The sequence below is a fragment of the Microbacterium sufflavum genome (assembly GCF_023091155.1).
Lineage (GTDB): Bacteria > Actinomycetota > Actinomycetes > Actinomycetales > Microbacteriaceae > Microbacterium > Microbacterium sufflavum.
The window spans coordinates 662,507-719,178 of the sequence record NZ_JAHWXK010000001.1 but is presented as its reverse complement, the minus strand read 5'-3'; the positions used below and the strand labels follow the sequence as shown (position 1 = coordinate 719,178).

At 71.8% G+C, this 56,672-nt stretch carries 54 protein-coding genes (2 of these 54 running past the window's edge); 35 read left to right on the top strand and 19 right to left on the bottom strand.

Going from position 1 to position 56,672, the window contains the following annotated elements; all coding sequences use genetic code 11:
* Positions 1–826, bottom strand: partial view of an exodeoxyribonuclease III gene (locus KZC56_RS03630; RefSeq protein WP_136036466.1) — the 5' portion only. Its footprint begins 20 nt before the window's first position; the window shows 826 of its 846 coding nt (coding positions 1–826); the start codon lies at positions 824–826; the stop codon falls past the left edge of the window.
* A gap of 37 nt (positions 827–863) precedes the next feature.
* Between KZC56_RS03630 and pyrE the strand changes: the two genes are divergently transcribed.
* Positions 864–1,424 (top strand): orotate phosphoribosyltransferase, encoded by a 561-nt coding sequence (gene pyrE / locus KZC56_RS03625; protein ID WP_136036467.1) that lies wholly within the window; start codon positions 864–866, stop codon positions 1,422–1,424.
* The gene (locus KZC56_RS03620) at positions 1,421–2,323 is read left to right on the top strand and encodes an ROK family protein (protein WP_247637890.1); all 903 of its coding nucleotides are present in this window, start codon (positions 1,421–1,423) and stop codon (positions 2,321–2,323) included. The genes pyrE and KZC56_RS03620 overlap by 4 nt, the downstream gene beginning before the upstream one ends.
* A gap of 18 nt (positions 2,324–2,341) precedes the next feature.
* On the opposite strand, the gene KZC56_RS03615 is transcribed toward KZC56_RS03620, so the two are convergent.
* The 3 genes from KZC56_RS03615 to KZC56_RS03605 all read right to left on the bottom strand — a co-directional run bounded on the left by KZC56_RS03615 (position 2,342) and on the right by KZC56_RS03605 (position 4,830).
* A complete protein-coding gene (locus KZC56_RS03615) occupies positions 2,342–2,665 on the bottom strand; it encodes a hypothetical protein (protein WP_136036469.1) in 324 nt (107 codons plus the stop codon).
* A 120-nt stretch (positions 2,666–2,785) separates the two neighbouring features.
* On the bottom strand, positions 2,786–3,931 hold the full coding sequence (locus tag KZC56_RS03610; protein ID WP_247637889.1) for an MFS transporter: 1,146 nt from the start codon (positions 3,929–3,931) through the stop codon (positions 2,786–2,788).
* Positions 3,928–4,830, bottom strand: a complete 903-nt coding sequence (locus tag KZC56_RS03605; RefSeq protein ID WP_136030814.1) for a MurR/RpiR family transcriptional regulator — start codon at positions 4,828–4,830, stop codon at positions 3,928–3,930. The genes KZC56_RS03610 and KZC56_RS03605 overlap by 4 nt, the downstream gene beginning before the upstream one ends.
* A gap of 163 nt (positions 4,831–4,993) precedes the next feature.
* Between KZC56_RS03605 and KZC56_RS03600 the strand changes: the two genes are divergently transcribed.
* The 7 genes from KZC56_RS03600 (at position 4,994) to KZC56_RS03570 (ending at position 13,293) form a co-directional block, all read left to right on the top strand.
* Positions 4,994–6,544, top strand: a complete 1,551-nt coding sequence (locus KZC56_RS03600) for an ABC transporter substrate-binding protein (RefSeq protein ID WP_136035409.1) — start codon at positions 4,994–4,996, stop codon at positions 6,542–6,544.
* A gap of 70 nt (positions 6,545–6,614) precedes the next feature.
* Entirely contained in the window at positions 6,615–7,586 is a 972-nt protein-coding gene (locus tag KZC56_RS03595; protein WP_136030810.1) for an ABC transporter permease, read from the top strand.
* Entirely contained in the window at positions 7,583–8,470 is an 888-nt protein-coding gene (locus KZC56_RS03590; protein ID WP_136030808.1) for an ABC transporter permease, read from the top strand. The genes KZC56_RS03595 and KZC56_RS03590 overlap by 4 nt, the downstream gene beginning before the upstream one ends.
* Complete coding sequence (murQ, locus tag KZC56_RS03585; RefSeq protein ID WP_247637888.1) at positions 8,467–9,372, top strand: N-acetylmuramic acid 6-phosphate etherase; 906 nt, start codon at positions 8,467–8,469, stop codon at positions 9,370–9,372. The genes KZC56_RS03590 and murQ overlap by 4 nt, the downstream gene beginning before the upstream one ends.
* Complete coding sequence (locus KZC56_RS03580) at positions 9,372–10,562, top strand: anhydro-N-acetylmuramic acid kinase (protein WP_247637887.1); 1,191 nt, start codon at positions 9,372–9,374, stop codon at positions 10,560–10,562. The genes murQ and KZC56_RS03580 overlap by 1 nt, the downstream gene beginning before the upstream one ends.
* On the top strand, positions 10,559–11,665 hold the full coding sequence (locus tag KZC56_RS03575) for a serine hydrolase domain-containing protein (RefSeq protein WP_247637886.1): 1,107 nt from the start codon (positions 10,559–10,561) through the stop codon (positions 11,663–11,665). The genes KZC56_RS03580 and KZC56_RS03575 overlap by 4 nt, the downstream gene beginning before the upstream one ends.
* Positions 11,662–13,293, top strand: a complete 1,632-nt coding sequence (locus KZC56_RS03570) for an ABC transporter ATP-binding protein (RefSeq protein ID WP_247637885.1) — start codon at positions 11,662–11,664, stop codon at positions 13,291–13,293. The genes KZC56_RS03575 and KZC56_RS03570 overlap by 4 nt, the downstream gene beginning before the upstream one ends.
* Before the next feature lie 27 nt (positions 13,294–13,320).
* On the opposite strand, the gene KZC56_RS03565 is transcribed toward KZC56_RS03570, so the two are convergent.
* From KZC56_RS03565 to KZC56_RS03545, 5 genes are read right to left on the bottom strand one after another with little or no spacing between them, the layout of a single operon-like run.
* Positions 13,321–13,485 carry a hypothetical protein gene (locus tag KZC56_RS03565; protein WP_168387172.1) on the bottom strand — a complete coding sequence of 55 codons (165 nt, stop codon included), beginning with the start codon at positions 13,483–13,485 and terminating at the stop codon, positions 13,321–13,323.
* Positions 13,482–14,051 carry a YdeI/OmpD-associated family protein gene (locus KZC56_RS17770; RefSeq protein WP_136044664.1) on the bottom strand — a complete coding sequence of 190 codons (570 nt, stop codon included), beginning with the start codon at positions 14,049–14,051 and terminating at the stop codon, positions 13,482–13,484. Before KZC56_RS17770 ends, KZC56_RS03565 begins: the two co-directional genes overlap by 4 nt.
* Before the next feature lies 1 nt (position 14,052).
* Entirely contained in the window at positions 14,053–14,862 is an 810-nt protein-coding gene (locus KZC56_RS03555) for an HAD-IIA family hydrolase (RefSeq protein WP_136036235.1), read from the bottom strand.
* Positions 14,863–14,898: 36 nt separating this feature from the next.
* On the bottom strand, positions 14,899–15,531 hold the full coding sequence (locus KZC56_RS03550; protein ID WP_136044663.1) for a metal-dependent transcriptional regulator: 633 nt from the start codon (positions 15,529–15,531) through the stop codon (positions 14,899–14,901).
* A 9-nt stretch (positions 15,532–15,540) separates the two neighbouring features.
* A complete protein-coding gene (locus tag KZC56_RS03545) occupies positions 15,541–16,212 on the bottom strand; it encodes a TetR/AcrR family transcriptional regulator (protein WP_136030791.1) in 672 nt (223 codons plus the stop codon).
* A gap of 69 nt (positions 16,213–16,281) precedes the next feature.
* Between KZC56_RS03545 and KZC56_RS03540 the strand changes: the two genes are divergently transcribed.
* Complete coding sequence (locus KZC56_RS03540) at positions 16,282–17,895, top strand: amidohydrolase (protein WP_247637884.1); 1,614 nt, start codon at positions 16,282–16,284, stop codon at positions 17,893–17,895.
* A gap of 50 nt (positions 17,896–17,945) precedes the next feature.
* A complete protein-coding gene (locus KZC56_RS03535) occupies positions 17,946–19,391 on the top strand; it encodes a Na+/H+ antiporter NhaC family protein (protein WP_136030787.1) in 1,446 nt (481 codons plus the stop codon).
* A gap of 1 nt (position 19,392) precedes the next feature.
* On the opposite strand, the gene KZC56_RS03530 is transcribed toward KZC56_RS03535, so the two are convergent.
* A complete protein-coding gene (locus KZC56_RS03530; protein ID WP_136030785.1) occupies positions 19,393–19,695 on the bottom strand; it encodes a hypothetical protein in 303 nt (100 codons plus the stop codon).
* A 20-nt stretch (positions 19,696–19,715) separates the two neighbouring features.
* Entirely contained in the window at positions 19,716–20,996 is a 1,281-nt protein-coding gene (locus KZC56_RS03525; RefSeq protein WP_247637883.1) for an Nramp family divalent metal transporter, read from the bottom strand.
* A 114-nt stretch (positions 20,997–21,110) separates the two neighbouring features.
* Here KZC56_RS03525 and KZC56_RS03520 point away from each other — a divergent pair, with 114 nt between their 5' ends.
* Positions 21,111–21,803: a TrmH family RNA methyltransferase gene (locus KZC56_RS03520; RefSeq protein ID WP_247637882.1), complete on the top strand. Its 693-nt coding sequence runs from the start codon at positions 21,111–21,113 to the stop codon at positions 21,801–21,803.
* 33 nt (positions 21,804–21,836) lie between these two features.
* Here KZC56_RS03520 and KZC56_RS03515 read toward each other — a convergent pair whose 3' ends face one another.
* Positions 21,837–23,159, bottom strand: a complete 1,323-nt coding sequence (locus KZC56_RS03515; protein ID WP_247637881.1) for an MATE family efflux transporter — start codon at positions 23,157–23,159, stop codon at positions 21,837–21,839.
* 91 nt (positions 23,160–23,250) lie between these two features.
* On the opposite strand from KZC56_RS03515, the gene KZC56_RS03510 reads away from it, so the two are divergent.
* From KZC56_RS03510 to KZC56_RS03495, 4 genes are all read left to right on the top strand, one after another.
* Positions 23,251–23,814 carry a DnaJ family domain-containing protein gene (locus tag KZC56_RS03510; protein WP_247637880.1) on the top strand — a complete coding sequence of 188 codons (564 nt, stop codon included), beginning with the start codon at positions 23,251–23,253 and terminating at the stop codon, positions 23,812–23,814.
* A 61-nt stretch (positions 23,815–23,875) separates the two neighbouring features.
* Positions 23,876–25,840, top strand: a complete 1,965-nt coding sequence (locus KZC56_RS03505; protein WP_247637879.1) for a M13 family metallopeptidase — start codon at positions 23,876–23,878, stop codon at positions 25,838–25,840.
* A 110-nt stretch (positions 25,841–25,950) separates the two neighbouring features.
* Positions 25,951–26,916 carry a serine hydrolase gene (locus KZC56_RS03500; RefSeq protein ID WP_136030775.1) on the top strand — a complete coding sequence of 322 codons (966 nt, stop codon included), beginning with the start codon at positions 25,951–25,953 and terminating at the stop codon, positions 26,914–26,916.
* Positions 26,917–27,135: 219 nt separating this feature from the next.
* On the top strand, positions 27,136–27,894 hold the full coding sequence (locus KZC56_RS03495; RefSeq protein ID WP_247637878.1) for a hypothetical protein: 759 nt from the start codon (positions 27,136–27,138) through the stop codon (positions 27,892–27,894).
* A 299-nt stretch (positions 27,895–28,193) separates the two neighbouring features.
* Here KZC56_RS03495 and KZC56_RS03490 read toward each other — a convergent pair whose 3' ends face one another.
* A complete protein-coding gene (locus tag KZC56_RS03490) occupies positions 28,194–29,633 on the bottom strand; it encodes an MFS transporter (RefSeq protein ID WP_136030769.1) in 1,440 nt (479 codons plus the stop codon).
* A 61-nt stretch (positions 29,634–29,694) separates the two neighbouring features.
* Between KZC56_RS03490 and KZC56_RS03485 the strand changes: the two genes are divergently transcribed.
* From KZC56_RS03485 to KZC56_RS03475, 3 genes are read left to right on the top strand one after another with little or no spacing between them, the layout of a single operon-like run.
* Positions 29,695–31,020, top strand: coding sequence for an alpha-hydroxy-acid oxidizing protein (locus KZC56_RS03485; RefSeq protein WP_247637877.1), 1,326 nt, complete (start codon positions 29,695–29,697; stop codon positions 31,018–31,020).
* Positions 31,021–31,052: 32 nt separating this feature from the next.
* Positions 31,053–31,673 (top strand): hypothetical protein, encoded by a 621-nt coding sequence (locus KZC56_RS03480; RefSeq protein WP_247637876.1) that lies wholly within the window; start codon positions 31,053–31,055, stop codon positions 31,671–31,673.
* A gap of 49 nt (positions 31,674–31,722) precedes the next feature.
* On the top strand, positions 31,723–32,412 hold the full coding sequence (locus tag KZC56_RS03475; protein ID WP_136030761.1) for a GNAT family N-acetyltransferase: 690 nt from the start codon (positions 31,723–31,725) through the stop codon (positions 32,410–32,412).
* A gap of 25 nt (positions 32,413–32,437) precedes the next feature.
* Here the strand turns inward: KZC56_RS03475 and KZC56_RS03470 are convergent, their stop codons facing one another.
* Complete coding sequence (locus tag KZC56_RS03470; protein ID WP_206252480.1) at positions 32,438–33,907, bottom strand: peptide MFS transporter; 1,470 nt, start codon at positions 33,905–33,907, stop codon at positions 32,438–32,440.
* 115 nt (positions 33,908–34,022) lie between these two features.
* Here KZC56_RS03470 and KZC56_RS03465 point away from each other — a divergent pair, with 115 nt between their 5' ends.
* Positions 34,023–35,408 carry a glycine--tRNA ligase gene (locus KZC56_RS03465; RefSeq protein ID WP_136030756.1) on the top strand — a complete coding sequence of 462 codons (1,386 nt, stop codon included), beginning with the start codon at positions 34,023–34,025 and terminating at the stop codon, positions 35,406–35,408.
* A gap of 8 nt (positions 35,409–35,416) precedes the next feature.
* On the opposite strand, the gene KZC56_RS03460 is transcribed toward KZC56_RS03465, so the two are convergent.
* Positions 35,417–36,373 carry a helix-turn-helix transcriptional regulator gene (locus KZC56_RS03460; RefSeq protein WP_247637875.1) on the bottom strand — a complete coding sequence of 319 codons (957 nt, stop codon included), beginning with the start codon at positions 36,371–36,373 and terminating at the stop codon, positions 35,417–35,419.
* A gap of 67 nt (positions 36,374–36,440) precedes the next feature.
* On the opposite strand from KZC56_RS03460, the gene KZC56_RS03455 reads away from it, so the two are divergent.
* Both KZC56_RS03455 and KZC56_RS03450 read left to right on the top strand, forming a co-directional pair.
* A complete protein-coding gene (locus tag KZC56_RS03455; RefSeq protein WP_247637874.1) occupies positions 36,441–37,574 on the top strand; it encodes an epoxide hydrolase family protein in 1,134 nt (377 codons plus the stop codon).
* 314 nt (positions 37,575–37,888) lie between these two features.
* Positions 37,889–39,544: an ABC-F family ATP-binding cassette domain-containing protein gene (locus KZC56_RS03450; protein ID WP_308194335.1), complete on the top strand. Its 1,656-nt coding sequence runs from the start codon at positions 37,889–37,891 to the stop codon at positions 39,542–39,544.
* Positions 39,545–39,568: 24 nt separating this feature from the next.
* Here the strand turns inward: KZC56_RS03450 and KZC56_RS03445 are convergent, their stop codons facing one another.
* The 3 genes from KZC56_RS03445 to KZC56_RS03435 all read right to left on the bottom strand — a co-directional run bounded on the left by KZC56_RS03445 (position 39,569) and on the right by KZC56_RS03435 (position 42,105).
* Positions 39,569–39,994, bottom strand: a complete 426-nt coding sequence (locus KZC56_RS03445; protein WP_247637872.1) for a DUF1801 domain-containing protein — start codon at positions 39,992–39,994, stop codon at positions 39,569–39,571.
* Positions 39,991–40,563 (bottom strand): HhH-GPD-type base excision DNA repair protein, encoded by a 573-nt coding sequence (locus KZC56_RS03440; protein WP_136030746.1) that lies wholly within the window; start codon positions 40,561–40,563, stop codon positions 39,991–39,993. The genes KZC56_RS03445 and KZC56_RS03440 overlap by 4 nt, the downstream gene beginning before the upstream one ends.
* A 246-nt stretch (positions 40,564–40,809) precedes the next feature.
* Entirely contained in the window at positions 40,810–42,105 is a 1,296-nt protein-coding gene (locus tag KZC56_RS03435; RefSeq protein WP_247637871.1) for a glutamyl-tRNA reductase, read from the bottom strand.
* Positions 42,106–42,178: 73 nt separating this feature from the next.
* Here KZC56_RS03435 and hemE point away from each other — a divergent pair, with 73 nt between their 5' ends.
* From hemE to KZC56_RS03380, 11 genes are all read left to right on the top strand, one after another.
* Positions 42,179–43,201: a uroporphyrinogen decarboxylase gene (hemE, locus tag KZC56_RS03430; protein WP_247637870.1), complete on the top strand. Its 1,023-nt coding sequence runs from the start codon at positions 42,179–42,181 to the stop codon at positions 43,199–43,201.
* 39 nt (positions 43,202–43,240) lie between these two features.
* Complete coding sequence (locus KZC56_RS03425; protein WP_247637869.1) at positions 43,241–44,809, top strand: protoporphyrinogen/coproporphyrinogen oxidase; 1,569 nt, start codon at positions 43,241–43,243, stop codon at positions 44,807–44,809.
* A gap of 185 nt (positions 44,810–44,994) precedes the next feature.
* Positions 44,995–45,405 (top strand): hypothetical protein, encoded by a 411-nt coding sequence (locus KZC56_RS03420; protein ID WP_136036608.1) that lies wholly within the window; start codon positions 44,995–44,997, stop codon positions 45,403–45,405.
* 1 nt (position 45,406) lies between these two features.
* A complete protein-coding gene (locus KZC56_RS03415) occupies positions 45,407–45,814 on the top strand; it encodes a phage holin family protein (protein ID WP_136030735.1) in 408 nt (135 codons plus the stop codon).
* The gene (locus tag KZC56_RS03410) at positions 45,801–46,073 is read left to right on the top strand and encodes a hypothetical protein (RefSeq protein ID WP_136036607.1); all 273 of its coding nucleotides are present in this window, start codon (positions 45,801–45,803) and stop codon (positions 46,071–46,073) included. The genes KZC56_RS03415 and KZC56_RS03410 overlap by 14 nt, the downstream gene beginning before the upstream one ends.
* 67 nt (positions 46,074–46,140) lie before the next feature.
* Entirely contained in the window at positions 46,141–46,818 is a 678-nt protein-coding gene (gene hemQ / locus KZC56_RS03405; RefSeq protein WP_206252488.1) for a hydrogen peroxide-dependent heme synthase, read from the top strand.
* A gap of 7 nt (positions 46,819–46,825) precedes the next feature.
* A complete protein-coding gene (hemC, locus tag KZC56_RS03400) occupies positions 46,826–47,827 on the top strand; it encodes a hydroxymethylbilane synthase (RefSeq protein ID WP_136036605.1) in 1,002 nt (333 codons plus the stop codon).
* Positions 47,824–48,621, top strand: coding sequence for a uroporphyrinogen-III synthase (locus KZC56_RS03395; RefSeq protein WP_136030727.1), 798 nt, complete (start codon positions 47,824–47,826; stop codon positions 48,619–48,621). Before hemC ends, KZC56_RS03395 begins: the two co-directional genes overlap by 4 nt.
* Positions 48,618–49,595: a porphobilinogen synthase gene (gene hemB / locus KZC56_RS03390; protein WP_136045113.1), complete on the top strand. Its 978-nt coding sequence runs from the start codon at positions 48,618–48,620 to the stop codon at positions 49,593–49,595. The genes KZC56_RS03395 and hemB overlap by 4 nt, the downstream gene beginning before the upstream one ends.
* A 98-nt stretch (positions 49,596–49,693) precedes the next feature.
* On the top strand, positions 49,694–51,016 hold the full coding sequence (hemL, locus tag KZC56_RS03385; protein ID WP_247637868.1) for a glutamate-1-semialdehyde 2,1-aminomutase: 1,323 nt from the start codon (positions 49,694–49,696) through the stop codon (positions 51,014–51,016).
* Between the two features lie 84 nt (positions 51,017–51,100).
* Positions 51,101–51,550 carry a hypothetical protein gene (locus KZC56_RS03380; protein ID WP_136030722.1) on the top strand — a complete coding sequence of 150 codons (450 nt, stop codon included), beginning with the start codon at positions 51,101–51,103 and terminating at the stop codon, positions 51,548–51,550.
* A gap of 62 nt (positions 51,551–51,612) precedes the next feature.
* Here KZC56_RS03380 and KZC56_RS03375 read toward each other — a convergent pair whose 3' ends face one another.
* A complete protein-coding gene (locus tag KZC56_RS03375; protein ID WP_247637867.1) occupies positions 51,613–54,240 on the bottom strand; it encodes an ATP-binding cassette domain-containing protein in 2,628 nt (875 codons plus the stop codon).
* 110 nt (positions 54,241–54,350) lie between these two features.
* On the opposite strand from KZC56_RS03375, the gene KZC56_RS03370 reads away from it, so the two are divergent.
* On the top strand, positions 54,351–55,412 hold the full coding sequence (locus KZC56_RS03370; protein WP_136030720.1) for an enoyl-CoA hydratase/isomerase family protein: 1,062 nt from the start codon (positions 54,351–54,353) through the stop codon (positions 55,410–55,412).
* Between the two features lie 234 nt (positions 55,413–55,646).
* On the top strand, positions 55,647–56,672 hold the 5' portion of the coding sequence (locus tag KZC56_RS03365; RefSeq protein WP_136030718.1) for an ABC transporter ATP-binding protein. It continues 702 nt past the right edge of the window; the window shows 1,026 of its 1,728 coding nt (coding positions 1–1,026); its start codon is at positions 55,647–55,649; its stop codon lies off the right edge, out of view.

Sequence of the window (56,672 nt, the reverse complement as noted above, 5' to 3'; positions counted from 1 at the left end):
GGTCGTCGTCGGCGTCTGCTCCGCCGAAGTCGAGGTCCACCACCACGGGCACGTGGTCGCTGGGCTGCTCGCCCTTGCGCTCGTTGCGATGGATCGAGGCGCCGGTGACCGCGTCGGCCAGCGTCTTCGAACCGAGGATGAAGTCGATGCGGATGCCCTCGTTGCGCGGGAACTTGAGCCGCTGGTAGTCCCAGTAGGTGTAGCCCTCGGGCAGCAGCGGGCGCACCACATCGGTGACACCGGCATCGGCCAGGGCGAAGAACGCCTCACGCTCGGCGGGCGAGACGTGCGTCGAGCGGCCCACCACGATGTCGGGGTCGCCGTTGTCGTGGTCGAACGGGATGATGTTGAAGTCGCCGACGAGGGCGAGCGGCAGGTCGGGGTTCGCCGACAGCTCGGCCGCGGTGGACTGCCTCAGCTGCTCGAGCCAGTGCAGCTTGTACGCGTAGTGCGGGTCGTCGAGGGAGCGCCCGTTCGGCACGTACAGGCTCCACACGCGCACGCCGTCGACCATCACCCCGAGCGCGCGCGCCTCCTGCGGAGCGTCGGGGCCCTCGTGACCCTTGGCGAAACCGGGCATCCCGTCGAACGCGGTGCGCACGTCGGTGATGGGCAGGCGGCTGGCGATCGCGACGCCGTTCCACTGGTTCAGGCCGTGAACCTCGACGTGGTAGCCGGCCTCCTCGAAGGGGGCGAAGGGGAACTGCTCCGGCTTGCACTTCACCTCCTGCATCGCGAGCACGTCGATGTCTTCACGGACGGCGAACTCGACGGTGCGGGCGACACGGGTGCGGATGGAGTTGACGTTCCAGGTGGCCAAGCGCATGCGTCCAGCCTAGTTGCGGCCTCCTACACTGGATGCCGTGACCGCACTCGACGCAGACCGCCAGACCCTCCTCGACCTCATCACCGACGAGGCGGTGTTCCACGGCGACTTCACCCTCTCCAGCGGCAAGAAGGCCACCTACTACGTCGACATGCGCAAGCTCACGCTCGACCACCGCGCCGCTCCCGCCATCGGCCGGATCATGCTCGACCTGATCGCCGACCTCGACGTCGTCGCGGTCGGCGGTCTCACGCTCGGCGCCGACCCCATCGCGAACTCCGTGCTGCACGCCTCGGTCGGCACCGACCGTCCGCTCGACGCGTTCGTCGTGCGCAAGGAGCCCAAGGACCACGGCCGCGGCCGTCAGATCGAGGGCGCCGACGTGAAGGGCAAGCGCGTGGTCGTGCTGGAGGACACGTCGACCACCGGGCAGTCCGCGCTCAAGGCCGTCGAGGCGCTGCGCACGGAGGGCGCCGAGGTCGTGGCCGTCGCCGTGATCGTCGACCGCAAGACCGGAGCGCAGGCGGCCATCGAAGCCGAGGGGCTGGAGTGGCGCGCCGCGTTCGACCTCGACGACCTCGGGCTCGACCCGCAGTGACCCGCTACGCCCTGGCCGTCGACGTCGGCGGCACCAAGATGGAGGCCGCCCTCGTCTCGGCGGACGGCGTGCTCGTCGAAGGTAGCCGCAGCCGCCAGCCCACCGGGCGCGAGGCCACGCCCCCGGCCCTCGCCGCCGCGGTCGACGCGATCGTGCGGCACGCCCTGGCCGCGCTGCCGGCCGGCGCGGAACTCGTCGGGGCGGGGATCGGCAGCGCCGGTCCGGTGGATCGCGTCGCGGGCACCATCGAGCCGGTGAACATGCCGCTCGCGCACGGCTTCGCCCTCGCGGCGGCGGTGCGGGACGCGGCGACGGCGGTGCTCGGCCGCGACCTTCCCACGACGCTCGGCCACGACGGGGGCGCCCTCGCCCTGGCGGAGTCGTGGCTCGGGGCGACCCGTGACGCGGGGGCCTCGCTGTCGATCGTGGTGTCGACGGGCGTCGGCGGCGGCTTCGTGGTGAACGGCGCCTACATCCCGGGAGCCACCGGCAACGCGGGTCACCTCGGTCAGGTGCGCCGCGAGGGAGGGCTCACGCTCGAGGAGATCGCCTCCGGCCCCGCGAGCGCCGCCTGGGCGCAGGAGCAGGGGTGGACCGGCGCGACGGGGGAGGACCTCGCGCGCGACGCGGCAGCCGGAGACGCGATCGCCCGCGCGGCCATCGAGCGCTCGGCCCGCGCGGTCGGCGAAGCGCTCGCGGACGCCGCGACCCTGGTCGACCTCGACGTGGTGGCCATCGGCGGCGGGTTCTCGCGGGTGTCGTCCGACTACATCGACCTCGTGCAGCAGGCGCTCACCGCGCACGCCGTGCACCCGTACTCCCGGCGTACCCGGGCCGTGCGCTCGGGCCTCGGCGACGAAGGGCCCCTCATCGGCGCCGCCGCCCTCGCGCTCCGTTGAACCCTCACGCGCACGCCCTCAGCGGGCGGCGGTCAGCAGGTGGCGGGGTGGTCCCTCGAGGCGGGCGACGGCGATCTTGAGGTCGGTGACGTCGGATGCGACGGCGTCGAGGCGGGTGGTGAGCTTCTCCTCGACGGTGTCGATACGGGTGGTGAGCTTGTCCTCGACGCTGTCGATACGGGTGGTGAGCTTCTCGTCGACGGCGTCGATGCGGGTGGTGAGCTTCGCGTCGACGGCATCGATGCGGCGCACGACCCAGGCCATGGCGGCGAACATGCCGGTGCCGAGGGTGAGCACGATGCCGATCGCGCTGATGACGACCGTCAGGCTGTCGGTGGACACGGATGCTCTCCTCGGGTGCGGTGTGTCTTCGACGATACGTCGCCGCGGGTGTGGCGACTCCCGGAATCCCGGCATCTGTGAGGAAGGGGAGAGAAGCGCGGATGGGGGAGGAGGAGCGCCTCAGCCGGTCGCCGACACGCGCCGTCCGGAGCGCGACGTCACGAGCATCAGGACCGGGACGACAGCGCACAGCACGGCCGAGACGACGAAGGTCGCAGGAGCTGCCGGATCCCGACCGATGAGCAGGATCAGCGTGGGCACGAAGGTGCCGCCCACCGCGCCGCAGGCGACCAGGGCCCCGGTCACGGCGGCGCTCCGTGCGGGGTCGAGGCGGTCGAGGGCGAGGCCGAGGATCAGGCCGTAGCTCGGCGCGAGCAGCACGACCACCGCCGCCAGGGCCACGAGCGCTCCCACCGGCTGAGGGCCCACGAGCGCGCCGGCCACGCCCATCAGCACGGCCGCGCCCGCCGTGGCCGCGACCAGGATCGCGAGCGGAGGCACCGACGCGCGGCGCAGGGCCGCTGCCCCGAATCGGCCCGCCGCCATCAGGCCCCAGAACGCGGAGGTGCCGAGCGCGGCCGCGGCCGGTTCGAGCGTGAGCACGCGCTCCGGGATCACGGCCGACCAGCCGGAGAGCACGGTCTCGACCCCCACGTAGAGCGGCAGGGCGAGCGCGAACGGCAGCAGCACCGCGAGCGACCGCACGTCACGCGGCGCCGGGGCTTTCGCGGCGACCGTCGGCACGGGCGCGATGAGCACCGACACGGTCACCAGCGGCACCGCGGCGAGAAGGGCCAGCAGCGGACGGGTGTGCGCTCCCAGCACCACCGCGAGCGGGGTGGCCGCGGCGCACACGGCGACCGTGCCCATCAGCGCACTCAGCAGCCCGGTCGCGCTGCCCGTGCTCGCGGCCTTCGCGGCCACCGAGCCCGAGGCCTCCACGAGCCCGAAGCCGAACCCGGCGACGGCGGCGGCGGCGATGAACACGGCCGCGTCGCCCGCCCACGCGGCGGCGACGAGCGCCACGGCCTGCAGGGCGCTGCCGAGCAGCAGTGTCGTGCGCGGGGGCTTCCGCGTCAGCAGCGGACCCGAGGCCAGCACGCCCACCAGCAGCCCGGCGAAGAGCACGGGCACCGCGGCGCTGAGGTCGGCGCCGATGTCCCGCTGCGCCGAGGGCAGCACGGCGGGGACGAACGCCGCGGTCACGCCGAGTCCTGCGAACGCGCTGAACAGGCCGAGGCGGATCCGGCCGTCCGCGCCCGTCATGCGCCGTTGGCGCGCACGTGGTGCACGGCCGCGAACGTGTCGCGCAGCGCCTCCATCGAGCGGTCGTAGTTCGACTGGGCGACCCCGATGAAGATGCAGTCGACGACCATGAGCTGGGCGATGCGGCTGCCGAGTGCGCCGGAGCGGAACCCGGTCTCGCGCGCGGCGGTCGTCAGCACGATGTCGGCCTGCCCGGCCAGCGGCGCGCCCGCGTGGTTGGTGATCGCGATCGTGGTGGCCCCCGCCTTGCGGGCGAGGAGGAGGAACTCGATGGTGTCGGTGGTCGCGCCGCTGTGCGACACCGCGATGGCGACGTTGCCGGGGCCGAGGGTGGCGGCGGAGGTCCAGGCGGCGTGCGGATCGGACCACTCCAGGGCCGTCCGCCCGATCCGGGTGAGCTTGCGCTGGAGGTCGAGGCCGACGATCGAGCTGGCCCCGACACCGAAGATGTCGACGCGGCTCGACGACGTGATCGCCTCGACCGCGGCGCGCAGCGACTCGGTGTCGAGCACCTTGGCGGTGTCGGCGAGCGACAGCGTCTCGGCGAGGGAGACCTTCGCCACGATGTCGGCGAGCGTGTCGTTGCGGTCGATGTCGCCCGACACGGCGGGGAGCGCGGCGGTGTCGTACGTCTCGCGCTCCACCTCGCGCAGCACGTGGTTGCGCAGCTCGCGCACGTGCTCGTATCCCAGGCGCTTGCAGAAGCGGACGACGGAGGTGGTGGAGGTGTCGCAGCGGTGGGCGAGCTCGGCGACCGAGAGGCCGGCGGTGGCGGCCGGGTCGGCGAGGAAGAGATCGGCGATGCGCTGCTCGCTCGGGCGGAGCTCGGGGCGGATCGCCCGCATGCGCACCAGCACGGGGGGAGCGCCGGCGTCGTCGCGGGCGGCGTCGTGGGACATGTGTTCTCCGATCGGTGTTCATAACAGTAGAGGAACTTCTGTTACACCGACAGCGACCTTCGTGTACTTTTGGTACCACCCAGACCGACGATGTTCACGGGACGTCAGGCAGCATCGCCTGAACCCAGCCAGGGCGACGCGGTCCCAGCCAGGAGGAAACAGCATGAGCACAGTACGGCGGGCGTCATTCGGCGCTCTCTCCGCCGCGGGCGTCGCGATGGCGCTCGTCATCACCGGGTGTTCCGCGCCGGCGTCGAACCCCTCGCCCTCCGAGGGCGGCACCGCGGGCGGCGACCTCGTCATCGGCGTCACCAGCGACCCGGACACCCTCTTCCCGTGGAAGGCCACGCAGTTCCAGGCGGTCAACGTCCTGCAGAACCTGTACGGCACGCTCACCGAGTTCGACGAGGACCTGAACGTGGTGCCCGGCCTCGCCGAGTCGTGGGACGTCTCGGAAGACGGCCTCACCGTCACCTTCCACCTCCGCGAGGGCGTCACCTTCGCCGACGGCAGCACGTTCGGCTCCGAAGACGTGAAGTACTCCCTCGACGCGATCGCCGCCGAGGCCACCGCGGCCGTCGCGCGCAGCTCGCTCGCGTCCGTCACCGCGGTCGAGGCGACCGACGAGACCACCGTCACCCTCACCCTCAGCGCCCCCGACGCGGCCCTGCCCGCCAACCTCGCCGTGATCAACATGGCCATGCTCTCCTCCGACGACACCGAGGAAGCGCTCAACACCACCCCGAACGGCACCGGCCCGTTCGTGCTCGAGGACCGCACCGCCAGCCAGTCGCTCACGCTCGCCAAGAACGACGACTACTGGGGCGACAAGGCGCTGCTCGACACGGTCGAGTTCCGCGTGATCCCCGACGAGTCGTCGATCGTGTCGGCCATGCAGTCCGGCAACGTGCAGCTCGCGGTGTTCGACGACCCGCTGGTCGCCCAGACCGCCGAGGGCGCGAACGTCGAGGTCGCCACGACCCCGCAGCTCAGCTACCACGCCCTTCAGCTCAACGCCACGCGCGGCGACCTGGCCGACGTGAACGTGCGGCTCGCGATCCAGTGCGCGATCGACCGCGAGGAGGTGCTGGAGACCGCCGCGCTCGGCGAGGGCGAGGTCACCGGGCCCATCACGTCGCCGGCGTTCAAGTCCGACCCCGACGCGCGCCCGTGCCCCGAGCGCGACCTCGACAAGGCGGCCGAATACCTGAAGAAGGCCGGCAAGGAGGACGGCGTCACGATCAAGACGATCGTGTCGCAGGGCGAGTACGCCACCTCCGTCAACGAGGCGCAGAACCTGAAGGCGCAGCTCGCCGACGCCGACATCACGCTCGACCTCGAGGTGCTCGAGTCCGGCGCGTTCGTCGACCGCTGGATCGCTGCCGACTTCGACGCCGCGGTCGCCCTCAACGGCGGACGCCCCGACCCCGACGGCATGTACGGGCGCTACTTCACCAGCACCGGCAACCTGAACAAGGTCGCGGGGTACTCCTCGCCCGAGCTCGACGCGCTGTTCGCGGAGGGCCGCCAGACCGCCGACACCGAGAAGCGCAAGGAGATCTACGCCGAGGTCTCCGAGAACCTCGAGGACAACGCCGCCTGGATCTGGCTGTTCACCAGCTACACCTACACGGCCACCGCCACCAGCGTGGACGGCTTCACCCCGATGGCGAACGGCTCGCTGCAGTACCTGCGGACCACCTCCATCCAGTAGCGGACCGGAGGGGGCGCGGCCGCCCGCGCCCCCTCCGTCCCCCTCCGACGACAGGCACCCTCACACGCGCATGTTCAGACAGCTCCTCCGCAACAGCGTGCTGCGACGCATCCTCGCAGCCCTCGGCACCCTCTTCGGGGTCGCCGTGTTCGTCTTCCTGATGCTGCGCGCCATCCCCGGCGACCAGATCAGCTCGGGACTCGGCACCGAGGCCGCCGCGCTCACCCCGGCGCAGCGGGAGGCTCTCGAGGCCTACTACGGCCTGGACCAGCCGCTGTTCGTGCAGTTCTTCTCCTGGCTGGGCAACATCTTCACCGGCAACCTCGGCTTCTCGTCGCGGGCGCAGACGAGCGTGCTCGACCTCACCGCGGCCGCCCTGCCCGTCACGTTCGAGCTCGCGATCCTCTCGATCGTGATCGCCCTCGCGATCGGCATCCCGCTCGGCATGCTGTCGGCCTCCAAGCCGGACTCGCTCCGCGACGGCGTCGGCCAGGTCGTGGGACTCGCGGGCCTCTCCATCCCGGCGTTCCTGCTCGGCACGGCGCTGCTGGCGATCCTGGCGCAGTCGCTCGGCTTCAACCCCAACGGCCAGGGCTACGCGCGGCTGTTCGACGACCCGCTGCTGAACCTGCAGCAGATGCTGCTCCCGTCGATCGTGCTCGGCTTCGGCATCGCGGCGCCCATCATGCGCACGACCCGCACCGCCGTGCTCGAGATCCGCGCGAACGACTTCATCCGCACGGCCCGGGCGAAGGGCGTGCCGCCGCGCCGCCTCCAGGTGCGCCACGTGCTCGGCAACGCGCTGGTCCCGATCGTCACCATGACCGGCCTGCAGTTCGGCTACCTGCTCGGCGGCGCCGTCGTGGTGGAGCAGATCTTCTCGCTCCCCGGCATCGGCCGTCAGGTGCTGCTCGGCATCCAGCAGAAGGAGTACGCGCTCGTGCAGAGCACCGTGCTGGTGATCGCGCTCGCCTTCGTCATCGTCAACCTGCTCACCGACCTGCTGTACCGGGTCATCGATCCCCGGGTGCGTGCCGCATGACCGACATCTCTCAGACCCCGGCCCTCGCCCCCGGCGGAGGGCGCACCATGGAGCGCGTGCGTCTCCTGCTGCGCAGCCGCAGCGGGCTCGCCGGCCTCATCATCGTGTTCCTGCTGGCGGTGCTCAGCGTCGTGTCGGCGTTCGGGCTGCTGCCCTTCGACCCGCTGGCGCAGGATCCGCCCTCGCGTCTGCAGCCGCCGTCGGCCGTGCACTGGTTCGGCACCGACCAGTTCGGCCGCGACGTGTTCTCGCGCGTGGCCGCCGGCGTCGCGAACTCGGCGCTGATCTCGGTCGTCGCGGTGGCGTTCGCGACCGTGGTCGGCACGGTCTGCGGCCTCATCGCCGGCTTCTACCGCGGCATCTCCGACGGCGCGATCACCGCGGTCACCAACGTCCTGTTCGCGTTCCCGCCGCTGCTGCTGGCGCTGTCGCTCGCCTCGGTGTTCGACCGCAACTGGTTCACGATCGCCGTGGCCATCGCGATCGTCTACGTGCCGATCTTCATCCGCGTCACGCGCGGCCCGGTGCTGTCGCTGCGCGAGGTCGAGTACGTCAAGGCCGCCAAGAGCACGGGGCAGGGCCGCATGGCCACGATGTTCCGGCACGTGCTGCCCAACATCACGTCGATCATCATCGTGCAGGTCACGCTGTCGCTGTCGTGGGCCGTGCTGACCGAGGCGTCGCTGAGCTTCCTCGGCCTCGGCACGCCGCCGCCCGCGCCGTCGCTCGGCTCGATGATCTTCGAGGCGCGCACGCTCGTCACCATCGCGCCGTGGACCATGATCGCGCCCGGCGTGGTCGTGGTGCTGCTCGTGGTCGGGCTCAACCTGCTGGGCGACGGGCTGCGCGACAGCCTCGACCCGCGGAACCGGGGGAAGCGATGACCCTGGAGGATCTCGGCGCCCTCGCCACCGAGGCCAGCGACCCCCGCTACGCGCGACTCGACCAGATGAGCGTGGCGGAGCTCGCCCAGACCATGAACGACGCCGACGCCACGGTGCCCGCGGCCGTGCGGCGCGCACTGCCGCAGATCGTCCCGGCCATCGAGGCCACCGCGGAGCGGATGGCGCGGGGCGGACGGCTGGTCTACGTCGGGGCAGGGACGCCCGGTCGCATCGGGGTGCTCGACGCCTCGGAATGCCCGCCCACGTTCAGCACGCCGCCAGAGCTGGTGTTCGCCATCATGGCCGGCGGGCCCGGCGCGATCGTGAACCCGGTCGAGGGCGCGGAAGACGACGCCGAGGCCGGAGCCGCCGCGATCGACGCCGCCGGCATCGGCCCGCTCGACACCGTGATCGGCATCGCCTCGAGCGGCCGCACCCCGTACGTGGTCGCGGCCGTCCGCCGGGCGCGCGAGCGCGGGGCGCTGGGCATCGGGCTGTCGTGCAACGCGGACACCCCGCTGAGCGCCGTCGCCGAGCACGGCATCGAGGTCGAGGTCGGCCCCGAGGTGCTGTCGGGTTCCACCCGCCTCAAGTCGGGCACGGCGCAGAAGCTCGTGCTCAACATGTTCTCGACCATCTCGATGGTGCGAGGCGGCAAGGCCTACGGCAACCTGATGGTCGACGTGAAGGCCACGAACCACAAGCTCCGCGAGCGCGCGATCCGTATGGTGCGCACGATCGCCGAGGTCGATCGCGACACCGCGGTCGCGGCGCTGGAGACCGCCGCCTGGGACGTGAAGCTCGCGTCGATCATGATCCGCCGCGGCGAGGACCTCGCCGCGGCCACCACCCGACTCACCGCGGCAGGCGGACGCCTGCGCACGGCACTGGAGGAGAACTGATGCGCGTCCTCGGACTGATCTCCGGCACCTCGCACGACGGGATCGATGCCGCCGTCGTCGACTTCGCGACCAGCGGGGGCTTCACCGACCACGGCGTCGACCTGACCGGCACCGTGCTCGCGGCCACGAGCGTGCCGTACGCGCCGGAGCTGCGCGCCCGGCTGATCGCCGCCCTCCCGCCCGCGCCGACCACGCTCGCCGAGGTCGCGGAGCTCGACACCCTCATCGGCCAGGCGTTCGCCGACGTCGCGGCCGACATCGCCGCGCAGGTCGGCGGGGCCGACGCGATCTGCTCCCACGGGCAGACCGTGTACCACTGGGTCGACGGCGCCCACGCCCTGGGGACCCTGCAGATCGGGCAGCCCGCCTGGATCGCGGAGAGGGTCGGGGTGCCCGTGGTGTCGGACATCCGCATCCGCGACATCACCGCGGGCGGCCACGGCGCCCCGCTGGTGTCGTTCCTCGACGAGCTGCTGCTGCGCGGACGAGCCGGGGTCACGGCGGCCGTCAACCTCGGCGGCATCTCGAACATGACGGTCGTGCGCCAGGACGGCCTGGTCGCCTACGACATCGGTCCCGCGAACGCGCTGGTCGACGCGGTCATCGTGGAGCACGGGCTCAACCCGCTCGGCTACGACGACGATGCGGCCGTGGCGCGCACCGGCCGCGTCGACGAGGCGCTGCTGTCGGCCCTCCTCGACGACCCGTACTATGCGCTGACGCCGCCGAAGAGCACCGGCAAGGAGCACTTCCACCTCGGCTACGTGCACGAGCACCTGGCCGCGCAGGGCCGCGACATCCCGGTCGCCGATGTCGTGCGCACGCTCACCGAGCTCACGGTCCGCACGGTCGCCCGCGACGTCGCCGCGGCGGGCATCGGCTTCCTCGCCGTCTCGGGCGGCGGGTGCCGCAACCCGCTGATCCTCGAGGGTCTGCGCGCCGCGCTGCCGGAGACCGAGGTCGTGCTGGCCGACGAGCTGGGAGCTCCCGCCGACAGCAAGGAGGCGATCCTGCTCGCGCTCATCGGCTGGTCCACGATGCACGGCGTCCCCGCCATCGTCCCCGGCGGCACGGGCGCCCGCGAGCCCCGCATCCTCGGCACGATCACGCCCGGCGCCGGCCCGCTGCACATGCCGGAGCCGGTCGCGGCGATCGATTCGCTCACGCTCGGGGAGGCGACGGCGTCGTGAGCGGCCACGGAGCAGGCCAGGTGCGCGGCGCGAGCGCTGCGGGGGCCGTCGCGGCGGTGATGCGCGGCGACACCGCCCCCCGCGCGGTGGTCGCGGGGGTGGTCACGCGCACCTCGCGTGACGTCGCGGTGGACGGGCTCGCGGACCTCGCGGGAACCCCGGTCACGCGCGACACCGCCTTCGACCTCGCCTCGGTGTCGAAGGTCGCGGCCACCACCACGGCTCTGCTGCGCCTGGTGAGCACGGGCGACCTCGGCGTCGACGACCCGGTCGACCGCTTCCTTCCGGGCACCGCGTGCGCTCCCGGCACCACGGTGCGCCACCTGCTGCAGCACCGCGCCGGACTGTGGGAGTGGCAGCCGCTGTACCTCGACCCCGCCCCCGCCGACGCGGTCGTGGACGCCCTGCCGCTGCGCTACGGCCTCGACGAGGGGCGGCACTACTCCGACCTGGGCTTCATCCTGCTCGGGCGCCTCATCACCGCGGTGACCGGCCTTCCGCTCGACGCCGCCGTGCGCGAGCTGGTGACCGCGCCGCTGGGACTCGCGCACACGGGCTACGGCCCCGTCGGCCCTCCCGTCGCGTCCTCCGGCATCGGCGACGCCGCCGAGCGCCGCATGGTGGCCACGGGCGACCCCTACCCGATCCTCACGTCGCGCCGGCACTTCCCGTGGCGGGAGGACGAGATCGCCGGCAGCGTCAACGACGGCAACTGCTTCCACGCGCTCGGCGGCGTCTCCGGGCACGCGGGCCTGTTCGGCACGGTCGATGACCTGCTCACGCTCGGCGCCGCGCTCGCCGACGCCGACCGGCACACCGACCTCTGGCACCCCGACGCGGTCGCCGACTTCTTCCGCGACGGCCCGGACGCCGGTCAGGCCCTGGGCTGGCGCAGCGACACCGTGCCGGTCGACGGCCGCCCCACCCGTCTGCTGTGGCACCCGGGCTACACCGGCTGCGCGCTCGGCCTCGTGCCGGCGACGGGCACCGCGGCCGTGCTGCTGAGCACCCGTCTCCTCGCGGCCGAGATCGCCCCGACCGAGACCCTGTGGCGTGCGGCGCTGCCCGCCCTCCTGGACCCCGAAGGAACGAGTACCCCATGAGCACCACCCCGCCCGTGCTGAGCATCGACGGCCTCGCTGTCGCCTTCCGGACCGGTTCCGAGCTGATCACCGCGATCAGCGACGTGAACATCGACATCGCCGCGGGCGAGACCGTCGCGGTGGTCGGCGAGTCCGGCTCGGGGAAGTCCACGACCGCCGCCGCCGTCAACCGCCTGCTCCCCGAGAACGGCGTGATCACGGCGGGCAGCATCCGCTTCGACGGGCGCGAGCTGACCGAGCTGCCCGAGAGCGCGATGATCTCGCTGCGCGGCGCCGGGATCGGCCTCGTGCCGCAGGACCCGATGTCGAACCTCAACCCGCTCATGCGCGTGGGGGAGCAGATCGGCGAGGCGCTGGAGGTGCACGGTCACACCAGCGGCGAGGCGACGAAGGTCCGCGTGGTCGAGCTGCTGGAGATGGTGGGCATCGCCGACGCCGCCCGGCGCGCACGGCAGTACCCGCACGAGTTCTCCGGCGGGATGCGCCAGCGCGTGCTGATCGCGATGGGGCTCGCGTGCAAGCCCCGGCTGCTGATCGCCGACGAGCCCACCTCGGCCCTCGACGTCACGGTGCAGCGCCGCATCCTCGACCAGCTCGACCAGCTCACCGACGAGCTCGGGACCGCGGTCTTCCTCATCACGCACGACCTGGCGCTCGCGGCCGAGCGCGCCGACCGCATCGTGGTCATGTTCCGGGGCCGCGTGGTCGAGGAGGGCACGTCCGCCCAGGTGCTGGGCAACCCGCAGCACGAGTACACCAGGCAGCTGCTGGCCGCGGCGCCGAGCCTCTCCTCCCGGCGCGACGCCCTGCCCGCGCGCACGGCCGCGACCGACGCCGTGCCGTTCGTGGAGATCCGCGACCTGCGCAAGGAGTTCCCGGTGCGCGGCGCCAAGGCCGGGGAGCCGCAGACCTTCACGGCGGTCGACGGTGTGAGCCTCACGATCCGCCGCGGCACGACCGTGTCGATCGTGGGGGAGTCCGGGTCGGGCAAGTCCACGACCGCGAACATGGTGCTGGGGCTGGAGGACGCCACCTCCGGATCGATCCTGTTCGACGGGCTCGACCTCACCACGCTGCGCCGCAAGGAGCTGTTCGCCCTGCGCCGCCGCGTGCAGCCGGTGTTCCAGAACCCCTACGCCTCGCTCGACCCGCGGTTCACCGTGGAGCAGTCGATCGCGGAACCGCTGCGCGTGCACCGCATCGGCACCGCGGCCTCGCGTCACGCCCGCGTCCTGGAGCTGCTGGAGCAGGTGGCGCTCCCGGCCGCGATGGCCGAGCGGCTGCCGCACGAGCTCTCCGGCGGACAACGGCAGCGCGTGGCGATCGCGCGGGCCCTGGCGCTCGAACCCGAGCTGGTGGTGCTCGACGAGGCCGTGTCGGCGCTCGACGTGCTGGTGCAGGCGCAGATCCTCGATCTGCTGGCGGAGCTGCAGACGCGCCTCGGCCTCAGCTACCTCTTCATCAGCCACGACCTCGCGGTCGTGCGGATGATCTCCGACGAGGTGCACGTGATGCAGCGCGGGGTCGTGGTCGAGAGCGGCACACCGGAGCGCATCTTCGACGACCCGCAGCACCCGTACACGCGGGAGCTGCTGGCCGCGATCCCCGGGGCCTCGCTGGCGTCCTGACCGCGGCCGGAGGCGACGGCCGCGGGCTCAGCGCTGACGGTCGTCGTCGTCCCAGGGGCCTTCCCACCAGCCGGCACGACCGTCGTCCGAGCCGCGGCCGCGACGGGAGCGCACGAACTGCACGATGATCACGGTGAGCGACGTGAGCCCGATCAGGATCAGCACGAGGAACAGCAGGTCGTTCTGGGTCATGGGCGTTTCCCCTCCGCGGCGTCCGCCACGATCTTCGCGATGCGGGCGGCCTTCGTCTCCGGTCGCTTGGCCATCGCGATGTGCGTGAGCCCGAACTTCTTCACCGACTTCGGGAACGCGTCCCAGTTCTCACGGGCGGCGGGGTCCGCGTCGAGTGCGGCCGTGAGCTCGGGCGGCTCGATGCCCGCCTCCGGTCCGTCGAGCAGGGTCCACGAGCCGTTGGCCTTCGCGACCTCCAGGGCCCGCACGCCCGCGGGGGCCAGCAGCCCGGCGGCCTCCAGCTCGGCGATGCGCGCCTTGTTCGTCGCCGCCCACCCGCTGCCGGGCCGCCGCGGCGAGAACCACTGGCCGTTCGTCTGGTCGTCGAAGCTGCGCACCGGGCCGTCGATCCACCCGAAGCACAGCGCCTGCCGCACCGCGTCCTCATAGCCGACGCCGACGGCGGAGCGGCCGCGCACGCTCAGCAGCCACACGCCCGCGGTGCGCTCGTGGTGCTCCTCGAGCCAGGCGCGCCAGGCCGCGGCGTCGGCCGCCGCGATCCGCTCGCCGTCGTCGAGGGCGCCCACGTCAGTCCTCGTCCAGCGTGGGGATCGATGCGGTGATGGTCGGCAGCAGGTCGGCGACGGAGTCGACGATCTCGTCGGGACGGAACGGGTACTGCTCGATGCTGCGCCGGTCGCTGATGCCGGTCATCACGAGCACGGTGTGCAGGCCCGCCTCGATGCCGGCGACGATGTCGGTGTCCATGCGGTCGCCGATCATGCCCGTCTTCTTGGAGTGCGCACCGATCTTGTTCAGCGCCGAGCGGAACATCATCGGGTTGGGCTTGCCGACCACGTAGGGCTCCTTGCCGGTCGCCTTCGTGATGAGCGCGGCGATCGCGCCGGTGGCCGGCAGCACGCCGTCGATGCTCGGGCCCGTCGCGTCGGGGTTGGTGACGATGAACCGCGAGCCGTTGATGATGTGACGGATGGCCTTGGTGATCGCCTCGAACGAGTAGTTGCGGGTCTCGCCGACCACCACGAAGTCGGGGTTCGTCTCGGTCATGATGAAGCCCGCCTCGTGCAGGGCCGTGAGGATGCCGGCCTCGCCGATCACGAAGGCGGAGCCGCCGGGCAGCTGCTGGGCCAGGAAGTCGGCCGTCGCGAGCGCCGAGGTCCAGATGCGCTCCTCCGGCACGACCAGGCCGCTCTGCCGCAGGCGGGCGGAGAGGTCGCGGGCGGTGAAGATCGAGTTGTTCGTCAGCACCAGGTAGGGGATGTCGTTGCGCTCCCACCCGGCGAGCAGTTCGGAGGCCCCGGGGATGGCGTCGTTCTCATGGACGAGCACGCCGTCCATGTCGGTGAGCCAGCATTCGATGTCGTCACGGTGTGCCATGTGCTCAGCCTAGAGGCCGCGTGTTTCCGGCAGGTCTCAGGCGGTGATCCACACGACGCCGGCGCTTCCGTCGGGAAGGGCTCGCTCGACGCCGTCCAGGCGCACGCCGTCGGCGAGGACCTCGACGGTGCTGCCGACCGTGAGCCCCTCGGCCTCCAGGGCCCGCAGCAGGTCGGAGTCGCGGTCGTCGACCCGCAGCACGCGACCGCTGTGCCCCTCTGCGGCGTCGGCGAGCAGCACGAACGGCTCCCGCTCGATGTGCCCGTCGGCGTCGGGGATCGCGTCGCCGTGCGGGTCGAAGCGCGGGCGGCCCAGGCGGGCGTCGATGCCCTCGAGCAGCCGGTCGCTGATGGTGTGCTCCAGCACCTCGGCCTCGTCGTGCACCTCGTCCCACCCGTAGCCGAACTCCTGCACGAGCCAGGTCTCGATGAGGCGGTGGCGCCGCACCATCGCGAGGGCTCTGGTCGTCCCGGCTTCGGTCAGCCGCACGGCACCGTAGGGCACGTGCGACACGAGCCCCGCGGCGGCGAGCTTCTTCACCATCTCGGTGACCGACGACGGGGCGATGCCGAGCTTGGCCGCCAGCACCGACGGGGTGATCGGGGCGTCCTGCCATTCGGTGTGGGCGTAGACGGTCTTGAGGTAGTCGTCAGCTGCGGGGGAGGCCACCCGTCCAGCCTACGCGGTGGCGTCGGAGGCTCTTTCGGCGCGCGCCCACGCGGTGAGGCCATGGATGAGGGCGCGCACGCCGATCTCGAACGTGCGACGGGCGGGGTCGGAGCTGAGGCGAGCGCGAGCGCGCTCGGCCTCGGCGAAGGTCGGGTAGGCGGGGGCGAGGTCGCCGGGCGACATGTTGTCCGCCGGGGCGAGGGCGTCGAGGGCGGATCCGATGATGAAGGACTCCAGGGCGACGATCGCGTCGACGATGGTGTCGGTGGGCCAGCCGTCGTCGGCGAGCAGGCGGGCGATCTGCTCGTAGTCGGCGAACGAGCCCTCGTCGGCGTCGATGGGGGAGGTGGCGAGCATGACCATCGCCTGGGGTGCGGCGATCGTGGCGTCGCGGTAGCTGTGCGCCCAGGCGAGGAGTGCGTCCTCCAGTGGCAGGGCCCCGGGCTCGGGGGTGGCGAGGTCGCGGCTGATCCGCCCGCGCATCGCCCGGATCACGGCGTCGCGGCTCTCGAAGTGGTGGTAGAGCGCCGAGGTGCGCACGCCCAGGGACTCCGCGAGCGCCGTCATCGTGAACTGCCGTGGTGTGCGCTCGGCGCTGAGCCGGAACGCCGCCGTGAGGATCCGCTCCTCGGTGAGCACCCTGGTCGACGGGCGGCCCACGCTGCGCGGGGATGTCGTCATCGTGGCTCACTCCTGCTCGGTGTCTGCTACTTTATTGAAACTCTTTCAATTCGCTCGAGGAAGAACGCCATGACGGGTTTCGACGCCGACACTATCGTCACCGGCGCGCGCGTCGTGACCATGGACCCCCGCCGCCCGGAGGCCTCGGCGTTCGCCGTACGCGACGGCCGCTTCCTCGCGGTGGGCGACGACGCGCTCGTGCGGGAACTGCGCGGCCCGCGCACTGTCGTCCACGACCTCGCGGGAGCCGCGGTCACCCCGGGGCTCATCGACGCCCACCTCCACCCGCTGCAGGGGCTCGAGCTCACCGCCGGGGTCGACCTCGGCGGCATCACCACCGGCACCGGCTTCCTGGCGGCCCTGCGCGCCGAGGCCGACCGCGCGCTGCGCGACGACCGCGACCCGTGGGTGCGCGGCTGGAACCTCGACTACGACGTCTTCCACGAGCTCCCCATGACCGCCGATGCGATCGACGACGCCGTGCGCGGGCTCCCCGCCCTGTTCATCGTGTTCGACGGGCACACCGCCCTCGCCAGCCACGAGGGTCTCCGCCGCGCCGGCATCACCGGGCCCCGCGAGACCGACGACTCCTCGTGCATCGTCGTCGACGGCGACGGGCGGCCGACCGGGGAGTTGCGCGAGCTCGCGGCGTACGAGCCCGTGCGCCTCGCCGCCCCCGCCCTCGACCGCACGCAGACCCTCGCGGCGGGCCACGAGCTGCTGCGCGGACTGCGGGACTCCGGCCTCACGGGCGGCACCATCATGGACGGCGGCTTCGCCACGCTCGACCTGCTCGACGGTCTCGAGCTCGGCCCGGGTCTGCCCCTCCGCATCGTGTCCGCGATCGACCACGAGCCCGGGTTCGACGCCGACCGCACGGCGGAGAACCTGCGGATGCGCGACCGCCGCGGCGAGCGGTGGCGCGGCGGGGTCGTGAAGCTGTACGCCGACGGGGTCGTCGAGACGGGCACCGCGTGGCTGTACGAGCCCGATACGGCCGGCGGCGGCACGGAGCCCTTCTGGAAGGACGCCGCCGCCTACGCCCGCACCGTGCGGCGCTACGCCGACGCCGGCTTCCAGGTCGCGACCCACGCGATCGGCGACCGCGCGGTCGGCGAGGTCGTCGACGCGTACCTCGCCGCGGGCGCGCGCTGCGCCACCGGAGCCCCGCACCGCATCGAGCACCTGGAGACCACGACCGACCGCGACGTCGCCCGCATCGCCGCCGCCGGCATCACCGCATCGATGCAGCCGCTGCACCTGCAGTGGCGCAAGGCCGACGCCTCCGACGACTGGTCGCGGCGCCTCGGCCCCGCCCGGGCCGCCCGGGCCTGGCGCGTGCGCGACTACTGGGACGCCGGTGCCCCGGTCGCCCTCGGGTCGGACTGGCCCATCGCGCAGAACGACGCCCGGATCGGCCTCGCGTGGGCCATGCTGCGCCGCCGCCCCGGCGACCGCGACGCCCCGGTGTTCGAGCCCCACCAGGTGCTCACCCCCTTCCAGGCGCTGCACGGCTACACCGTGGGCGCTGCGCGGGCGCAGGGCGACGGCGACCTCGGTCGCATCGCCCCCGGCTACCGCGCCGACTACGCCGTGTGGGCGGAGAACCCGCTGCACGTCGCACCCGACGACCTCCCCGACCTGCCCGTACAGCGGACGGTCGTCGGCGGCGTCGAGCCCTGACCCCCGGCTCGACCACCCCCTCCCTTTCCTTTCACACCGAGGTGAACCCCATGCCCGAATTCGGCGCCCTCGCGCTCCTGCCCATCGCGGTGATCCTCGTGGTCGCCGTCGCCACCCGCCGCACCCTCTTCGCGCTCCTCTGCGGCACCGTCGCCGGAGCTCTGATCCTCGGCGGCTGGGGCGGCTTCGACGTCTGGGTCGAGTACACCGGCAAGGCCCTGTCGAACGAGACGGCGCAGTGGCTGCTGCTGATCGTCGCCCTGTTCGGCATCCTGATGATGCTGTTCGAGAAGTCGGGCATCGTCACCGACTTCGCCCGCTGGGTCGAGCGGTTCGTGACCTCGCGGCGGAAGTCGACCCTGCTCACGTTCCTGCTCTCGATCGTGCTGTTCGTCGACGACTACCTCAACGTGCTCACCACCGGCACGTCGATGAAGCAGGTGACCGACCGCTACCGGGTTCCCCGCACCCAGCTCGGCGCGATCATGAAGATGACCGCTGCCCCGATCGCCGTGCTCGTCCCCGTGTCGACGTGGGCACTGTTCTTCTCGGGCCTGTTCGAGGCGCAGGGGGTCACCGTCGGCGGCAGCGGCTTCGGGGCCTACCTGCAGTCCATCCCGTTCATCTTCTTCGGCTGGGCGGCCATCGCGGTGGCGCTGCTGATGAGCATCGGCTGGCTGCCGAAGCTCGGCCTGATCAAGAAGGACGCGCTGCGCGCCGAGCGCGACGGCGACGTCTTCCCGCTCGGCACGACAGACGCCGAACGCCGGGCCGAGGGCGCGGCGCTGCTCTCCGAGCTCCGCGCGGACGACGCGGACGGTTCGACCGCGCAGCGCGTCGCCGTGGCGCTCGAGACGACCACGGACACCGCGCGCAAGCCGCAGCCGTGGTCGTTCCTGATCGCGATGGCCGTGCTGGTCGGCGTCACGATCGCGACGGACGCCAATGTGGTCGCCGGTACCGCGGCGGCCCTCGCGGTCACGGTCGTGCTGGTGCTCGTGCAGCGTCGGCTCTCGGTGCGCGGCGTGCTGGACGCGGCGCTCGAGGGCATCGAGAGCATGCTCTTCGTGATGGTGCTCACCGTGCTCGCGTTCATGGTGCAGGAGATGAACATCGCCCTGCAGCTCGCCGAGTTCGTGATCCAGGTGACCGAGCCCGTGCTCACCCCCGCCCTGCTGCCGGCGATCGTGTTCGCCGTGTGCGGCGTCTACGCCTACGCGACCGGGTCGTTCTGGGACCTCGCGGCGGTCATCACCCCGGTCGTGCTGCCGCTGGCGCTCGCTCTCGGTGCCGACCCGATCCTGGCCGGTGCCGCGGTGTTCTCGGGCGCCGCGCTGGGCAGCACCACGTGCCTGTACGGCGACGGCATCATCCTGGCCTCGCGCTCGATCGGCATCAAGCCGATCAACCTCATGCTGGCGATCCTGCCCTACGCGGGGATCGCGGCCGGGCTCTCGCTCGTGCTCTATCTGGTGACGGGGTTCGTCGCGGCCTGAGTCACGGATTCGCGACGGCGACCAGCAGGCCGAAGGCCACCTGCCCCGCGAAGAACACCACGAGGAAGCCGAGGAGGGCGGCGGCGAGCGACAGGCGCCCGTCGAAGCCCTCCACCTCGGCGATCCCGACCTTGCGCGCGCGGAAGGCGAGCACGAGCGTGGCGATGCCGAGGGCGAGCTGCAGCCACGGTCCGAGCGGGCCGACGACCTTCGGGAACGCGATCAGCACGGCCCCGATCACCCCGGTCGCGATTCCGATCCAGGTGAGGATGCGGACGGTGCGGCGGGCGTTCTCGGCGGGCATGGTGTCGAGCCTATCCGGGCTCATGCCCCCGTCAGGACCAGCCAGAGCAGCGCGGCGTTGAGGGCGATGAGCAGCACCGAGGCGACGACCCCGGCGATGGTGGTCCACGCGCGGTTGGCCCACACCCCGAGCGTGCGCCGCTGCGCGGTCAGCGCCACCAGCGGGATGAGCGCGAACGGGATGCCGAACGACAGCACGACCTGGCTCAGCACGAGCGCGAGGGTGGGGTCGACGCCGAGTCCGAGGATCGCGAGGGCGGGGATCAGGGTCACCAGCCGCCGCGCGAGCAGCGGGATGCGCACGTGCAGCAGCCCGTGCATGATCTCGGCGCCCGCGTAGGCGCCGACCGAGGTGGACGCCAGGCCGGAGGCGAGCAGCCCCACCGCGAAGAACGTGGCGACGACGGGACCGAGACCGGCGGCCAGGGCGGCGTGCGCGCCCTCCAGGGAGTCGGTGCCCTCGACCCCTGCGAGGTTCGCCGCGGCCAGCAGGAGGATGCCGAGGTTGACCGACCCCGCGATGACCATCGCGATCGACACGTCCCAGCGCGTGGCGGTGAGCAGGCGGCGGATGCGGGAGGCCTCGGTCCGCGTGGCCTCCTCGTGGGGCAGACCCGCGCTCCCGAAGCGGTCGCGGGCGAGCGAGGAGTGCGCATAGATGGCGTGCGGCATGATCGTGGCGCCGAGGATGGAGGCCGCGAGCAGCACCGACCCGGTGCCCTCGAAGCGGGGCACGAGTCCGCCGATGACACCCGCGGGGTCGGGCGGGGCGAGGAACAGGCCGGCCAGGAAGCCGACCGTGATGACGAGCATCAGTCCGATGATCACGAACTCGAAGGGGCGGGCGCCGCGGCGGCTCTGCACGGTGAGCAGGATCATCGACACGGCCCCGGTGATCAGGCCGCCGAGGAGCAGCGGCACGTCGAACAGCAGGTACAGCGCGACGGCGCCGCCGATCACCTCGGCGAGGTCGGTCGCCATGGCCACCAGTTCGGCCTGGAGCCAGTACGCGCGTCGCGTCCACGGGCGCTTCAGGCGTGCACCGAGGACCTCCGGCAGGCTCTGCCCCGTGACCACGCCGAGCTTGGCGGAGAGGTACTGGATGAGCCAGGCCATGACGTTTCCCGCGATGACCACCCACACCAGGAGGTAGCCGTACTGCGCGCCGGCGGTCATGTTGCTGGCGACGTTGCCCGGGTCGAGATACGCGACACCGGCCACGAGGGCGGGGCCGAGCAGCCACAGGCTGCGCGGGGCGGTGGCGGCGGACGGTGTCACGGGGGCGACGAGATTTTTCGGCACACCGAAACCGTAGCGTATTTTTCGGCTTGCCTAAATATCCGGATCTGGGCCACCTCGGTGACGACGATCGCTCCGCCGAGACAGGCGGCAGTGGGGCGGCGATAGCCTGGCGGGATGGATGCACGCACGCCCGAGAGCCCGGCGACGGACGACTCCGCGGCCCCGGTCCCGGACGGCGCGGGCGGGTCCCTCGCCCAGCCCGGCTACGGCGTCGGCCCGTGGCCGGGAGGACGGGACGCCTGGCCCGAGGGGGAGCACTACGACCCGGAGCTGCTCGCCAACGGCGACACCCGCAACGTGATCGACCGCTACCGCTACTGGCGGATGGAGCGGATCGTGGCCGACCTGGACACGCGGCGGCACCCGTTCCACGTCGCGATCGAGAACTGGCAGCACGACATGAACATCGGTTCGATCGTGCGCAGCGCCAACGCGTTCCTGGCCGACACCGTGCACATCATCGGGCGCCGCCGCTGGAACAAGCGCGGCGCCATGGTCACCGACCGCTACCAGCACGTCGTGCATCACGAGGACGTGGCGTCGTTCGCCGCCTGGGCTGCGGCGGAGGGGCTGCCCGTGATCGCGGTCGACAACGTCGAGGGCGCCGTCCCCGTCGACCGGGCGGACCTGCCGCGTGCGTGCGTGCTGCTGTTCGGGCAGGAGGGTCCGGGGCTCTCGGACGAGGCGCTCGCCGCGGCCTCCGCGCACGTGGAGATCACGCAGTACGGCTCGACCCGCTCCATCAACGCCAGCGCCGCGGCCGCCGTGATCATGTACGAGTGGTGTCGCCGCCACGCCGCGGACTGAGGCGCGCGTGTTCGGCCCGCCGCGCCGCGACGGTCAGGCGGCGGCGGAGAGCCAGCGTCCCGACCGCACCCGCCAGCCGAGCGTGCCGAGCCGCGCGAGCAGGTATACGCCGAAGAAGGCCACCGCGAGCCAGATCAGGCCAGCCGCGCCGTCCACTCCCGTCGCCGCGATGATCCACAGCACGGGCAGGAACGGCACCAGGTTCAGGCCGCCCGCGATCGCGAGGTAGCGCGCATCGTTCGCGCCCATCAGCACACCGTCGAGCACGAACACGACACCGGCGATCGGCTGGGCGACCGCGAGCACCAGCAGCGCCGGCTGCACGAGTGCCGCGACGTGCGGGTCGCCCGTGAACACGATCCCGAGCACGCCCGACAGTGCGGCGATCACAGCGCCGACCGCCACGCCGAACCACGCGCCCCAGGCGACCGTCCGGCCGAGGACGCGCTGCACCTGCTGCTCGTCTCCGGCGCCCAGCTCCTTGCCGATCAGCGCCTGCGCGGCGATGGCCAGGGCGTCGAGGGCGAAGGCGGCCGCGGAGAAGATGGTGAACACGATCTGCCACCCGGCGAGCTCGTCGGTGCCGACCCCGGTCGCGACCGCCACAGTCGCCAGCAGCGCCACGCGGAGGCTGACCGTGCGCAGGAACAGCCATCCGCCCGAGGTGGCGGTGTTGCGCAGGCCGTCGCGCTGCGCCCGGAGCGAGGCGCTGTGGCGGGAGGCGAGCCGCTGCACGACCAGCACGTACGCGGCGACCATGCCCCACTGCGCGGCGACCGTGCCGGCCGCGGATCCGGCGATGCCCCAGCCGAAGCCGTAGATGAAGAGCCAGTTGAGCAGCGCGTTGGCACCGAAGCCGAGGCCGGCGATCCAGAGCGGGGTCATCGTGTCCTGCATGCCGCGCAGCAGCCCGGTCGCCGCGAAGACGATGAGCATCGCCGGCAGCCCCCACATCGAGATCACCAGGTACTCGTCGGCCTGGGCGGCCACGGCCTCGCTCGCGCCGAACAGCGACACGAGCCACGGCGACGACACCGCACCGATCACGGCCAGCACGGCTCCGAGGCCCAGGGCCAGCCACATGCCGTTGATCCCGACCGACACGGCCTCGCCCGGCTGCCCGGCGCCGAAGCGCCGCGCGACCGCCGGGGTGGTCGAGTACGCGAGGAACACCATCAGGCCCACGATGGTCTGCAGCACGGCGCCGGTGATGCCGAGCCCCGCGAGCGGCGTGGTGCCGAGGTGGCCGACGAGCGCGGCGTCGACGATGAGGAACGCCGGCTCGGCGATCAGCGCACCGAGTGCCGGAACCGCCAGTCGCAGGATCTCTCGGTTGAGGGAGGTGCGCGCGGCCATCCTCCGAGCCTATGACCTCGCGCCGACACCCGTGCCGTCCCCCCGGGCCGCACGTAGGCTGGAGGAGAGCAGGATGCGGCGGAGGTGCATCATGTCCGATCCCCGAGACGAGGCGGCGCGGTACCTCGCGCGCCGTCGGTCGTCGGGCGACGGGGCAGACGACGAGACGACCGTCTCCTCGACGCCCGGTGCGGCGGCGGCCGTGGATCGGGCGGCGTTCATCGAGAGCGCGATCCAGGTGGCGATCCGCCGCGGCGACTTCGACGACCTCCCCGGTGCCGGCAAGCCCATCGAGGGGCTCGGCACCCACCACGACCCTGACTGGTGGATCCGGCGCAAGATCGAGACCGAGAACCTCACCGGGCTCGGGCCGCCCGCGCTGCTGCTGCGCACGGAGGACCGCGAGCTCGACGGACAGCTCGACCTCCTCGGACGAGAGTCCGACGTGCGGGCGGTGCTCGAGGACTTCAACCGCCGCGTGATCGAGGCCAGGCGGCAGCTGCAGGGCGGCCCGCCCGTGGTCACGGCGCCGCGGGACGTGGAGGCCGAGGTCGCCGCGTGGCGCGAGCGCCGCTCCGCCCACGGTGTCGCATCGTCGGCAGAGGCCGCCGCCGCGCGTCCGCGTCGCCGGCTGTTCCGGCGACGGCCGCGCTGATCCGTGTCGGGGCGTGTCCGCCCTCGACACCGTGGGGGACCCCCGTCATAGGCTGGAGCGCATGACCGACGCGCTTCCCGTGGGCCTCGCCCTCGACGAGTTCAGCCCCGACATCCGCCCGCAGGACGACCTGTACCGTCACGTGAACGGCGCCTGGATCTCCCGCACCGAGATCCCCGGCGACAAGGCGCGCTGGGGCTCCTTCCACCTGCTGGCCGAGCAGGCGGAGAAAGACGTCCGCACGATCATCGAGGAGTCGCAGGACGCCGAGGAGGGCACGCTCGCCCGCAAGATCGGCGACCTGTTCGCGAGCTTCATGGACACCGACCGCATCGCGGCCGCCGGGGTCGAGCCGCTCGCGGAGACCCTCGCCGAGATCGACGCGATCGCCGACATCCCCGGCTTCCTGCGCACCGTGGGGGCGTACGACCGTGACGGGCGCGCCGCGGTGATCGGCCTCTACGTCGACGGCGACCCGGGAGACCCGGAGCGCTACATCCCGGTGCTCGTGCAGGCCGGGCTGTCGCTGCCGGACGAGAGCTACTTCCGCCTCGACACCTTCGCCGACACGCGCGCCGCGTACCGCGCCCACCTCGAGCGCCTGCTGTCCCTGGCGGGCATCGCCGACGCCGCGGACCAGGCCGAACGCTCCATCGCCCTGGAGACCGAGCTCGCGGGCCACCACTGGGACAACGTGCGCAGCCGCGACGCGGTCGCCACCTACAACCTCAAGACCTGGGACGAGCTGCAGGAACTCGCGGGCGTCGACCTCGCACCGTGGCGCGAGGCCGTCACGCCGTCGAACCCCTCCGCGTTCGACGAGGTGGTCGTGTCGCAGCCCAGCTTCTTCGAGGGGCTGGGTGCGCTGCTCACCGCCGAGCGCCTCGACGACTGGAAGGCCTGGCTGCGCGCCAAGGTCGTGCACGCCGCCGCACCCTACCTGACCGACGACCTGGTGCTGGAGAACTTCTCGTTCTACGGCACCGAGCTCACCGGCGTCCCCACGATCCGGGAGCGCTGGAAGCGCGGCGTCTCGGTCACCGAGGGCGCGCTCGGCGAGGCGATCGGCAAGGTGTACGTCGAGCGGCACTACCCGCCGACGGCGAAGGCCGCGATGGACGAGCTCGTCGGCAACCTCATCGAGGCGTACCGGCAGAGCATCGAGACGCTGGAGTGGATGACGGCGGAGACCCGGCAGCGTGCGCTCGCCAAGCTCGACGCGTTCACGCCCAAGATCGGCCACCCCGAGGTGTGGCGCGACTACTCCAGCCTCGTGATCGACCGCGAGGATCTGCTCGGCAACGTGCGTCGCGCGGCGACCTTCGAGCACGACCGCAACATCGACAAGGTCGGCAAGCCCATCGACCGCACCGAGTGGCACATGCCGCCGCAGATGGTCAACGCGTACTACAACCCGTCGATGAACGAGATCGTCTTCCCCGCCGCGATCCTGCAGTATCCGTTCTTCGACGCGGGTCGCGACGCGGCCGCGAACTACGGCGGCATCGGCGCGGTCATCGGACACGAGATCGGTCACGGGTTCGACGACCAGGGCAGCCGCTACGACGGCGACGGACGTCTGCAGGACTGGTGGACCGACGCCGACCGTGCCGCGTTCGAGGAGCGCACCAAGGCGCTGATCGCCCAGTACGACGAGCTCGTCCCGGAGGGGCTGGACGCGGAGCATCACGTGAACGGGGCCCTCACGATCGGCGAGAACATCGGCGACCTCGGCGGTCTCGGCATCGCGCTCCAGGCGTACGAGCTGTCGCTGGGCGGGCAGGAGGCGCCGGTCATCGACGGCTACACGGGCGTGCAGCGGCTGCTGCTGTCGTGGGCGCAGGTCTGGCAGCAGAAGAGCCGGGAGGCGGAGACGCTGCGGCTGCTCACGATCGACCCGCACTCGCCCAACGAGTTCCGCTGCAACCAGATCGTGCGCAACATCGACGCGTTCTACGAGGCCTTCGACGTGACGCCGGACGATGCCCTGTGGCTGCCCGAGGCGTCGCGGGTGACCATCTGGTGACCATTCTCCTCAGGCTGTGAGGTGTCCCCCGGCGGTGGGGTTACGATAGCCCTGCCGCTGGGGAGCGACTCCCTTGGCATGCCGATCAGCCCCCTCCCGAAGGATCACGCGTGGCCGCACTCGAGCCTGGCGACGGGTTCCGGAACTCCCCGGTCCCCGAGTCGATGGGAGGCGCGTCCGCGTCATCGAGCGGGCGCCGTTCGCAGCAGCGCACGAGCCGTCGTCTGCCCCGTCGGGCCGCCCTCGGCCGCCGATCGTTCACGGCCACGCTCAAGGCTCTCGAGGGCCTGGTCGATGCGGGCGCCCAGGTGTCGGTGCACGTGGTCGACCTCGACTCGCACGTGCATGTCCTGGCGGGCGACGACCACGTCACCATGCCCGTCGGCGGGCTCGGGGTCGTCCCGCTGCTGATCGAGGTCGCGGCGGCGTTCGAGTCCGGAGCGCTCGACCCGCTCGAGATCGTGGAGCGCGCGAGCGTCGACGCGGTCGAGTCGTCCGGGTTGTGGCGGCACCTGCGGGCTCCCGCGCTGCCGCTGGAAGATCTGGCGGTGCTGGCCGCGACCGCGGGCGACCCCATCGCGGTCAACATCCTGTTGGAGAAAGTCGGGCACGACCGGGTGCGCGAGCGCATCGAGGGGCTCGGCCTGCGCCGCACCGCGCTGCTCGACCGGTTCCGCGACCGCCGGGGCCCCGACGACGCGCCGCAGGTGGCGGTGGGGTCGGCGCGCGAGTTCGCCGGGCTGTTCTCCGCGCTCGTCAACTCCCAGGTGGTCGATGCCGCGGTGAGCGCGCAGGTGGCCGAGTGGCTGAGCCTCAACCAGGACCTGAGTCTGGTGGCCTCGGCGACCGGGCTCGACCCGTTCGCGCACGACCACGACGCGCACGGCCTGCTGTTCGTGAACAAGACCGGCCGCGACCGCGGTGTCCGTGCCGAGGCGGGCGTGCTGGCGGGACCGCGCGCGGGCGTGGGCTACGCGCTCATCGTGTGCTTCGACGACCTGTCGATCACGCACCGCCTGCGTGCGCACGACGCGTTCCGTGTGCTGGGCGTCGAGCTCATGGAGTACACCCACTGAGGCGACCGGCAGGGCAGCTCTCGACGAACCAGCCACTCATGTCCTCCGAAAGGTGGACAGACATGTGACGCATGACATGTAACACTCTACAGGTCCACATGCGCTCACCCTTCGTCCAAACTCGATGCGGGTGCGCCCGAAGAGTTCAAGGATCAGCATGCGCTCAACGGATTTCGCGGTCCCGGGATCGAGCGGGAAGGTCGACCAATGAGGCGGGGTTTGCAGATGTTCCTCGGCGCTGCCGTCGTACTTTGCACGGCACTCGCGACGGTGTCGCCCGCCAGCGCGCGAGAAGACGTGGCGGCGACGCCGAAAACGAGCGGTAGCGTCGCAGGTGCCCCTCCCGCAGGAGCGGTGGGCGGGGACGCATCGATCAATGCGCTTGTATCGCGAATCAATCAACTCGTGGCCGCCTACGACCACGACGCGCACCGGTTTGATCTCGCTGCAGTGCCGAGCGAGGTCTTGAACAGCGACGAAGGGCAGGCGTTCCTCGCGGTTGTGTCTCTGGGAGAGGCTGGCGCAAGCCCCGCCGAACTGAGTGAGGCATTTGCAGAGTTGCGCGACGGACTCCGAGAAACGAACGCACCCTCGTCGGTGGAGATCGATCGCAATGGCGTCGTCTCCACCTATGAGCTCGCGCCCGGGATGACCATCGTCTTTCCGACGGCTCTGGCCGCGGGAAGTGCGGTCCGCGGCCTCATGAGGGCGGCGGTGGTTGGCGGTGCTGACCCCTGGCCGTACATTCAGCTCACGAATGCCGAGCAACAGGCAATGGTGACCGGCGCATCTGGTGCGTTGGTCGCAGCGATCTGTGCGCTGCTCGCGCCGACCACCGCCGGTGTCGGTTGCGGCGTCGGTGCCGCTGTGATCGCAATGATCGTGGGAATCATCGTCGCCAATGGGGTATGCCCGTACAACCGACAGATGAGGATCTATCCGCTGGTCGGGCCGACTGGATTCAGTTGCCAGCGATGAAACGGAGACGAATGAGGCCGGCGCTGTTCGCGACACTTGTCATCGCACCGATCGTCGTCCTTCAGGGATTCTTCGTTGCGGTAGGGCTCTGGGCTGCATCGATCGAGTTGCTGTCCGTGCTCGCAATCGATGCCGGATTCTGGGTTGTGACCTACGTCCTCTGGTCTCAATCGGGTCGCATTCGCCATTGATCCGGTCCGCCCGCAGCGCACAGACCGGAGAGGCTCGCGCACGACGCGTTCCGTGTGCTGGGCGTCGAGCTCATGGAGTACACCCACTGACGCGTCGCGCCGAGGGCGTCACTCGGGCAGCGACGGATGCTGCTCGGCGGCGCGGCGCCGCGGGATGAACAGCGACAGCACGACCGCGAGCACCCCGGCCGCGATCGCGAGCCAGAAGCACACCTCGAACGCGCTGCGCGTAGGGACGGCCACCCCGTCGACGTCGATGCTCATGGCGGCGAGGACGCCGCCCATCACGGCCGAGGCGGTCGAGGTGCCCACCGAGCGGAACAGCGCGTTGAGCCCGTTCGAGGCGCCGGTCTCGTTCGCCGGCACCGAGCGCATGATGATCATCGGCATCGCGGCGAACGTGAACCCGATGCCGATGCCGATGAAGATGTTCGCGACGAACACGTGCCACACGGCCGTGGACCACAGCAGCACGAACACGTAGGCGAGCACGATCGCGATCGCGCCCACGGTGAAGAGGGGGCGCGGTCCGACGGTGCGCTCCAGCCAGCCGGACAGCGGGGAGATCACCATCATCACCAGGCCGGCCGGCATGATCACGAGCGAGGCCGCGACCATGTCGAGCCCGAAGCCGCCGCCGACCACCGGCATCTCCAGCATCTGCGGGAACGTGACGTTCGACGCGAACAGGGCGAAGCCCATCCCGATCGCGGCGATGTTGGTGAACAGCACGGCGGGCCGCGCGGCCACGCGCAGGTCGAGCAGCGGATCCCTCGTCCTGAGCTGGTACCAGCCCCACACCAGCAGCACGGCGACGCCGCCGATCACGCACGCGAGGGTCACGGGCGACGTCCAGCCCCACTCGGCGCCGCGCGACACGAAGAGCAGCAGCCCGGTGAGGCCGATCGCGAGGCCGACGGCGCCGAGCACGTCGAGCCGACCGGGGGAGCGGAGCACGTCTTCCGGCACGACCGCGAGCACGAGCGCGAGTCCGGCGACGCCGAGCGCTGCGGCGAGCCAGAAGAGCATGTGCCAGTCGGCGTTCTCCGCGAGCAGCGCAGCCACGGGCATGCCGATCGCGCCGCCGACGCCCATGGTCGCGCTCATGAGGGCGACCGCGGTGCCCAGGCGCTCGGGCGGGAGCACGTCGCGCATGATCGCGATGCCCAGCGGCACCACGCCCGTCACGGCACCCTGCAGGGCGCGACCGATGATCACGCCGACGATCGAGCCGGACACGGCGGCGATCACGGAGCCGAGGATCAGGATCGCGAGCAGCACGATGACCACGCGGCGCTTGCCGTACATGTCGCCGAGGCGGCCCGAGATCGGGGTGGCGACGGCGGCGACGAGCAGCGTGATCGTGACGACCCACGTGGTGTCTTCGCGCGAGGCGTTCAGCAGCTGCGGCAGCTCGGCCTGCAGCGGCACGACGAGCGTGAACATGAACGACGAACACAGGCCCGCGAAGGCCAGCACCGCGATGATCGCCCACCGGGGCGGGGTGCGGGAGAGGCGCTTCCTGGCTCTGTCGTCGCTCGCACCCACCGGCCCAGGCTATCGGCCCGTGCGCGGTGCGGGGCCGTTCGGCCGTGGCCAGCATGTGGTCATGGTCACGAGCAGCGTCGCTCCGGACGATCCCGCCGCCCACCGCGGCATCTCCCGGCGTACCCAGTCCGACATCTATCGCGCCGGGATCAGCGGCACCCGACCGGCCGTCCCGGTCGCCCCGGCCGCGCTGGAGGAGGCGGCGCGGAAGACGCTGAGCGCCGAGGCCTTCGCGTACATCGCCGGGGGTGCGGGAGCGGAGCACACGGTGACGGCGAACCGGGCGGCGTTCGATCGGTGGCAGGTCTGGCCGCGGCCGCTGCGCGACGTCAGCGAACGCGACCTCGGCGTCGAGTTCCTCGGGACACGACGGACGAGCCCGCTGATCCTCGCGCCGCTCGGGGTCATGGAGCTCGCGCACCCCGACGCCGACCGTGCGGTCGCCCGCGCCGCCGCCTCCCTCGGCGTCCCGTACGCGCTGTCGAACCAGGCGTCGCTCCCGATGGAGCATGTGGCGGCCGCGGCGCCGTCCGGGTCACGGCTGTTCCAGCTGTACTGGTCGTCGTCGGACGACCTGAACCGTTCCCTGCTCGCCCGCGCCGCGGCGTCCGGCTGCGAGGCGATCGTCGTCACGCTCGACACGCACCTGCTGGGGTGGCGCACGCGGGACCTCGACCTCGCCTACCTGCCGTTCACCCGCGGCCTGGGCATCGCGCAGTACACCAGCGATCCCGTGTTCCGCGAGCTCGTGCGACAGCGGGCGGCCGCCCCGAAGAGCGACGCCTCCGCGGTGAAGGTCACCCCGACAGCAGTCGCCGCCGCGCTCAGCATCGCCAGGAAGGGCGCGGCCCTCACCGAGGGCGGACGCCTGCGCGACAACCTGCGCTCGCCGTTGCCGCGGGCGGCCGTCGAGACGTTCCTCGACGTGTTCTCCACCCCCGCGCTCACGTGGGACGACCTCGCGAAGGCGCGCGAGTGGACCACGCTGCCGATCATCCTCAAGGGCATCGTGCACCCGGAGGATGCGCAGCGCGCGCTGGACGCGGGCGTGGACGGCATCTGGATCTCCAACCACGGCGGACGCCAGATCGACCGGTCCGTGCCCACCCTCGACGTGCTGCCGACGATCGCGGAGCAGGTGGCCGGGCGGGTGCCGATCGTGTTCGACTCCGGGGTGCGCGGCGGGGCCGACGTCGCGATCGCCCTCGCCCTCGGTGCGACGATGGTCGCGCTCGGTCGGCCGTACGCCTACGGCCTCGGCATCGCGGGTGAGCAGGGGGTGCGGCAGGTGGTGCGGAACGTGCTCGCCGAGCTCGACATCACCCTCGGCCTCGCCGGGCTGACCGCGGTCGCGCAGCTCGACCGCGATGCCCTGCGCGCCGTGTGACCGGGTGGACAGTGCCGTGGTTGCATGAACGGATGAGCGACGACGCCCCACCCACGCAGCACCCGGCCGATTCCCCGTTCCACCGCCGGCTGCCGATCGGAGAGGTGCTCGACGCCTCGGCGATCGCCGACGGTCTGCCGTGGGCCTTCGAGACGGTGACGATGCGACCGCTCGAGCCGATGCTGGTGCCGGAGGAGCCGAGGGCGGGGGAGCTCGACCCGCGCGAGTGCGGGCACTGCGGTCCGAGCCCGCACACGATCTGGCACGACGACCTCTGGCAGGTGCGCGCCGGCTGGGACGTCGGCGGCCTGCCGTTCATCGGCGGCGTCGCCCCGCGCGAGCACTGGCTGCTCGAGGACGCCCCGCATGACGTTCTCGCGGCGCTGGGCCCGCTGCTGCAGCGGGTGTCGCAGGCGGTGAAGAGCGTCCCCGGGGTCGCCCGCTGTCACTTCGGACGCTGGAACGATGGTTCCGCGCACTTCCACATGTGGGCGATGGGGCGCCCCGCCGGCATGATGCAGGGGCGCGGCGCGGTGCTCGCGTTCTGGGACGAGATCCTTCCCCCGCTGCCGCCCGAGATGGCGTCGGAGCACCTCCGCGTCGTCGCCGATGCGCTCGCCGCGGGCGGGGGAGAGGCGTTCCCGTACCGCTGAGGCCCGCCCGGGTTTCCGCGAACCCGCCGTGGAGGGGCAGACTGGAGCCGTGCGTACCATCCGTGACCTCGACACCGTTGAACTCATCCTCGACGCGCAGGGCCTGCTCGACTCCATCCGGGGTCCGCAGCGCGTGGTCGATGCCGGCACCCTCCGCGCCCTGCAGCAGTCGGGCAACTACGTCGTCGGGTTCTTCGACGGCGAGGGCGATGAGGAGCGCATGGTCGGTGCGTCCATCGCGTTCTTCGGCGAACCGGCCCGCCGGGCGATGCACTCGCACATCACGGCGCTGCTGCCGGAGTACCGCGGCCGCGGCTGGGGTCGCGAGCTGAAGGAGCACCAGCGGCAGTGGGCGTTCTCGCGCGACGTCGGCCGCATCACGTGGGTGTTCGACCCGCTCGTGGCCCGCAACGCGCACTTCTTCTTCTCGGTGCTCGGGGCCCGCGCCACCGGCTACTCCGTGAACCGCTACGGCATCTTCGGCGGCGGTGACGCGGGCGATGAGAGCGACCGGCTCGATGTCGAGTGGGCGCTGGCCGACATCGCCAAGCCCCCGGCCGATGGTGATGTCGTGGAGACCCTGGAGATCCCGGACGACATCGAGGCGATGCGGGTCTCCGACCCGGCGGCCGCGCACGAGTGGCGGCTGCGGCTGCGCGCGCAGATGGAGGGTCTGCTCGGCAGCGGGCTGCGGATCGCCGGTTTCGAGTCGGGGCGCGGCTACCTGTTCACCGCCTGAGCCCCTCGCCGGGTGACGGCGCGGCTCAGCGCACGCCGCGCATGAGGCGCAGCACCGGCTTCACGCTCAGCAGCATCCCGACGCCGACGAGGATCGCGATCCCGCCGAGGATCGAGAAGAACGGCACCTCGTTCTCGGGGTCGTAGAACTGCACGAGCCACCCGGCGATCGCCGTGCCCAGCGCCACCGACAGGAAGAACAGCGCCACCATCTGCGTGTGGAACACCGCGGGGGCGAGCTTGGTCGAGGCGGAGAGCCCGACGGGGGACAGCAGCAGCTCGGCGACCGTGAACACGAAGAGGATGCCGACGATCGCCAGCAGCGGCGTGGAGTTCTCGCCGCCCCCGGAGAACGGCAGGAACAGCAGGAACGCCGCGCCCATGATGATGGCGGCGAGCCCGAACTTCACCGGCGTCGACGGCTGCCGGGTGCCGAGCTTGGTCCAGATCGCGGCGAAGACGCCCGACAGGATGATGATGAACACCGGGTTGATGGACTGCACCCACGACACCGGCATCTCCCACCCGAACAGGTTCCGGTCCAGGCGCTTGTCGGAGTAGACGGTCAGCACGGTGAACTGCTGCTGGTACAACGACCAGAACGCCACGCTGGTGAGGAACAGCGGGACGAAGCTCCAGACGCGCGAGCGCTCGGTGGCGTCGATGCGGTGGCTGGACAGGATGACCGCGAAGTAGGCGATCGCCGCGACGATCGTGCCGATGATCACGATGAGTGCGAGGTTGTCGGCGTGGATCAGCCCGGTGAGCACGCACACGGCGATGACGAGCACGGCGCCGCCCGCGATGATCCCCACCAGCGGGTAGCGCGAGCGGGGCAGCGGGTTGGGCACCTCGCGCGCCGTGTCCGGGAGCCCGCGCCGTCCGAACGCGTACTGCACGAGGCCGAGCGTCATCCCGAGCGCGGCGAGTCCGAAGCCCCAGTGGAACCCGAGCGTGGACTGGAGCAGACCGGTGAGGATCGGCCCGAGGAAGGCGCCGAGGTTGATGCCCAGATAGAACAGCGAGAACCCGGCGTCGCGGCGCACGTCGTCCGGGGCGTAGAGGGTGCCGACGACCGCGGTCGCGTTGGCCTTGAGGCCGCCGGAGCCGAGCGCCACGAGCACGAGTCCGACCCCGACGCCCACGAAGCCCGGCAGCAGGGCGAGCGCGAGGTGCCCGGCGACGATCACCATCGCGCTCACGAACAGCACGCGCTCCGAGCCGAACAGCCGGTCGGCGAGCCAGGCGCCGAGGATCGTCGCGAGGTAGACCGAGCCGCCGTACGCGCCGAGGATCCCGCCGGCCGTGGCCTCGGGCAGACCGAGACCGCCCTGCGTGACCGAGTGGTAGAGGTAGATGAGCAGGATGCCCTGCATGCCATAGAAGCTGAAGCGCTCCCACATCTCGACGCCGAAGACGTGCACGAGGGGCCAGGGCTGCCCGAAGAAGCGGGTGTCCTCGTCGCGGGAAGCGGGCTGTCGCTCGGTGGTGCTCATGCGTGGGACGGTACTCTCCGGCGGCGACCGCGGCCAGGGGGCGCGCTGCGACCACCGATAGAATGGGGATGCCCGTGCTCACGGGCGTTCTCCGCATCCGACCATTGGAGCCACCGTGGCCGAACAGTCCCGTCTTGACAAGGTCATCGCCCTCGCCCGCCACCGCGGGTTCGTGTTCCAGGCGGGTGAGATCTACGGCGGTTCCCGGTCGGCCTGGGACTACGGACCCCTCGGCACCGAGCTCAAGGAGAACATCCGTCGCCAGTGGTGGCAGACGTTCGTGCGCGGCCGTGGCGACATGGTCGGCCTCGACTCCAGCATCATCCTGCCCAAGCGCGTGTGGGAGGCGTCGGGTCACGTCGCCACCTTCACCGACCCGCTGGTGGAGTGCCTGCAGTGCCACAAGCGCTTCCGCGCCGACAACCTGATCGAGGACTTCGAGGCGCGCAAGGGCCGCAAGGCCGAGAACGGTCTCGCCGACATCCCGTGCCCGAACTGCGGCACCAAGGGCCAGTACACCGAGCCCAAGGCGTTCTCCGGTCTGGTGAAGACGTACCTCGGCGTGGTCGATGACGAGTCCGGCCTGTACTACCTGCGTCCCGAGACCGCGCAGGGCATCTTCGTCAACTTCTCCAACGTGCTCACCGCGAGCCGCAAGAAGCCGCCGTTCGGCATCGGCCAGGTCGGCAAGGCGTTCCGCAACGAGATCACCCCCGGCAACTTCATCTTCCGTACGCGCGAGTTCGAGCAGATGGAGATCGAGTTCTTCACGCCGCCCGCCGAGGCCCCGCAGTGGTTCGACCACTGGGTCGAGGCGTGCTGGAACTGGTTCATCGACCTCGGCATCGACCCGGAGAACATGCGGCAGTTCGACGTGCCCGAGGAGGACCGCGCGCACTACTCCGCCGGCACGATCGACGTGGAGTACCGCTTCGGTTTCGCGGGCAAGGAGTGGGGCGAGCTCATGGGCGTCGCCAACCGCACCGACTACGACCTCTCCAGTCACAGCGAGGCGTCCGGCCAGAGCCTGACCTACTTCGACCAGGCGACGGGCGAGCGCTACACGCCGTACGTGATCGAGCCGTCGTTCGGCCTCACGCGAGCCATGATGGCGTTCCTCGTCGACGCGTATGTGGAGGAGCAGGTGCCCAACGCCAAGGGCGGCACCGACACCCGCACGGTGCTCAAGCTCGACCCGCGTCTGGCTCCCGTCAAGGCCGCGGTGCTGCCGCTCAGCCGCAACGAGAACCTGTCGCCGCTCGCGCGCGAGGTTGCCGACACCCTGCGCGGCTCGTGGGCCGTGGACTTCGACGACGCCGGCGCGATCGGTCGCCGCTACCGTCGTCAGGACGAGATCGGCACCCCGTTCTGCGTGACGGTCGACTTCGACTCGCTCGACGACCGGGCTGTCACGGTGCGCGACCGCGACACGATGGCGCAGGAGCGGGTGCCGATCGACGGCCTGCACGCGTACCTCGCGGAGCGCCTGCGCGGGGCCTGAGCTCCGGGTCAGGAGCCCGCGACGGCCCTGGCATACCGCTCCGACAGCAGCTGGAGTCGGGGCAGCAGTTCGGGCGGCGACTCGACCGTGAAGTCCATCATCAGCATCCCGATGTAGGCGGCGATCGTGTCGAGGCTGTCGGCGCCGGTGACGAGGATGCAGTGTTCCTCGTCGACCGGCTCGACCACGCCGACCGCGGCGTGGATGCGGTCGAGCACGGCCTCGGCGGGCGCGTCGATGCGCAGTCGCGCGTGCACCTGCCAGCCGCTCACGGCGATGGTGCGCATGGCGAACGCGGTGTAGTCGCCCCCGGGCAACGGCTGCGGGTCGAAGCGGCGGCGGGTCGGCATCCGCGGCTCCATCCAGTCCACGCGGTACGTGCCCCATTCGCTCGTCTGCGGGTCGCGGGCCACGAGGTACCAGCGTCGCACCCAGGTGAGCAGGCGGTACGGCTCGACCAGCACTGGGCGGCCGTCGTAGTCGAAGCGCAGCCACTCCTGGTCGCGGATCGCTCCCGCGACGGCCCGCAGCACGGCAGCGTCGACCTCCGGGTCTGGCGCGTCGGTGTCGTTGTTCTCCGGCGCGCGGTCGACGCTCGTGCGCAGTGCGTCGACGGTGGGGCGCAGGTGCGAGGGGAGGACCTGTTCGAGCTTGGCGAGCGCTCTCGCGCCGGAGTCGGCGATGCCCGCGATGCCGGCGGCGGCGCGCAGGCCGACGGTCACCGCCACCGCCTCCTCGTCGTCGAGCAGCAGCGGGGGGAGCTTGCCGCCCGCCCCGAGCCGGTAGCCGCCGGTGGAGCCGCGACGGGCGTCGACCGGGTATCCGAGTTCGCGGAGGCGCTCGACGTCGTGGCGCACGGTGCGGGGTGAGACGCGGAGCCGCTGCGCGAGCTCGCTGCCGGATCGCTCCGAACCCGTCTGCAGCAGGGCGAGCAGCGCCAGGAGCCGTGCGGTCGGGTCCGCCATGAGGCCTCCGAAAGTCGCCGAATCATTAGGAACGTATCCAGCCTAATGGGCTTCTATCGTCGGAGACATGAACACCACGACCCTCGCCTTCCGCCCCTTCTCCGTCGACGTCTTCGACGCCGAGGTCGCCGACCTCCGCGACCGCCTCGCCCGCACGCGCCTGCCCCGCACCGCGCCCGTCGACGACTGGGACGCCGGCACCCCGAACCACTTCCTGCGCGAGGCGCTGACCGCGTGGCGGGAGTTCGACTGGGCTGCCGCGCAGGAGCGGCTCAACGCCCACCCGCAGTTCACCACCGAGATCGACGGCCAGACGATCCGCTTCCTCCACATCCGCTCGCGGCACGAGAACGCGACCCCGCTGCTGCTCGCACATACCTACCCTGGTTCCTCCGTCGACTACCTCGACCTCATCGACCGGCTCACCGACCCCGAGGCGCACGGCGGTCGCGCGGAGGAGGCGTTCCACCTCGTGATCCCGGATGCCCCCGGCTACGGTTTCTCGCAGCCGCTCGCCTCCGCCGGGTGGACGGTGGCGAAGGTCGCCGCCGCGTACGACCGGCTCATGCGCGGCCTCGGCTACGACAGCTACGGCATCCACGGCTCCGACAACGGCGCGATGGTCGCGCGCGAGCTCGGGCTGCTGGCGCCGGAGGGCTTCCTCGGGCTGCACGTGCTGCAGCTGTTCTCGTTCCCGTCGGGCGACCCCGCGGAGTTCGAGAAGCTCGAGCCGCAGGACTACGCGGGATTGGAGCACATGCAGTGGTTCCAGTCGGTGGGCGGCTACAACGCGATGAACGCCTCCCGTCCGCAGACCGTCGCGGTGGGCCTGAGCGATTCCCCGGTCGGGCTCCTCGCCTACAGTGAGCTGTTCACCTCCTTCGGCAACGGCACCTCGCTCGTGCCGCTGGAGAGCATCCTGCTGGAGGTGAGCGTGAACTGGTTCGCGAACGCCGCCTCGGGCATGAGCCGCAGCTACCTGGAGAACGCGCGCGCCGAGGCCGAGCCGCAGGTCAACCACGCGCGGACCGGGGTCGCGGTGTTCGCGGACGACTTCCAGACCATCCGGGTCTTCGCCGAGCGCGACAACGACAACATCGTGCACTGGAGCCGTTTCGACGAGGGCGGGCACTTCGCCGCGCTGGAGCGCCCCGATCTGCTCGCCGCCGACCTCCGGGTCTTCTTCGCCGACCCGCGCTGAGCTCGTGCCATCATCGCCCCCGCGCCCCCACGCGCGGGGGCGATCGCGTGCCGACCCTGGCGTCGGGAGCCCGGGGCTGCTACGGTCTCTCTCCGTGGGTACTCTGATTCGCTAGATCGGGACACTGCGTCGAGACGTCTTCTCCGCGGTGGGTCCTGAGCGAACGCGTCCTCTGGTGACGCGATCGAGGTCCGTTTCCCTGCGTCGTCCGACGCGTATCCGCGGTGCCGTCCGCACCGCAGCGAGGACCCCTCATGTTCCCTGTACTCCCTTCCCCTTCTCCCTCCACCGTCCCGGCGATCCGTCCGCACCGCGTGTGTGAACTGCGCGCGGCCGGCGTGCGCTTCGCCGCGCACCGGGTGCTCGACGGGATCGATCTCGTCGTCGGTCCCGCGGATCGTCTGGCGATCATCGGCGACAACGGCGCCGGCAAGTCCACGCTGCTCGAGCTGCTCGCCGGAACGCTCGCACCGACCGCCGGGGAGGCGCGGCTGCACCTCCCGGGCGGTGTGGCCCACGCCCTCCAGAATCCGGAGTTCCCGCCGGGGGCGACGGTCTCCGCGGCGATCGACGACCTGCTGGGCGACCTGCGCGCGCTGGAACGCGAGCTCGCGCGGGCCTACGAGCAGCTCGCCTCGGCCCTTCCCGCCGAGCAGGCGCAGCGCCTGGCAGCCGTATCCGACCTGCAGGACCGTTTCGAGACCAGGGCCGGCTATGACGTCGACCACCGCATCGACGTCGCGCTCGACCAGCTCGGCGTCGGAACCCTGGACCGCACGCGTCCCGTGGCCGCGCTGTCCGGCGGGGAACGTGCCCGGCTCGCGCTCGCGGTGGCACTGTCCTCCCGCGCCGAGCTGCTGCTGCTCGACGAGCCGACCAACGATCTCGACGAGCACGCGCTCGCCTGGGTCGAGGAGCGGATCGCCGCGCATCGCGGGGCCCTGGTCGTGGTGACCCACGACCGCGACTTCCTCGACCGCTTCGCGACCGCGGTCGTGCACGTGAGTGACGGCGGCATCCGCCGCTACGGCGACGGCTACGCGGGGTTCCTGCGGGCGCGGGAGACCGAGCGACGACGACTCGCGGAGCGACACGAGGCGTGGAAGGCCGAGGTCGCCCGCACCGAGGAGCTGCTCGCGACGAACGCGTTCCGCCTGGACGCGATCCCGCGCAAGCTCGAGCTCGACGGCTTCGGTCACGGCGCCTTCCGCGCCCGCAGCCGCGACCACGGCGCGGTCGGCCGCATCCGCATGGCGAAGGAGCGACTGTCTCGGCTGCGGGAGGATCCGGCGCCGCCCCCACCCGAGCCGCTGCGGTTCGTGCTGCCGGACGGCCCGGCTCCGGACGCGGAGTCGTCCGGCGAGGACGACGCCCTCGTCACGCTGCACGATGTCGTGTTCCAGGAGCCGGGCCGCCGGCTCACCGTGACCGCGTGGACCGTGACGCCGGGTGACCGCTGGCTCGTGACCGGTCCGAACGGGGCAGGCAAGACCACGCTGCTCGACCTCCTCGCGGGCGAGCTGAGCGCCGCATCGGGTTCGATCGACCGGCGCCCGGGACTCCGTGTCGCCCGGCTGCGGCAAGACGTGGGGGCGGCCGCACGCGGCTCCGCGGTGGAGGTGTTCGCGCGACGGGCGGCGGTGCCCCCGAGCGATGCCCGTGCGGCTCTGCTCGCCCACGGCCTGTTTCGCGAGGACGAGATCGAGCGCCCGGCGCGGGCCCTGTCGGTCGGGCAGCGGCGCCGGCTCGACCTCGCGATCGCGCTGGCCTCCACGTTCGACGTGCTGCTGCTCGACGAGCCGACCAACCACCTCGACCCGGAGCTGGTCGAGCAGCTGGAGCGGGCGCTCGACGACCACCCGGCCGCGGTCGTCACGGTCACCCACGACCGGCGGTGGCTGCGGCGGGCGCGCCAGCAGGGTGCCGCGGCGGTCCGTGTGACGGAGGGTGCGGCCGTGGTGGCGTCGTGACCCGGCGGCCGCGGGGGCGTGCGGTCAGCCGGTGACGGTGACCGTCGCGCCCACGTCGCCGCCCGCTTCGGCCCAGGCGAGCGAGTGCTCCAGGATCCCGCGCAGCACCGTCAGGTCCACCTGCTCCAGGTCGGAGAGGTAGAGGCAGCCGACGCCGGTGGTGTGCGGCCCGAGCCGTGCCAGGTCGTCCGCGTGCGCATCCGTCCCCTCGAAGAGGTAGATCGTGGTGGCGGCTCGGCGCGGCGCGAAGCCGAGGAGCGGGCTGTCGCCCTCGGTACCGGTCGGGTAGCGGTAGTGGCAGGAGCCGAAGCCGATGATGGTGCCCCAGGTCTGCGGCTCGCGGCCGGTGATCTCCTGCATGAGCGCGGTGAGCGTCTCCGCGTCTCGGCGCCGAGCGGCGGGGGAGGAGCGGGCGATGAGCCCGGCGACGTCGTTCCCCGTGGGCTTCACTTCGCCGCCTTGGCCGCGGCCTTCATCGCCTTCTTGTACTCGCGCACCTTCGTGAGCGACTCGGGGGAGACGATGTCGGCGACGCTGCGGTACGAGCCGTCCTCGCCGTAGGGCGCCGAGGCCTCGCGCCAGCCCTCGCCCGTGAAGCCGTACTGCTTGCCGAGCAGCGCCAGGAAGATCTTGGCCTTCTGCTCACCGAAGCCGGGCAGTGCCTTCAGGCGCTTCAGCACCTCCGCACCGTCCGGGTCGCCCGCGGTCCACAGCGCTGAGGCGTCGCCACCCCACTCGTCGACGATCGCCTGGCACAGCGTCTGCACGCGGGCGGCCATCGACCCGGGGAACCGGTGCACGGCGGGCGTCTGGCGGAACGCCTCGAGGAACTCCTCGGGTGCCATCCCCGCGATGGCCGCGGCATCGGCCGCACCGGTGCGCTGTTCGATCTTGAGCGGACCGGCGAAAGCGGTCTCCATGGGCACCTGCTGGTCGAGCAGCATCCCCACGAGCAGCGCGAGCGGGTTCTCGGTCAGCAGGGTGTCGGCGGCGGTGTCTCCGGTGATGTGAAGGGCCATGCCCCCAGTGTCCCATCCCGGGCGGATGCCGCGGGGGCGGTGGCAGGACCGTGCAGTGCAACGTCAGCGCGTATGACGCGATGTACCTCGTGCTCGCGCGCGCGGCGCAGTGCTCATTGCTGACTCTCGATGCTCGTCTCGCGGCATCCGCTGCGGATTGCGCACTGCTGCCGTAGTTCTTCGCGCATGACTGGCGTCGCCGCCTCCGGCTGAGCGGCTACGCGCTGATCCCGGGCGACCGTGCCGTCAGGCGGAGGCGGCGTCCTCGGCGGGGGGGGCCTCGGGGCTGAGGCCGTACAGGGCGGACAGCGCGGCGGCGAACTCGTCGGCCCTGCCCTCCGCGGCGAGCTCGTGGGCGCGGACGGTCGGGGTGTGCAGCAGCACGCCGACGAGGTGCCGCAGCGCCTGCTCGACCTTGCCGTCCTCGTCGCCGCGCGCACGGGCCCGGTCGATCTCGGTGTCGAGCAGCGAGAAGATGTGCGACCGCAGGGCCACGACGGAGGGGGTCACGCTCTGGCGGGCACCCACGACGTGGAAGGTGTCCGCGGCCTCACGAACGACGGTGCGGGCGGCGTCGGTCGCCTGCAGCTCCTCGAGCGGCGCGTGCAGGCGGATGGTCTCGAGGTCGAGCAGCGCCACGCCCTCCAGGGTCGCGACAGCGGGGTCGACGTTGCGCGGCATCCCGAGGTCGACCACGAGCCGGCTGTGCGAGCCCACCGGGCACCCGGCCGCGGCGAGACCGACGGGGAGCTGCAGGTGCTCCGGTCCCAGCACCGGTTCGGTGGCGGACGTGCAGGTGATGAGCAGGCTGGAGTGTGCGGCTGTGCGGGCGTAGTCCGCGGCTGCGACCGCGCGGATGCCGTGCTTCGCCGCGAAGATCTCGGCCCGACCGGAGGGCGAGTACACGGAGATGTCGACCGCGCCGCGCTCGCGTAGCGTCGCGAGGGTCACGGCCGCATAGGCGCCGGTGCCCACCAGGAGCACGCGCTCGGCGGACCAGTCGGCGATGCGGCTGTCGGCCAGTTCGAGTGCCAGGCGCACGAGCGAGCGACCGGCGCGCCCGAGCGCGGTGACGTTCTTGACCTTGCGCTGCGCCTGGCTCGCGCGCTGGAAGAGGCGCTCGAGCTCGGGGGAGGTGGTGCCGTCCTTGCGGGCCGACTTCAGGGCCCGGCGCACCTGGCCGGCGATCTCGCCCTCACCCGACACGACCGACTCGAGGCCGGAGGCGACGGAGAACAGGTGCTCGGCCACCCGGCGCCCGGCGTGGACGGTGTAGGCGCCGTCGAGGTCGGCGGCCGGAATGCCCGTGGCGGACTCGACGGCTTCGAGCACGGCCTCGACGCCGATCGCGCCCGCGGCGGTCATCGGCTCGTCCATCTCGACGTACGCCTCGAACCGGTTGCACGTCGCCAGCACCACGGCACCCTGCACGCACGGCGTCATGCCCACCAGGGTGGGGGCGACATCGTCGGGGGTGCGGCTCAGGCGTTCGAGCAGTTCGAAGGAGGCGGTCTTGTGACTCGCCGTCACACACAGCAGCACCCCTCGATTGTACCGGAGCGTTCGGACAGGCGGACTCGGCGGCCCCATAACCGGGCAATGGGAGGATGGGGGCATGGCCCTTTCCGACGCTCCGCTGCTGCGCGCCCTCACGGGCGACCGCCCCGACACGACGCCCGTCTGGTTCATGCGGCAGGCCGGCCGCTCGCTGCCCGAGTACCGGGAGCTGCGGGTGGGCACACGGATGCTCGACGCCTGCCTCACGCCCGACCTCGCGGCGGAGATCACCCTGCAGCCGGTGCGGCGGCACGGTGTGGACGCGGCGGTGTTCTTCAGCGACATCGTGATCCCGCTGCGCCTCGCCGGCGTCGAGGTGGAGATCGAGCCGGGGCGCGGGCCGGTGTTCGCGAACCCCGTGCGCACGAGGGCCGATGTCGAGCGGATCACCGCGATCGACCCGGAGTCGCTCGACGGCACGGCGATCGCGGAGGCGGTGGGCATCGTCGCGGCGGAGCTCGGCGACACCCCGGTGATCGGCTTCGCCGGCGCGCCCTTCACGCTCGCGGCCTACCTCGTCGAGGGCGGCCCGTCGAAGGAGCACCTGCGGGCACGCGGCATGATGCACGCGGACCCCGACGCCTGGCACCGTCTGGCGGGGTGGCTCGCCCGCGTCTCCCGACGATTCCTGGAGACGCAGCGCGACGCGGGTGCCGCGGTCGTGCAGCTCTTCGACAGCTGGGCCGGCTCGCTCAGCCCCGCCGACTACCGCACGTTCGTGGCACCGCATTCGACCGCCGCGCTCGACGGCATCGGTGTCCCCACCATCCACTTCGGCGTCGGCACCGGCCCGTTCCTCGCCGACATGCGCCTGGGCGGCATCGCCGACGGGGTCGGCGTGGACTGGCGTCTTCCGCTCGACGAGGCCGCGGCGATCCTCGGACCGGACACGAGCGTGCAGGGCAACATCGACCCCGCGCTGCTCGGGGCGCCGTGGCCCGTGCTGGAGGCGCACGTGCGCGACGTCCTGGAGCGCGGTCGTGCGGCCCGCGGGCACATCGTCAACCTCGGTCACGGGGTGCCGCCCGAGACCGACCCCGACCAGCTGACGCGCATCGTCGAGCTGGTGCACGGCGCCTGAGCACGCGTCGCCCCCGGGCGCGGTGGAAGGATGGACGGCATGAGCCCTGACCCCTCCGGTGCACACACGTCCGCGGCCGAGCCGGCCGACCTGGCCGCACGCGCCGCGGAGAAGCACGTCGTCGTGATCGGCGGGGGCATGGGTGGTCTCGTCGCCGCCCGCGAGTGCGCCAAGGTCGGCATGCGGGTCACGGTGCTGGAGGCTGCCGAGGCGCTGGGCGGTGCCCTGCGTCGCGTGGAGCTCGACGGTGTGACGCTCGATGCGGGCGCCGAGAGCTACGCGACCAGGGGCGGCCTCGTCCGCGCCCTCGTCGACGAGCTCGGACTCGCGGATCGGGTCGTGCCCCCTCGCGCGGGCGGCGCCTGGCTCTCCGGCATCCCCGGCACGGGTGCGGCTCCGCTCCCGGTGGGCGGGGTCCTCGGCATTCCCGGCAACCCGTTCCAGGACGACGTGCGGCGCATCATCGGATGGTCGGGCGCATGGCGCGCCTACCTCGACCGCGTACGGCCGCCGCTGACCATCGGCCACGAGCTGAGCCTCGGGCGGCTCGTCGCCTCCCGCATGGGCCCGAAGGTGCGCGACCGCCTGGTCGCCCCGGTCACGACGGGCGTGTACTCCGCGTCGCCCGACGACGTGGACATCGACGTGGCCGCCCCGGGGCTGAACGCCGCCCTGACCCGCGTCGGCTCGCTGTCCGGCGCGGTGCTGGCGCTGCGCGGGAACGGCGGCTCCGGTGGGGCGAAGGCTCCGGGTGCCGCGGTGGAAGGCCTCCGTGGCGGCATGACCGTGCTGGTGGACGCGATCGCCGACGACCTCGCCCAGCTCGGGGCGACCGTGCGCACGGGAGTGCGGGTGCTCTCGGTCGTGTCGGAGGACGGCGGTTGGCGGGTCACGGCCGCGACGCAGCTCGACACCCCGACGCAGACGCCGGAGCCGTGGGTTGCCGAGTCGGAGCCTCTGGCCGACGCCGTCGCGGTGACGGACGAGCCGGTGGAGGAGCTTCTCCGTGCGGACGCCGTGATCGTCGCGACCGCGGAGTCCGTGGCGCGCGAGCTGCTCGCCGACGCGGTGCCGGCGCTCGCTCTGGCCGAAGCGGCCGCGTCCCCGGAGATCGAGATCGTCACGCTGCTGCTGGATGCCCCGGCTCTGCGCAGCGTGCCGCGGGGCACCGGGGTGCTCACGGTGCCCGGGAGCCACACGGCCAAGGCGCTCACCCACTCGACGGCGAAGTGGGAGTGGGTGCGGGAGGCCGCGGGCGACAGGGAGGTCGTGCGGGTGTCGTTCGGCGCGCAGGGGGAGCCCGCGGCCACCGCCGCCCTCGACGACGCGGCGGCGATCGACCTGGCGCGGCGGGAGGCGGCCGCGCTGCTCGGTGTACCGCTGGAGCCGACCCAGGTGATCGCAGGGCACCGCGGACGGTTCGTGCAGTCGCAGCCCGCGTCGCTCCTCGGATCGGGGGCGCGGCGCCAGGCTGCGCGCGATGCGATCCAGGCGATCCCCGGCCTGGCGGTGGTCGGAGCCTGGGTGGCCGGGACCGGCCTCGCACAGGTGGTCCCGGATGCCACGGAGGCGTCCGATCGCCTGCGTCGCGCGCTCCTGTGGGACTGATCGGGCGACCTCCGCGCACCACGAAGCGCACAAGCGTGAGTGACGAAGGGCCCGCTGTCAACCCTCTCCGGGATTGATGCCGAAATCGGCATACGGGGTTACGCTGGGTACCTGATCGCGGCGGAGACGTCGGCGATCGGCGTCCGAACCGGACGACCACCGCCGGAACAACGTGAGGAGACCCCATGAAGGGGAAGATCGGACTCGTCGTCGGACTCGGCGTCGGCTATGTGCTGGGCACCCGTGCCGGACGCGAGCGTTACGAGCAGATCCGGACGCAGTGGCTCAAGGTCTGGAACACGGATCCCGTCCAGGACCAGGTGGAAAAGGTCAAGGACTTCGTCGGCGACAAGGCCGCGGCCGTCCCGGGTGCCGTGTGGACCGGCGCGGTGAAGATCGTGAAGTCGGTCACGGGCAACGGCACTCCCGGCCAGAAGCTCGACGCCGTGATCGCGTCGGGCAAGGAGGCCGCCGAGGAGGTCTCGGAGGCGGCGGAGGACGCGGTCGACGAGGTCAAGGAGCGCGCCGCTGCGGCTGACAAGCCCGCTGCGAAGAAGCCCGCGACGAAGCCGGCAGCGCAGAAGTCCGGCGACTGACATGCCCCGCGGATACCGGGATCGCGCCGACGACAGTCTGCTGACCCTGCTCGGGGATCTGCCCGAGCTGGTCACCAACCTCGTGAAGGCGGAGATCGACGCCGCCAAGGCGTGGGTCTCGCGCACGGCGAAGGATGCGGGGATCGGCTCGGTCTGGTTCCTCGTCGCCCTGTTCTTCCTGTTCTGGGCCGTGCCGGTGATCCTCGTGTTCGCGATCGCCGGCCTGTCGTCGTGGTGGCCTGTGTGGCTGTCGGCGATCGCCGTGTTCGGCATCCTGATCCTCGCCGTGCTGCTGTTCGCGCTGCTCGGCATCCTCAAGTTCCGCAAGGTGCTCAAGCGCCAGAACCCGGCGCAGGCCGTGGCCGAGGACATCCGAATCGTGAAGGAGGCCGGCGATGAGCACCCCTGAGTCGCTGCCGCGCACCGCCGTCCCCGCGGGCATCGTCGATCCCGTGACGTCGGCTCGCGCCGAGCTGAAGGCGGCGCTCGCCGCGATCGAGATCAAGGGCAACATCCCGCGCCGGGTGGAGAAGGCGTCGGCGCGTGCCGCGGTCAAGGCACGCGCGTTCGCCGATCGGAACCCGGTGGGCGCGGTCGCCGCGGCCGTCGGGATCGCCGCCGTCGTCGGCGGCGCCGTGTGGGCGATCGCTCGGGCCATCGCACGCTGACGGTCGGCCGTTCCTCGCGGTATTCCCCTGATTAGGGGCTTCTCCGTGAAAGGGGCAGACTGGGATCATGTCCGAAGTGCGCGAAGAGAACCCGTCCGGCTTCACCCTCTGGGCCGTGTGGCGACGCAATCCCGATGCTCCCGTCACCGAGAACGACGCCACGGAGCTCGAGTCGATCGTCTCGCACATCGAGGATTCCGGCGTCACCGTCCGTGGCTTCTACGACGTCTCCGGGCTGAAGGCTGACGCCGATCTGATGGTGTGGCTGCACGGCGACACCGCCGAAGAGCTGCAGAAGGCGCTGCGCCGCCTCCGTCGCACGGAGCTGCTGCGCTCGCTGCTGCCGGTGTGGAACGTGATGGGCGTGCACCGCGACGCGGAGTTCAACCGCTCGCACGTGCCGGGGTTCCTCCGCGGCGTCGCACCGAAGGACTGGCTCTGCCTGTACCCGTTCGTCCGCACCCCGGAGTGGTACCTGGCGCCGGAGGCTGACCGCCGCGCGATGCTCGCCGACCACGGGCGCAAGGGCGCTGCGTTCACGGGCGTCATCGCGAACACCGTCGCCGCGTTCGCGCTGGGTGACTACGAGTGGCTGCTGCCGATGGAGGCCGACGACGTGACCGACCTGGTCGACATGATGCGCGACCTCCGTTACACCGAGGCGCGGATGTTCGTGAAGGAGGAGGTGCCCTTCTACACGGGGCGCCGTCTGCGCTTCGACGAGATCGCCGACGTGCTGCAGTAACCGCACCATGAGCACCCCCATCCGTCTCGGCACCCGACGCAGCGCGCTCGCGCAGGCGCAGTCGGGCCATGTCGCCGCCGCCCTCGAGAAGGTCACGGGGCGTGCCGTCGAGCTCGTCCCGATCACCAGCGAGGGCGACACCAATCGGGCGTCGCTGTCGGAGATCGGCGGTCTGGGCGTCTTCGCGACCCGGCTGCGCGAGGCTCTGCTCGCCGGCCGTTGCGACTTCCTCGTGCACTCCCTCAAAGACCTCCCGACCGCCGTGCCGGAGGGTCTCGTGATCGCTGCGACGCCCCGCCGAGAGGATGCCAGGGACGTGGTTCTCACGCGTCACGGCGCGCCCCTGCACGAGCTCGGCTCGGGCAGCACCGTCGGCACGGGCTCGCCGCGACGCATCGCCCAGGTTCGGCGCCGGGCACCGCAGGCGGAGGTCGTGGACATCCGCGGCAACGTCGACTCCCGGCTCGCGCGGGTGGCCTCGGGCGAGCTCGACGCCGTGATCCTCGCGGCCGCCGGGCTGTCGCGTCTGGGGACCGACTCGCCGCTGAAGCGCGAAGAGCTCGGGCTCGCGGAGTGGCCGACCGCGCCGGGGCAGGGGTCGCTCGCGGTGGAGACCAGGGCGGACGCCCCGGAGGAGCTGCGGGAGGCGCTCTCCGCCCTCGACGATCACGACACCCGACTGGCCGTCACGGTCGAGCGCGCCATTCTGGAGGGACTCGATGCCGGGTGTCAAGCCCCCATGGCGGCGCACGCACGCGTCGAGGGCGCCGAGATCCGCATCAGGACGGTCGTGTACGCCCCGGACGGGGGTCGGCGGATCGGGCTCGACGTCACGGAAGCCCTGAACGGGGAGTATATTCATCGGAACGGCAGTGGCAATGGAGCGGATGCTGCCGATGGTGCAGGCCCGATGCACGCAGCGCGCGAGCTCGGGCTCGCTGTTGCCCGTCGGCTGCTCGATCAAGGGGCGGCCGACCTCGTCCCCCGAGAGCACCCCGATTTCTCATGACCACATCCGAAACCAAGCAGGACCGACCGCTGGACGGCTGGCGCATCCTCGTGCCCCGTGGCGGGCCCTGGGGCGACAGTGTCGCCGCGAGCCTGCGTGCCCTGGGCGCCGTGCCGGTCGTCGCCCCGCTCATCAACTTCGCCCCCACGACCGATCAGGACACGCTCGACCGCGCGCTGGAGCAGCTGGCCGCCGGTGAGTTCGACTGGCTGACGGTGACGAGTGCGACCACGGTCGACGTGCTGTTCGCGCATCGCGCGGTCGTGCCCAAGTCCACGAAGATCGCGGCGGTGGGCGAGACCACGGCCGCAGCGCTCCAGGCCGTGGGCTACGAGGTGGCGCTGGTCCCCGAGCAGGACAACTCGGCGCAGGGCATGGCTCAGCAGCTGATCGCGCTCGAGCAGGAGCCCCGGCGCATCCTGGCGCTGCGCAGCGAGATCGCGAAGCCGGTGCTGAGCATCATGCTGTCCGAGGCCGGACACGACGTGCACGGTGTGGTCGCCTACCGCACGGTGGGCGTGCCGGTCACGGAGCGCATCCGTCGCGATGTGGAGAACGGCCGCATCAACGCCATCCTCATCACGAGCGGTTCGGTGGCGGAGCAGGTGCGCGAGCAGTTCCCCGACATCCCGGACGAGACCCTGCTCGCCGCGATCGGCCCGCGCACCGCGAAGGATGCCGAGCGTGCCGGTCTGCCGGTGTCGGTGGTGGCCGATCGGCAGACCATCGACGCGTTGATCGATGCCGTGTCCCAGTTCACGCTTCCGCACGCGGCAGACGAGTTCGCGCCGTGAGCTTCCCCGACATCCGCCTCCGTCGGCTGCGCCAGTCCCGCGCTGTCCGCGACCTCGTGCGCGAGACCTCGCTCGAGCCCCGTCAGCTCGTGCTTCCGCTCTTCGTGCGCGAGGGACTGACCGAGCCGGCGCCCATCGGCTCGATGCCCGGCGTGGCGCAGCACTCGCTCGACTCGTTGCGTGCCGCCGCCGTCGAGGCGGCCGAGGCCGGCGTCGGCGGGGTCATGCTGTTCGGCGTCCCGGCGGTGCGCGATGCGGTCGGCTCCGGAGCGGACGATCCGCGCGGCATCCTGAACGTCGCGACCGAGGCCCTCGCGGCCGAGGTGGGCGATGCGCTCGTGGTGCAGACCGACCTCTGCCTCGACGAGTTCACCGATCACGGGCACTGCGGGGTGCTCGCGGCGGACGGCTCGGTCGACAACGACGCGACCCTCGAGCGCTACACCTCGATGGCGTTGGCACAGGCGCGGGCCGGGTCGCAGCTGCTCGGGCTGTCCGGCATGATGGACGGCCAGGTCGCGGTGATCCGCCGGGCGCTCGACGCCGAGGGCTTCACCGACACGCTGATCCTGGCGTACGCGGCCAAGTACGCGAGCGCGTTCTACGGCCCGTTCCGTGAGGCCGTGGACTCCCAGCTGACCGGCGACCGGCGCACGTATCAGCTCGATCCGGGCAACCGCCGTGAGGGCGTGCGGGAGGCGCTGGTCGACGAGCAGGAGGGCGCCGACATCGTCATGGTCAAGCCGGCGATGGCGTTCCTCGACGTGCTGCGCGAGGTGCGCGACGCCGTGACCGTGCCCGTGTGGGCGTATCAGGTGTCCGGCGAGTACGCGATGGTCGAGGCCGCCGCGGCCAACGGCTGGATCGACCGCCGGGCGGCGATCCTCGAGTCGCTGCTGTCGATCCGGCGCGCGGGCGCCGACGCCGTGCTGACCTACTGGGCGACCGAGGCCGCCCGCTGGCTTCGCGGCTGACCGCCCCGCGGCGTCACCGCGCGGACTCCGGCGTCGGTACGGCGGGTTAGCCTGGAAGGGATGCCCGGGAGAGCTCCGCGCATCACCGAGGAGCTGCCATGACCGACCGCAATTACGACCTGTTCTCCGCTGCCCGCGCTGTGATCCCGGGCGGGGTGAACTCGCCGGTACGCGCCTACGGCTCGGTGGGCGGGACGCCGCGGTTCCTCGCTTCGGCGAAGGGAGCGACCGTCACCGACGCCGCCGGCCGGGAGTACGTCGACCTGGTGGCCTCGTGGGGTCCGGCGCTGCTGGGCCACGCGCAGCCCGAGGTGGTCGCCGCCGTGCAGGACGCCGCAGCGCGGGGTCTGTCGTTCGGTGCCCCGACCGAGGGCGAGGTCGAGCTGGCCGCGCTGATCGCCGACCGGGTGCGTTTTGGCGACATCCGACCCATCGAGCGCGTGCGCCTGGTGTCCACGGGGACCGAGGCGACCATGACCGCGATCCGACTCGCCCGTGGCGCGACCGGTCGCGACCTGCTGGTGAAGTTCGCCGGGCACTACCACGGCCACTCCGACGGGCTGCTGGCCGAGGCGGGGTCGGGCGTCGCCACGCTCGCGCTGCCCGGATCCGCCGGGGTGCCGGCACCCATCGCCGCACAGACGCTCGTCATCCGCTACAACGACCCCGAGGCGCTCGACGCGGTGTTCGCCGAGCATGGCCAGCGCATCGCCGCCGTGATCGTCGAGGCGTCCGCGGCGAACATGGGGGTGGTCCCCCCGCGGCCCGGATTCAACCGCCTGATCGCCGACACCGCACACGCTCACGGCGCGCTCATGATCCTGGACGAGGTGCTGACGGGCTTCCGCGTGCACCCGGCGGGGTTCTGGGGTCTGCAGGCCGCGGCGGGCGAGGACTACCTCCCCGACATCATCACGTTCGGCAAGGTCGTGGGCGGTGGCATGCCGCTGGCCGCGCTCGGCGGTCGCGCCGAGGTCATGGACCTGCTGGCTCCGCTCGGCCCGGTGTACCAGGCGGGCACGCTGTCGGGGAACCCGCTGTCGGTCGCCGCGGGTCTCGCCACGCTGCGCCTCGCGACGCCCGAGGTCTACGCCACGGTCGACGCCGCGGCGACCCGGGTGGCGACCGCGCTCGACACCGCCCTCAGCGACGCGGGCGTGACGCACGCGGTGGCGTCGGCCGGCAACCTGTTCAGCGCCTCGTTCCGCGCCTCGATCCCGCGCGACTACGCCGAGGCGCAGGCGCAGCAGTCGTTCCGTTACTCGGCGTTCTTCCACGCCATGCGCGAGCACGGTGTCGCGCTTCCGCCGAGCGTCTTCGAGGCGTGGTTCCTCACGGCGGCGCACGGTGAGGACGAGTTGCAGCGCATCGAGGCGGCGCTGGCGTTCGCGGCCCAGGCCGCGGCAGACGCCCGGCCCTGATGTATCCGTGCCCACAACGGATCGTTGCTTTCCTGTGAGCAACTTCCAGCCAACCAGGAGCGCCGCGCTGGCAGACTAAGGGGCATGGTGACGTTGCTGCTGGACCAGACGCAACTCGAAGTCGTGCTCTCGCCCATCGAACGTGCCGCCACCTTCCACCGTGAGAACGTGCGGATCCCGCGCGACACCATCACCAAGGTGCAGCTGACGGACGACGCCTGGACCTGGCTCCGCGGTGTGCCGAACCCCGGGACCCACATTCCGACCGTGCTCGCCGCCGGCAGTTGGAAGGCCGCCGGAACCCTCGACTTCGTGCTCATCCGGCGGCGTCGCCCGAGCGTCGTGATCGACCTCGAGGGCGACCCGCAGTACAACCGGCTGATCCTCACCACGCGGCACGGCCTCGCACTCACGCAGGCGCTGCGGCTCGAGGTGTCGGACGAGCCGGCGAGCGTCGAGGAGATCGTCGCCACCGCACCGACGCCCGTGTCGAAGGGCAGCCGTCGTCCGGTCATCCGCCCGCGGCCGGCCTAGCAGCCCCACGAACGACAGACGCCCTCCCGGCCGTAGCCGGGAGGGCGTCTCGTGTCTCGGGCTCAGCCGCGGTGCTCGTCGCCGTCGGTGTGCTGCTCGCGATCGTGCCCGTCGTGATCGTGCTCGTCGCTCTGCCCGTCGTCGTGACCGGGGCCTTCGCTCTGCCCGTCGTCGAGTCCGTGGCCTTCGCGGTCGCTGTTCTCGTCGCTGTGCGCTTCGCTGTGCTCGCCGTCGTGATCGCCGCTGTGCTCGCCGTCGTGCTCGTCGCTGTGCTCGCCGCTGTGATCGCCGTCGTGATCGCCGCTGTGCTCGCCGTCGTGATCGCCGCTGTGCTCGCCGTCGTGATCGCCGCTGTGCTCGTCGTCGTGCTCGGGCACCGCGTGCCCCTCGCCGTCCTGCACCTCGGCGACACCGTCGTCGGGCTGGTGGTGCGCGTCGGCGGTGCCGTGGTCGTCCTGACCATCGGTCGCGGTGTCGCGCGCGAGCGGGACGGTGTCGATCACGCCGGTGGTCGCGACGCTCCAGTGGGCCCCGGCGTCGTGCGGCTCTCCCGGCGCGCCGGTCGCGGGCATGCTGTCGGCGGTGCTCAGCGGGTAGTCCCGCGGCTCGTCCTCGTAGTACGCGCGTGCGGCGGCGGAGAGCAGGGAGCTGACGGCGGCCGCGCGGGGGTCTTCGTCCTCGTCCGGGGTCGCGGCTCCGTCCGTGCCGACCGCCTCGAGCGGCGCCTCCTCGGCATCGCGGTCGCCGTGGTCGGCCTCGTCGGTCTCGTCCGCCTCCTCGGCGTCGTCCAGCTCGGCGAAGAACTCGATGCCCGCGGGGTCTTCCTCGATGGACTCGTCATCGGCGGTGCTCACCGGCTCGTCGTCCGCCGGAACCGGATCTGCGGCGGGCTCGTCGGACGCGATCCCGGTGTCGTCCGCCGGCGCCTCATCCGCCGGGCTCTCGCTGTCGTGGGCGTCATCGACGGAATCCAGCGCGGACTCCTGATCGTCGGCGAGGGGCTCGTGGTCCGCGGGCTCGTCTACTGGAGTTTCGTCTGCCCCGGTTGCGTTCTCCGGAGTCTCGTCTGCCTCGGTTCCGTTCTCCGGGGCCTCGTCCGCCCCCTCCTCGGTCGGTGCGGAACCGGTGCTCCGCGCCGAACCGCCCGTTGACTCCGCGTCGTCCGAGCCGGTCGGGACATCACCCTCGGAGTCCTGCTCGTCGCTGGACACATGCTCCGGGGACGCGCTGTGGTCGTCGTCGGCGGACTCCGGCGTCGTCGCGAACAGCTGTGCGAGGCTGCGTCGGGTGGGCCGCTCGGTCGGCTCATCCTCCTGGACCGGCGCGGTGCCGCCGAACAGGATCTCGTCGAACGAGGTCGCCGGCTCCGCGTGCGACTCGGACAGGGAATCGCCATCGCCGATCCGCGCCGCGTCCTCCATCGTCACGGGACGCACGTCTTCTTCCACCGGGACGACCGCGACCGGGCCGGTGATCGCCGTGACCTCCGCCACGGTCTCGATCACGTCGGAGTCCTCCGTGTCGGCGGCGGCGAGGTCCTCCGACGCGGGCTCCGCGTCGGTCGACTGCTCGTCCACGTCGTCGTCTTCCGCCGTGGCGTCCGTCGGCTCGGGCATGGTCTCGGTGGTGAGGTCGTCCGCGAGAGCGGCCGCACCCCCGGCAGCCAGAGCCGATGCGGCCGCACCGGCGCCCGCTGTCGCCACGTCGGCGGAGGAATCGCTCGCCTCATGGTTCGTATCGGTCGCTGCCGTCTCGCCCGGCGCCGCCCCGCCCGCGGCAGCCGCCGCTGTGCCGAAGCGACCACCGCGCATCAGATCGATGAAGACATCTTCCAGCGTGGGCCCGCGCTGCACGAGGGTGCTGAGGGCGATGCCGGCCTCAGCGGCCACGGCACCCACCGTGCTCGCGTCGGCTCCGCGCACGGTCAGCCCGGAGCGCAGCACCTCGATGTCGAAGCCCGCCGCCACCAGCGCCGTCGTGAGGCCGGGACGATCCACGGAATCCACGATGACAGACCCGCCGGCCGGGTCGGCCAGGGTCTCGATGCCGCTGGACAGCACCAGCCGTCCCTTCGACAGCACCAGCACGTGGTCGGCCACCTGCTCGATCTCGCTGAGCACGTGCGACGACACCAGGACCGTGCGCCCCTCGTCCGCGAGACGGCGCATGAGCAGACGCATCCAGCGGATGCCCTCCGGGTCGAGGCCGTTCGCCGGCTCGTCGAAGACCAGGGCACCGGGGTCGCCGAGCAGCGCGTGCGCGACGCTCAGCCGCTGCCGCATGCCGAGGGAGAAGCCGCCGATGCGGGAATCGGCCTCGCTCTCCAGGCCCACGAGCGACAGGACCTCGTCGACGCGGGACAGGCGGATGCCGTTGGCCTTCGCGGCGATGGTCAGCTGCCGGCTGGCCGTGCGGCGAGGGCGGTAGACCGTCTCCTCCAGCACGGAGCCGATCGTGCGCAGCGGCTGGCGCAGCTCCGGATACGCGACGCCGCCGATCGTGGCGGTTCCCGACGTGGCACGCACCTGACCGAGCAGGATGCGGAGAGTCGTGGTCTTTCCGGCGCCGTTGGGACCGAGGAAGGCGGTCACGGCCCCGGGCTCGACGCGGGCGGAGAAGTCCGAGACGGCGGTCACCTCGTTGAAGCGCTTCGTCACATTCGTGAACTCGAGCACCTGTCCTTCAGGCATCCGGCACCTCTCGTCGCGATGAACAGTTCCCCCTATCCTGCCGGAAAACCGCCCCGGAACCCGCATTCCGTGCGGAATTCCACCCCTGGTGAGAAGGTAGCCTGGCACCCGTGACCGATACCTCTGCCGCCCCCCGTGTCCTCGTCCGCACGGAAGGAGCGCTCGGACGGCTCACCCTCAATCGCCCCGAGGCGATCAACGCGCTCGACGAGGACATGATCGCCGAGATCACCCGGGCGCTGATGGCGTGGCGTGACGACTCCGACGTGCAGATCGTGCTGATCGACGGCGAGGGCGAGCGCGGCATGTGCGCGGGCGGCGATGTGCGCCGCCTGCACGAGCAGATCGTGTCCGGTCACCCCGAGCGGTCGGCCGAGTTCTTCCGCGCCGAGTACGCGATGAACGCGATGATCGCCGAGTACCCCAAGCCGGTCGTGGCGCTGGCCGACGGCATCACGATGGGCGGCGGCATCGGGCTCGCCGGGCACGCGGCCATCCGGATCGTCACCGAGCGGTCGAAGCTCGCGATGCCGGAGACCCGCATCGGCTTCACTCCCGACGTCGGTGGCACGTGGCTGCTCGGGCGGGCGCCGGGACGGTTCGGCGAGTACTTCGGGCTGACCGGGGCGACCATGAGCGCCGCCGACGCGGTGTACCTCGGGTTCGCCGACCACGTGGTGCCCTCCGACCGCCTCGACGCCCTGCGCGACGCGCTCGCGCACCGCGCCGACCCGACGAGCCCCAGCGAGATCGTGCTGCTGTTCGACGAGACGCCGGAGCCGTCGGCCCTCCCGGCATCGCGCCCCTGGATCGACGAGGCGTTCTCCGCGCCGACCGTGCCCGAGATTTTGGAGCGGCTGCACGCGCAGGGCACGACCGAGGCCGCAGCCGTGGCCGATCTCCTCGAGGGGCTCGCGCCGACCGGGCTGGTCGTGACGCTCGACGCCGTGCGTGAGGCGCGGGAGCTGCCGGGACTGCGCGCCGCGCTCGAGGGGGAGTACCGACGGGTGCTGTGGTTCGTCAACGAGCACCCGGACCTCGTGGAGGGCATCCGCGCGCAGCTGGTCGACAAGGACCGCAACCCGAAGTGGCAGCCGGCGACCCTCGCCGAGCTGCCGGCGGACGCGGGTGCGCCGGCCCGCGACTACACGCCGCAGCCGCCGCTGTTCTGAGGGTCAGTCCGCTCGCTGACGCGGGCGTCGATCGGGCAGGCTTCCGGCGGGCCCTTCTTCGTCACCGTGCAGAAAAGTGCTGATCGCACGGGATGCGGTTCGCTGTGAGCGAAGGTCCGCCCCCAGGGGGATACGAATGTCCCCGCTTCGTGGCACGCTGTCCTATGGCCGGTCGTCGGTCGGCATCCGTCTGCCGGGAGATCCGCCGCCTCCTCCTTCCTAGAAAGTCCGCCTGTGCTGGGAAAAATCCTCCTCCGCTATCTGTCCCGATATAAGTGGCTCCTCGTGGCCGTGCTGGTCTTCCAGTTCGCCAGCGCGGCTGCCACCCTCTACCTGCCCCGCCTCAACGCCGACATCATCGACAAGGGCGTCGCGCAGGGCGACACCGCCTACATCTGGCGCACCGGTCTGTTCATGCTCGCGGTCTCCCTGGGCCAGATCGTCGCCTCCGTGATCGCGACCTTCTTCGCCGCGCGCGCGGCGATGGGCGCGGGTCGCGACATCCGTGCCGACGTGTTCGGCAAGGTCAGCGGCTTCTCCGAGCGCGAGGTGTCGCAGTTCGGCGCCGGCTCCCTCATCACGCGCAACACCAACGACGTGCAGCAGGTGCAGATGCTGGCGATGATGGGCGCGACCATGCTCGTCACCGCGCCGCTGCTCGCGATCGGCGGCATCATCTTCGCCGTGCAGACCAACGCCGGGCTCAGCTGGCTCATCGCCGTGTCGGTCCCCGTGCTCCTGCTCCTGGCGGCGCTCGTGATCGGCCGCATGGTGCCGCTGTTCCGCAGCTACCAGGGCAAGCTCGACAACGTCAACCGCATCATGCGCGAGCAGCTCACCGGCGTGCGCGTCGTCCGCGCGTTCGTGCGCGAGCGCATCGAAGAGGAGCGCTTCCGCGGAGCCAACACCGACATCATGGTCGTCGGCCGCAAGGTCGGCTCGCTGTTCGTGCTGCTGTTCCCGCTGTTCATGCTCATCCTCAACGTGACCGTGGTCGCCGTGATCTGGTTCGGCGGCATCGAGGTCAACAACGGCACCGTGCAGGTGGGCACGCTGTTCGCCTTCATGCAGTACATCGGCCAGATCATGGGCGGCGTCATCATGGCCAGCTTCATGGCGATGATGATCCCGCGCGCCGCCGTCTCGGCCGAGCGCATCGGCGAGGTGCTCAACACCGAGTCGACCATGACGCGCCCCGCGAACGGCGTCACCGAGTTCCCGACGCCGGGTGCGGTCGCGTTCGACGACGTCGCCTTCACC

What these genes read in the sequence shown, in the direction of transcription:
- KZC56_RS03555 (WP_136036235.1), bottom strand. Translation starts at nt 14,862, where the DNA reads ATGGCACACCGTGACGACATCGAATGCTGGCTCACCGACATGGACGGC.
- KZC56_RS03440 (WP_136030746.1), bottom strand. Translation starts at nt 40,563, where the DNA reads ATGGCCCTTCACATCACCGGAGACACCGCCGCCGACACCCTGCTGACC.
- KZC56_RS03505 (WP_247637879.1), top strand. Translation starts at nt 23,876, where the DNA reads ATGACCGACGCGCTTCCCGTGGGCCTCGCCCTCGACGAGTTCAGCCCC.
- KZC56_RS03395 (WP_136030727.1), top strand. Translation starts at nt 47,824, where the DNA reads ATGACCACATCCGAAACCAAGCAGGACCGACCGCTGGACGGCTGGCGC.
- KZC56_RS03375 (WP_247637867.1), bottom strand. Translation starts at nt 54,240, where the DNA reads ATGCCTGAAGGACAGGTGCTCGAGTTCACGAATGTGACGAAGCGCTTC.
- KZC56_RS03545 (WP_136030791.1), bottom strand. Translation starts at nt 16,212, where the DNA reads ATGACGACATCCCCGCGCAGCGTGGGCCGCCCGTCGACCAGGGTGCTC.
- KZC56_RS03485 (WP_247637877.1), top strand. Translation starts at nt 29,695, where the DNA reads ATGGTCACGAGCAGCGTCGCTCCGGACGATCCCGCCGCCCACCGCGGC.
- KZC56_RS03535 (WP_136030787.1), top strand. Translation starts at nt 17,946, where the DNA reads ATGCCCGAATTCGGCGCCCTCGCGCTCCTGCCCATCGCGGTGATCCTC.
- KZC56_RS03515 (WP_247637881.1), bottom strand. Translation starts at nt 23,159, where the DNA reads ATGGCCGCGCGCACCTCCCTCAACCGAGAGATCCTGCGACTGGCGGTT.
- KZC56_RS03410 (WP_136036607.1), top strand. Translation starts at nt 45,801, where the DNA reads ATGAGCACCCCTGAGTCGCTGCCGCGCACCGCCGTCCCCGCGGGCATC.
- KZC56_RS03510 (WP_247637880.1), top strand. Translation starts at nt 23,251, where the DNA reads ATGTCCGATCCCCGAGACGAGGCGGCGCGGTACCTCGCGCGCCGTCGG.
- KZC56_RS03605 (WP_136030814.1), bottom strand. Translation starts at nt 4,830, where the DNA reads ATGTCCCACGACGCCGCCCGCGACGACGCCGGCGCTCCCCCCGTGCTG.
- hemE (WP_247637870.1), top strand. Translation starts at nt 42,179, where the DNA reads ATGGCCCTTTCCGACGCTCCGCTGCTGCGCGCCCTCACGGGCGACCGC.
- KZC56_RS03480 (WP_247637876.1), top strand. Translation starts at nt 31,053, where the DNA reads ATGAGCGACGACGCCCCACCCACGCAGCACCCGGCCGATTCCCCGTTC.
- KZC56_RS03570 (WP_247637885.1), top strand. Translation starts at nt 11,662, where the DNA reads ATGAGCACCACCCCGCCCGTGCTGAGCATCGACGGCCTCGCTGTCGCC.
- KZC56_RS03460 (WP_247637875.1), bottom strand. Translation starts at nt 36,373, where the DNA reads ATGGCGGACCCGACCGCACGGCTCCTGGCGCTGCTCGCCCTGCTGCAG.
- hemC (WP_136036605.1), top strand. Translation starts at nt 46,826, where the DNA reads ATGAGCACCCCCATCCGTCTCGGCACCCGACGCAGCGCGCTCGCGCAG.
- KZC56_RS03420 (WP_136036608.1), top strand. Translation starts at nt 44,995, where the DNA reads ATGAAGGGGAAGATCGGACTCGTCGTCGGACTCGGCGTCGGCTATGTG.
- murQ (WP_247637888.1), top strand. Translation starts at nt 8,467, where the DNA reads ATGACCCTGGAGGATCTCGGCGCCCTCGCCACCGAGGCCAGCGACCCC.
- hemQ (WP_206252488.1), top strand. Translation starts at nt 46,141, where the DNA reads ATGTCCGAAGTGCGCGAAGAGAACCCGTCCGGCTTCACCCTCTGGGCC.
- KZC56_RS03590 (WP_136030808.1), top strand. Translation starts at nt 7,583, where the DNA reads ATGACCGACATCTCTCAGACCCCGGCCCTCGCCCCCGGCGGAGGGCGC.
- KZC56_RS03520 (WP_247637882.1), top strand. Translation starts at nt 21,111, where the DNA reads ATGGATGCACGCACGCCCGAGAGCCCGGCGACGGACGACTCCGCGGCC.
- KZC56_RS03530 (WP_136030785.1), bottom strand. Translation starts at nt 19,695, where the DNA reads ATGCCCGCCGAGAACGCCCGCCGCACCGTCCGCATCCTCACCTGGATC.
- KZC56_RS03415 (WP_136030735.1), top strand. Translation starts at nt 45,407, where the DNA reads ATGCCCCGCGGATACCGGGATCGCGCCGACGACAGTCTGCTGACCCTG.
- KZC56_RS03580 (WP_247637887.1), top strand. Translation starts at nt 9,372, where the DNA reads ATGCGCGTCCTCGGACTGATCTCCGGCACCTCGCACGACGGGATCGAT.
- KZC56_RS03600 (WP_136035409.1), top strand. Translation starts at nt 4,994, where the DNA reads ATGAGCACAGTACGGCGGGCGTCATTCGGCGCTCTCTCCGCCGCGGGC.
- KZC56_RS03595 (WP_136030810.1), top strand. Translation starts at nt 6,615, where the DNA reads ATGTTCAGACAGCTCCTCCGCAACAGCGTGCTGCGACGCATCCTCGCA.
- hemL (WP_247637868.1), top strand. Translation starts at nt 49,694, where the DNA reads ATGACCGACCGCAATTACGACCTGTTCTCCGCTGCCCGCGCTGTGATC.
- KZC56_RS03470 (WP_206252480.1), bottom strand. Translation starts at nt 33,907, where the DNA reads ATGAGCACCACCGAGCGACAGCCCGCTTCCCGCGACGAGGACACCCGC.
- KZC56_RS03610 (WP_247637889.1), bottom strand. Translation starts at nt 3,931, where the DNA reads ATGACGGGCGCGGACGGCCGGATCCGCCTCGGCCTGTTCAGCGCGTTC.
- KZC56_RS03455 (WP_247637874.1), top strand. Translation starts at nt 36,441, where the DNA reads ATGAACACCACGACCCTCGCCTTCCGCCCCTTCTCCGTCGACGTCTTC.
- KZC56_RS03540 (WP_247637884.1), top strand. Translation starts at nt 16,282, where the DNA reads ATGACGGGTTTCGACGCCGACACTATCGTCACCGGCGCGCGCGTCGTG.
- KZC56_RS03425 (WP_247637869.1), top strand. Translation starts at nt 43,241, where the DNA reads ATGAGCCCTGACCCCTCCGGTGCACACACGTCCGCGGCCGAGCCGGCC.
- KZC56_RS03380 (WP_136030722.1), top strand. Translation starts at nt 51,101, where the DNA reads ATGGTGACGTTGCTGCTGGACCAGACGCAACTCGAAGTCGTGCTCTCG.
- KZC56_RS03565 (WP_168387172.1), bottom strand. Translation starts at nt 13,485, where the DNA reads ATGACCCAGAACGACCTGCTGTTCCTCGTGCTGATCCTGATCGGGCTC.